Origin of the sequence: Mycobacterium malmoense (assembly GCF_019645855.1) — a bacterium.
GTDB classification, from domain to species: Bacteria; Actinomycetota; Actinomycetes; order Mycobacteriales; family Mycobacteriaceae; genus Mycobacterium; species Mycobacterium malmoense.
The window spans coordinates 1310303-1367973 of record NZ_CP080999.1; the positions used below are offsets into that span (position 1 = coordinate 1310303).

General features: G+C 65.2%; 50 protein-coding genes, 1 tRNA gene and 4 pseudogenes (2 of these 55 running past the window's edge). 24 read left to right on the plus strand and 31 right to left on the minus strand.

The window, feature by feature from the left end:
- Together K3U93_RS06195 and K3U93_RS06200 are read left to right on the plus strand one after the other, a co-directional pair.
- On the plus strand, window positions 1–279 hold the end of the coding sequence (locus K3U93_RS06195) for a YlbL family protein (protein ID WP_071512481.1). 744 nt of this gene lie to the left of the window's left edge; the window shows 279 of its 1023 coding nt (coding positions 745–1023); its start codon lies off the left edge, out of view; it ends in the stop codon at window positions 277–279.
- Window positions 280–424: 145 nt separating this feature from the next.
- A complete protein-coding gene (locus K3U93_RS06200) occupies window positions 425–3421 on the plus strand; it encodes a UPF0182 family protein (protein ID WP_071512482.1) in 2997 nt (998 codons plus the stop codon).
- Window positions 3422–3534: 113 nt separating this feature from the next.
- Here K3U93_RS06200 and K3U93_RS06205 read toward each other — a convergent pair.
- Window positions 3535–3685, minus strand: a pseudogene (locus K3U93_RS06205) (TIGR03617 family F420-dependent LLM class oxidoreductase); the annotation flags it as partial.
- Between the two features lie 198 nt (window positions 3686–3883).
- Between K3U93_RS06205 and K3U93_RS06210 the strand changes: the two are divergent.
- Window positions 3884–3960: transfer RNA gene (locus K3U93_RS06210), tRNA-Met, on the plus strand.
- A 215-nt stretch (window positions 3961–4175) separates the two neighbouring features.
- Here K3U93_RS06210 and K3U93_RS06215 read toward each other — a convergent pair.
- Window positions 4176–4415: pseudogene (locus K3U93_RS06215) on the minus strand (helix-turn-helix domain-containing protein); the annotation flags it as partial.
- Window positions 4412–4582 (minus strand): annotated as a pseudogene (locus tag K3U93_RS06220) (type II toxin-antitoxin system RelE/ParE family toxin); the annotation flags it as partial. The pseudogenes K3U93_RS06220 and K3U93_RS06215, both read right to left, overlap by 4 nt.
- Window positions 4583–4638: 56 nt before the next feature.
- Between K3U93_RS06220 and K3U93_RS06225 the strand changes: the two are divergent.
- Window positions 4639–4788 (plus strand): site-specific integrase, encoded by a 150-nt coding sequence (locus K3U93_RS06225; RefSeq protein ID WP_176219934.1) that lies wholly within the window; start codon window positions 4639–4641, stop codon window positions 4786–4788.
- Window positions 4789–5097: 309 nt separating this feature from the next.
- Here the strand turns inward: K3U93_RS06225 and K3U93_RS06230 are convergent, their stop codons facing one another.
- From K3U93_RS06230 to K3U93_RS06240, 3 genes are all read right to left on the minus strand, one after another.
- Window positions 5098–6117 carry a nucleotidyl transferase AbiEii/AbiGii toxin family protein gene (locus K3U93_RS06230; RefSeq protein WP_083010264.1) on the minus strand — a complete coding sequence of 340 codons (1020 nt, stop codon included), beginning with the start codon at window positions 6115–6117 and terminating at the stop codon, window positions 5098–5100.
- Complete coding sequence (locus tag K3U93_RS06235) at window positions 6114–6773, minus strand: DUF6088 family protein (RefSeq protein ID WP_071512486.1); 660 nt, start codon at window positions 6771–6773, stop codon at window positions 6114–6116. The genes K3U93_RS06230 and K3U93_RS06235 overlap by 4 nt, the downstream gene beginning before the upstream one ends.
- A gap of 175 nt (window positions 6774–6948) precedes the next feature.
- Window positions 6949–8061: a helix-turn-helix domain-containing protein gene (locus K3U93_RS06240; protein ID WP_220688592.1), complete on the minus strand. Its 1113-nt coding sequence runs from the start codon at window positions 8059–8061 to the stop codon at window positions 6949–6951.
- 250 nt (window positions 8062–8311) lie between these two features.
- On the opposite strand from K3U93_RS06240, the gene K3U93_RS06245 reads away from it, so the two are divergent.
- Complete coding sequence (locus K3U93_RS06245; RefSeq protein WP_071512488.1) at window positions 8312–8611, plus strand: hypothetical protein; 300 nt, start codon at window positions 8312–8314, stop codon at window positions 8609–8611.
- A gap of 10 nt (window positions 8612–8621) precedes the next feature.
- Window positions 8622–8984, plus strand: coding sequence for a hypothetical protein (locus K3U93_RS06250; RefSeq protein WP_071512489.1), 363 nt, complete (start codon window positions 8622–8624; stop codon window positions 8982–8984).
- 11 nt (window positions 8985–8995) lie between these two features.
- Here the strand turns inward: K3U93_RS06250 and K3U93_RS06255 are convergent, their stop codons facing one another.
- Window positions 8996–9904, minus strand: coding sequence for an IS110 family transposase (locus K3U93_RS06255; RefSeq protein ID WP_434084837.1), 909 nt, complete (start codon window positions 9902–9904; stop codon window positions 8996–8998).
- A gap of 314 nt (window positions 9905–10218) precedes the next feature.
- On the opposite strand from K3U93_RS06255, the gene K3U93_RS06260 reads away from it, so the two are divergent.
- Both K3U93_RS06260 and K3U93_RS06265 read left to right on the plus strand, forming a co-directional pair.
- Entirely contained in the window at window positions 10219–11952 is a 1734-nt protein-coding gene (locus tag K3U93_RS06260; RefSeq protein ID WP_071512491.1) for a ThiF family adenylyltransferase, read from the plus strand.
- Between the two features lie 61 nt (window positions 11953–12013).
- On the plus strand, window positions 12014–13111 hold the full coding sequence (locus K3U93_RS06265; RefSeq protein WP_139796881.1) for a hypothetical protein: 1098 nt from the start codon (window positions 12014–12016) through the stop codon (window positions 13109–13111).
- A gap of 124 nt (window positions 13112–13235) precedes the next feature.
- Here the strand turns inward: K3U93_RS06265 and K3U93_RS06270 are convergent, their stop codons facing one another.
- Window positions 13236–13790, minus strand: a complete 555-nt coding sequence (locus tag K3U93_RS06270; RefSeq protein WP_139796882.1) for a hypothetical protein — start codon at window positions 13788–13790, stop codon at window positions 13236–13238.
- Between the two features lie 209 nt (window positions 13791–13999).
- Between K3U93_RS06270 and K3U93_RS06275 the strand changes: the two genes are divergently transcribed.
- Window positions 14000–14521: a hypothetical protein gene (locus tag K3U93_RS06275; RefSeq protein WP_139796883.1), complete on the plus strand. Its 522-nt coding sequence runs from the start codon at window positions 14000–14002 to the stop codon at window positions 14519–14521.
- Window positions 14522–14665: 144 nt separating this feature from the next.
- Here the strand turns inward: K3U93_RS06275 and K3U93_RS25450 are convergent, their stop codons facing one another.
- Window positions 14666–14890, minus strand: a complete 225-nt coding sequence (locus tag K3U93_RS25450; RefSeq protein ID WP_176219935.1) for a helix-turn-helix domain-containing protein — start codon at window positions 14888–14890, stop codon at window positions 14666–14668.
- A gap of 536 nt (window positions 14891–15426) precedes the next feature.
- Between K3U93_RS25450 and K3U93_RS06285 the strand changes: the two genes are divergently transcribed.
- Window positions 15427–15879, plus strand: coding sequence for a Fic family protein (locus tag K3U93_RS06285; protein WP_230981592.1), 453 nt, complete (start codon window positions 15427–15429; stop codon window positions 15877–15879).
- A gap of 33 nt (window positions 15880–15912) precedes the next feature.
- Here K3U93_RS06285 and K3U93_RS24765 read toward each other — a convergent pair.
- From K3U93_RS24765 to K3U93_RS06315, 7 genes and pseudogenes are all read right to left on the minus strand, one after another.
- Window positions 15913–16050, minus strand: a pseudogene (locus tag K3U93_RS24765) (transcriptional regulator); the annotation flags it as partial.
- 143 nt (window positions 16051–16193) lie between these two features.
- Window positions 16194–17126, minus strand: coding sequence for a tyrosine-type recombinase/integrase (locus K3U93_RS06290; RefSeq protein WP_230981593.1), 933 nt, complete (start codon window positions 17124–17126; stop codon window positions 16194–16196).
- 31 nt (window positions 17127–17157) lie between these two features.
- Complete coding sequence (locus K3U93_RS24770; protein ID WP_230981594.1) at window positions 17158–17529, minus strand: Arm DNA-binding domain-containing protein; 372 nt, start codon at window positions 17527–17529, stop codon at window positions 17158–17160.
- On the minus strand, window positions 17526–17708 hold the full coding sequence (locus K3U93_RS06300) for a helix-turn-helix domain-containing protein (protein WP_230981595.1): 183 nt from the start codon (window positions 17706–17708) through the stop codon (window positions 17526–17528). Before K3U93_RS06300 ends, K3U93_RS24770 begins: the two co-directional genes overlap by 4 nt.
- A 235-nt stretch (window positions 17709–17943) precedes the next feature.
- Window positions 17944–18534 (minus strand): helix-turn-helix domain-containing protein, encoded by a 591-nt coding sequence (locus K3U93_RS06305; RefSeq protein WP_230981596.1) that lies wholly within the window; start codon window positions 18532–18534, stop codon window positions 17944–17946.
- A gap of 346 nt (window positions 18535–18880) precedes the next feature.
- Window positions 18881–19138, minus strand: coding sequence for a hypothetical protein (locus K3U93_RS06310; RefSeq protein ID WP_071512496.1), 258 nt, complete (start codon window positions 19136–19138; stop codon window positions 18881–18883).
- A gap of 932 nt (window positions 19139–20070) precedes the next feature.
- Window positions 20071–20250: an ATP-dependent acyl-CoA ligase gene (locus tag K3U93_RS06315; RefSeq protein ID WP_139796884.1), complete on the minus strand. Its 180-nt coding sequence runs from the start codon at window positions 20248–20250 to the stop codon at window positions 20071–20073.
- Between the two features lie 309 nt (window positions 20251–20559).
- On the opposite strand from K3U93_RS06315, the gene K3U93_RS06320 reads away from it, so the two are divergent.
- The 4 genes from K3U93_RS06320 to K3U93_RS25455 all read left to right on the plus strand — a co-directional run bounded on the left by K3U93_RS06320 (window position 20560) and on the right by K3U93_RS25455 (window position 24073).
- Entirely contained in the window at window positions 20560–20769 is a 210-nt protein-coding gene (locus K3U93_RS06320; RefSeq protein ID WP_071512499.1) for a hypothetical protein, read from the plus strand.
- Complete coding sequence (locus K3U93_RS06325) at window positions 20766–23207, plus strand: AAA family ATPase (protein WP_071512500.1); 2442 nt, start codon at window positions 20766–20768, stop codon at window positions 23205–23207. Before K3U93_RS06320 ends, K3U93_RS06325 begins: the two co-directional genes overlap by 4 nt.
- Before the next feature lie 79 nt (window positions 23208–23286).
- Entirely contained in the window at window positions 23287–23709 is a 423-nt protein-coding gene (locus K3U93_RS06330; protein ID WP_071512501.1) for a phosphatase domain-containing protein, read from the plus strand.
- Between the two features lie 196 nt (window positions 23710–23905).
- Window positions 23906–24073: a helicase associated domain-containing protein gene (locus tag K3U93_RS25455; RefSeq protein WP_139796886.1), complete on the plus strand. Its 168-nt coding sequence runs from the start codon at window positions 23906–23908 to the stop codon at window positions 24071–24073.
- A gap of 111 nt (window positions 24074–24184) precedes the next feature.
- On the opposite strand, the gene K3U93_RS06340 is transcribed toward K3U93_RS25455, so the two are convergent.
- On the minus strand, window positions 24185–25954 hold the full coding sequence (locus K3U93_RS06340) for a DUF4209 domain-containing protein (RefSeq protein ID WP_139796887.1): 1770 nt from the start codon (window positions 25952–25954) through the stop codon (window positions 24185–24187).
- A 563-nt stretch (window positions 25955–26517) separates the two neighbouring features.
- Window positions 26518–28842 (minus strand): DEAD/DEAH box helicase, encoded by a 2325-nt coding sequence (locus tag K3U93_RS06345; RefSeq protein ID WP_071512552.1) that lies wholly within the window; start codon window positions 28840–28842, stop codon window positions 26518–26520.
- A gap of 279 nt (window positions 28843–29121) precedes the next feature.
- On the opposite strand from K3U93_RS06345, the gene K3U93_RS06350 reads away from it, so the two are divergent.
- The gene (locus tag K3U93_RS06350) at window positions 29122–31569 is read left to right on the plus strand and encodes a plasma-membrane proton-efflux P-type ATPase (RefSeq protein WP_071512503.1); all 2448 of its coding nucleotides are present in this window, start codon (window positions 29122–29124) and stop codon (window positions 31567–31569) included.
- Between the two features lie 5 nt (window positions 31570–31574).
- On the opposite strand, the gene K3U93_RS06355 is transcribed toward K3U93_RS06350, so the two are convergent.
- Window positions 31575–33239 carry an HAD family hydrolase gene (locus K3U93_RS06355; protein ID WP_071512504.1) on the minus strand — a complete coding sequence of 555 codons (1665 nt, stop codon included), beginning with the start codon at window positions 33237–33239 and terminating at the stop codon, window positions 31575–31577.
- Between the two features lie 67 nt (window positions 33240–33306).
- On the minus strand, window positions 33307–33537 hold the full coding sequence (locus tag K3U93_RS06360; protein WP_071512505.1) for a hypothetical protein: 231 nt from the start codon (window positions 33535–33537) through the stop codon (window positions 33307–33309).
- A 442-nt stretch (window positions 33538–33979) separates the two neighbouring features.
- Between K3U93_RS06360 and K3U93_RS06365 the strand changes: the two genes are divergently transcribed.
- The 5 genes from K3U93_RS06365 to K3U93_RS06385 all read left to right on the plus strand — a co-directional run bounded on the left by K3U93_RS06365 (window position 33980) and on the right by K3U93_RS06385 (window position 42371).
- Window positions 33980–35650 (plus strand): NAD(P)-binding protein, encoded by a 1671-nt coding sequence (locus K3U93_RS06365; protein ID WP_217808416.1) that lies wholly within the window; start codon window positions 33980–33982, stop codon window positions 35648–35650.
- Entirely contained in the window at window positions 35647–39225 is a 3579-nt protein-coding gene (gene nifJ, locus K3U93_RS06370; RefSeq protein ID WP_071512507.1) for a pyruvate:ferredoxin (flavodoxin) oxidoreductase, read from the plus strand. Before K3U93_RS06365 ends, nifJ begins: the two co-directional genes overlap by 4 nt.
- Window positions 39225–40265 carry a dihydroorotate dehydrogenase-like protein gene (locus K3U93_RS06375; RefSeq protein WP_071512508.1) on the plus strand — a complete coding sequence of 347 codons (1041 nt, stop codon included), beginning with the start codon at window positions 39225–39227 and terminating at the stop codon, window positions 40263–40265. The genes nifJ and K3U93_RS06375 overlap by 1 nt, the downstream gene beginning before the upstream one ends.
- 201 nt (window positions 40266–40466) lie before the next feature.
- Window positions 40467–41480 (plus strand): type I glyceraldehyde-3-phosphate dehydrogenase, encoded by a 1014-nt coding sequence (gene gap, locus K3U93_RS06380; protein WP_071512509.1) that lies wholly within the window; start codon window positions 40467–40469, stop codon window positions 41478–41480.
- A gap of 12 nt (window positions 41481–41492) precedes the next feature.
- Window positions 41493–42371 carry a PPK2 family polyphosphate kinase gene (locus K3U93_RS06385; protein ID WP_071512510.1) on the plus strand — a complete coding sequence of 293 codons (879 nt, stop codon included), beginning with the start codon at window positions 41493–41495 and terminating at the stop codon, window positions 42369–42371.
- Window positions 42372–42448: 77 nt separating this feature from the next.
- On the opposite strand, the gene K3U93_RS06390 is transcribed toward K3U93_RS06385, so the two are convergent.
- From K3U93_RS06390 to K3U93_RS06440, 11 genes are all read right to left on the minus strand, one after another.
- Window positions 42449–42934 (minus strand): hydrogenase maturation protease, encoded by a 486-nt coding sequence (locus K3U93_RS06390; RefSeq protein ID WP_071512511.1) that lies wholly within the window; start codon window positions 42932–42934, stop codon window positions 42449–42451.
- Entirely contained in the window at window positions 42918–44384 is a 1467-nt protein-coding gene (locus tag K3U93_RS06395) for a Ni/Fe hydrogenase subunit alpha (RefSeq protein ID WP_071512512.1), read from the minus strand. Before K3U93_RS06395 ends, K3U93_RS06390 begins: the two co-directional genes overlap by 17 nt.
- Window positions 44385–44400: 16 nt before the next feature.
- Entirely contained in the window at window positions 44401–45030 is a 630-nt protein-coding gene (locus K3U93_RS06400) for an NADH-quinone oxidoreductase subunit B family protein (RefSeq protein ID WP_071512513.1), read from the minus strand.
- On the minus strand, window positions 45027–45740 hold the full coding sequence (locus tag K3U93_RS06405; RefSeq protein ID WP_071512514.1) for a 2Fe-2S iron-sulfur cluster-binding protein: 714 nt from the start codon (window positions 45738–45740) through the stop codon (window positions 45027–45029). Before K3U93_RS06405 ends, K3U93_RS06400 begins: the two co-directional genes overlap by 4 nt.
- A complete protein-coding gene (locus K3U93_RS06410; RefSeq protein WP_071512515.1) occupies window positions 45737–47521 on the minus strand; it encodes an NAD(P)H-dependent oxidoreductase subunit E in 1785 nt (594 codons plus the stop codon). The genes K3U93_RS06405 and K3U93_RS06410 overlap by 4 nt, the downstream gene beginning before the upstream one ends.
- 73 nt (window positions 47522–47594) lie before the next feature.
- Entirely contained in the window at window positions 47595–49031 is a 1437-nt protein-coding gene (locus K3U93_RS06415) for an NAD(P)(+) transhydrogenase (Re/Si-specific) subunit beta (protein ID WP_071512516.1), read from the minus strand.
- Complete coding sequence (locus tag K3U93_RS06420; protein WP_071512517.1) at window positions 49028–49372, minus strand: NAD(P) transhydrogenase subunit alpha part 2; 345 nt, start codon at window positions 49370–49372, stop codon at window positions 49028–49030. The genes K3U93_RS06415 and K3U93_RS06420 overlap by 4 nt, the downstream gene beginning before the upstream one ends.
- On the minus strand, window positions 49369–50583 hold the full coding sequence (locus K3U93_RS06425) for an NAD(P) transhydrogenase subunit alpha (protein ID WP_071512518.1): 1215 nt from the start codon (window positions 50581–50583) through the stop codon (window positions 49369–49371). The genes K3U93_RS06420 and K3U93_RS06425 overlap by 4 nt, the downstream gene beginning before the upstream one ends.
- Before the next feature lie 45 nt (window positions 50584–50628).
- Window positions 50629–51651, minus strand: a complete 1023-nt coding sequence (locus tag K3U93_RS06430) for a zinc-dependent alcohol dehydrogenase (protein WP_071512519.1) — start codon at window positions 51649–51651, stop codon at window positions 50629–50631.
- Window positions 51648–52028, minus strand: a complete 381-nt coding sequence (locus K3U93_RS06435; protein WP_071512553.1) for a DUF779 domain-containing protein — start codon at window positions 52026–52028, stop codon at window positions 51648–51650. The genes K3U93_RS06430 and K3U93_RS06435 overlap by 4 nt, the downstream gene beginning before the upstream one ends.
- 26 nt (window positions 52029–52054) lie before the next feature.
- On the minus strand, window positions 52055–53614 hold the full coding sequence (locus K3U93_RS06440; RefSeq protein ID WP_083010269.1) for an aldehyde dehydrogenase family protein: 1560 nt from the start codon (window positions 53612–53614) through the stop codon (window positions 52055–52057).
- A 245-nt stretch (window positions 53615–53859) separates the two neighbouring features.
- On the opposite strand from K3U93_RS06440, the gene K3U93_RS06445 reads away from it, so the two are divergent.
- From K3U93_RS06445 to K3U93_RS06460, 4 genes are all read left to right on the plus strand, one after another.
- A complete protein-coding gene (locus K3U93_RS06445; protein WP_071512521.1) occupies window positions 53860–54225 on the plus strand; it encodes a SpoIIAA family protein in 366 nt (121 codons plus the stop codon).
- 854 nt (window positions 54226–55079) lie between these two features.
- On the plus strand, window positions 55080–56258 hold the full coding sequence (locus K3U93_RS06450) for a cation:proton antiporter (protein ID WP_083010270.1): 1179 nt from the start codon (window positions 55080–55082) through the stop codon (window positions 56256–56258).
- Between the two features lie 153 nt (window positions 56259–56411).
- Window positions 56412–56687: a hypothetical protein gene (locus K3U93_RS06455; protein WP_083010271.1), complete on the plus strand. Its 276-nt coding sequence runs from the start codon at window positions 56412–56414 to the stop codon at window positions 56685–56687.
- A 141-nt stretch (window positions 56688–56828) separates the two neighbouring features.
- A protein-coding gene (locus K3U93_RS06460; protein ID WP_083010272.1) for an Acg family FMN-binding oxidoreductase crosses the window boundary here: on the plus strand, window positions 56829–57671 show its 5' portion. It continues 141 nt past the right edge of the window; 843 of the gene's 984 nt are visible here — the first part of the coding sequence; its start codon is at window positions 56829–56831; the stop codon falls past the right edge of the window.

A 57671-nucleotide genomic window follows, 5' to 3' on the forward strand; every position in this document is an offset into this window, starting at 1 on the left:
GACAAGCTCACCACCGGTGACTTGGCCGGGTCGAAGTTCATCGCGGGCACCGGCACCATCTCCGTCGACGGCAAGGTGGGCCAGATCGGCGGCATCACCCACAAGATGGTCGCCGCCCACGCGGCCGGTGCCACGGTCTTTCTGGTGCCCGCCAAGAACTGCTACGAGGCGGCCTCGGACAATCCGACCGGCTTGCGGTTGGTGAAGGTCGAGACCCTCAGCCAGACGGTGGACGCGCTGCACGCGATCACTTCGGGGGGTCAGGCGCCCAGTTGCTAGCCGGCACGTATCGCGGCGTGAGGTGCGTACAGTTGTGACCGTCCGGAAAAATCTGTGGCGACCAACGGCAGCCTGCCGGCAACCGGCCGGCAGAACGGCGTCCGGCGAAGCCGGCGCCAGCCAAATCGATCAGGGAGCGTAGCCAGTGGGGATGCGGCCCACCGCAAGGATGCCGAAGCTGACTCGGCGTAGCCGGATTCTGATCCTGATCGCACTGGGCGTGATCGTTTTGCTGCTCGCCGGTCCGCGACTGATCGACGCCTACGTCGACTGGCTGTGGTTCGGTGAGCTCGGCTACCGCTCGGTGTTCACCACCGTGCTGGTTACCCGCATCGTGGTCTTCCTGGTCGCCGGTCTGCTGGTCGGCGGCATCGTGTTCGCCGGCCTTGCGTTGGCCTACCGCACCCGCCCGGTATTCGTCCCGAGCAACAACAACGACCCGGTGGCGCGGTACCGCGCCGTCGTCGTTTCACGCCTGCGGCTGGTGGGCATTGGAATCCCGGCGGCGATCGGCTTGCTGGCCGGCGTCATCGCGCAGAGCTACTGGGTGCGGGTTCAGCTGTTTTTGCATGGTGGGGACTTCGGCGTCAAGGACCCTCAGTTCGGCAAGGACCTCGGCTTCTACGCGTTCGACCTACCGTTCTACCGGCTGCTGCTCAGCTACGTGTTCGTGGCGGTGTTCCTGGCCTTCGTGGCAAACCTGTTGGCGCACTACATCTTCGGCGGCATTCGGCTGTCCGGCCGCACCGGCGCGCTGAGCCGCTCGACGCGGATCCAGCTGGTCTCCCTGGTCGGCCTGCTGGTGCTGCTCAAGGCCGTTGCCTATTGGCTGGACCGCTACGAGCTGCTGTCGCACACCCGCGGCGGCAAGCCGTTCACCGGTGCCGGGTACACCGACATCAACGCCGTGCTGCCGGCGAAGCTGATCCTGATGGCGATCGCGCTGATCTGTGCCGCCGCGGTTTTCTCCGCGATCGCCCTGCGGGACTTGCGGATTCCGGCCATCGGCCTGGTCTTGTTGCTGCTGTCGTCGTTGATCGTGGGTGCCGGCTGGCCGTTGATCGTGGAGCAGATCAGCGTCAAACCCAATGCGGCGCAAAAGGAAAGCGAATACATCGGCCGCAGCATCACCGCGACACGGCAAGCGTATGGGCTGACGTCCGACGTGGTCACCTATCGCAATTACACCGGCGACGGCCAGGCCACGGCCCAGCAGGTCGCGGCCGACCGCGCGACCACCTCGAACATCCGGCTGCTCGACCCGACGATCGTCAGCCCGGCATTCACCCAGTTCCAGCAGGGCAAGAACTTCTACTATTTTCCCGACCAGCTCTCGATCGACCGCTACCTCGACCGCAACGCCGCGTTGCGCGACTACGTCGTCGCGGCCCGTGAGCTCAACCCCGACCGGCTGATCGACAACCAGCGTGACTGGATCAACCGGCACACCGTCTACACCCACGGCAACGGATTCATCGCATCGCCGGCCAACACGGTGCGTGGCATCGCCAACGATCCCAACCAAAACGGTGGCTACCCAGAGTTTTTGGTCAATGTCGTCGGCGCCAACGGCAGCGTGGTATCCGACGGACCGGCGCCGCTGGACCAGCCGCGCATCTACTACGGACCCGTCATCTCCAACACGTCCGCCGACTACGCGATCGTCGGACGCAACGGCGCCGACCGGGAATACGACTACGAGACCAGTGCCGAAACCAAGAACTACACCTACACCGGGCTCGGGGGAGTCCCGATCGGTAGCTGGATATCCCGCAGCGTGTTCGCCGCCAAGTTCGCTGAGCGAAACTTCTTGTTCTCCAATGTTATTGGTTCCAACAGCAAGATCTTGTTCAACCGCGATCCGGCGCGTCGGGTCGAGGCGGTGGCGCCGTGGCTGACCACCGACAGCGCCGTGTACCCGGCGATCGTCAACAAGCGACTGGTGTGGATCATCGACGGCTACACCACATTGGACAACTACCCGTACTCCGAGCTCACCTCGCTGGAATCGGCCACCGCCGACTCCAACGAGGTGGCGTTCAACAAGCTGGCCCCCGACAAGCAGGTCTCCTACATCCGCAATTCGGTGAAGGCCACGGTGGACGCCTACGACGGCACCGTCACGCTCTACCAGCAGGACGAGCAGGACCCGGTGCTCAAAGCCTGGATGCGGGTCTTCCCCGGCACGGTCAAGCCCAAGGGCGACATCACGCCCGAGCTCGCCGAACATCTGCGCTATCCCGAAGACCTGTTCAAGGTGCAGCGGATGCTGCTGGCCAAATACCACGTCAACGATCCCGTGACGTTCTTCTCCACCTCCGATTTCTGGGATGTGCCGCTGGATCCGAATCCCACGGCCAGCAGCTATCAGCCGCCCTATTACATCGTCGCGAAAAACATTGCGAAGAACGACAATTCGTCCTCGTACCAGCTGACGAGCGCGATGAACAGGTTCAAGCGTGACTATCTGGCCGCCTACATCAGCGCCAGCTCCGATCCGGCGACGTACGGCAAGATCACCGTGCTGACCATCCCGGGCCAGGTCAACGGTCCGAAGCTGGCCAACAACGCGATCACCACCGACCCGGCGGTGTCCCAGGACCTCGGTGTGATCGGTCGCGACAACCAAAACCGCATCCGGTGGGGCAACTTGCTCACCCTGCCGGTGGCCCAGGGTGGGCTGCTCTACGTCGAACCCGTCTATGCCTCCCCGGGCGCCAGCGACGCCGCCTCGTCGTACCCGCGGCTGATCCGGGTGGCGATGATGTACAACGACAAGATCGGCTACGGCCCCACGGTGGGCGACGCGCTCACCGGGTTGTTCGGTCCCGGCGCCGGTGCGGCCGCCACGGGGATAGAGCCCACCGAGGCCGGTGTACCCCCCAAGCGGCCCGCGAACCCACCGGCGCCCGCCGCGGCACCGGGATCGCCGGTGCCGGCCCCGGTGGCCCCACCGTCGGCCCTGCCGCCCGCTCCGGACGGGTCGGTCACGTTGTCCCCGGCCAAGGCCGCCGCCCTGCAGGAGATCCAGGCGGCGATCGGCGCGGCGAAAGATGCTCAAAAGAAAGGCGATTTCGCGGCCTACGGCGCGGCGCTGCAGCGCCTCGACGACGCAATCACCAAGTACAACAACGCCAAGTAGGTGGGGCGCTTTTTGCCGCGAGCGTGCGTGTTTGTACACCGACACGCCGTAATCGGTGGCATTCTGCGCACCCTCGCGGCGTGCTTACGCAGTCATCATGCGGCGGGCGACCTCGCGGCCTGCGAGGCGAAAGCGGTGTTGAGATACGCCGTGCGGCCGGTCTCGGGTGATCAGCAGACCGGAAAACCCCGCGGCCTGCGTTCGACGGGCCAGGTCACCGACCTTGTTGAGCGCTTGCGGGATCATCATCACGTCGACGTGCATGGCCGAACAGTATGCCGAAATCCGCGCGTCCACTTCGCCGGCGTCACGCCGGCCTGCTCGGGCGAGCGGACTACCGAGCGGATCAAGGCTTTCCGGTGTGCCCCGCCCCACTGAATGGGCTAGTCCTGGTGACAAAGAGCCTGGTCAGCGCGCGATTTGGCCGCCGAGACGCGCGTTCGGTAATCTGTCATTTACCAACGCGGGGTGGAGCAGCTCGGTAGCTCGCTGGGCTCATAACCCAGAGGTCGCAGGTTCGAATCCTGTCCCCGCTACCAGCGGAAATGGCCCCTCGGAGATCTCTCCGGGGGCCATTTTCATGCCTGCTGGGAACACTTTTGGGAACATTCGCAATGCTAAGTAATATTTTTGGACGGATTGGGAGCAGAACCGTCACCGCTTCACGTGCGGTCTCTACCGAAGAATGAGCTGAGCGCTACCACCGCTCGCGGAGAAGCTGTCCCCGTGGATGTCAATGGCCAGGGAACCCTGACGACTGCAGCGTCCCGAGTTCGGTATGCGAAAGGTCGCCACTTTCCAGCTTCGACACCCGCGCCTGAGACACTCCCATGAACGCGGCGACGTCAGGCTGCCGAGCGTGACCATGCGCCTTACGGATGTCAGTGAGTCCCTGTGCCTGGACGGCGTCGTGATTCTCGTTGCGCGCCGGGTCGAAGCGGCCCTGAGCCACGGCGTCGGCCCGGATCTCACTCCAGTTGCGTGCCATCGTCATTCACTCTCCGCCAGCCAGTCCTCGTATCGCCGGTCGGTGACCGGAATCTTCCTGTCATACCAAGCTTTCCAGCTCCCGGCCTTATCGCCGCCGAGCAGCAGGATCGCCTGTCGTTGCGGGTCGAAGATAATCAGAATCCGGATACTGGAGCCTGTGGGCCGCAATTCCGTCGTCATCACTCTCGCCGACGTCGAGACCAAACCCGCTTGAACTGTTGCTCACCTTGCGGAGGTCCAAGGTAGATCAGAAAGGCAGCGACCAGGTCGTCGGCATCGCCCACGGCACCTTTGCCGAGACCGACCCCTTCGCCGCGCTCGTCGCCTGGAGCACGGTGCGAGACAAGACACTCGGAGCCCTGTTCACCCGGATCTGAGCCAGTTCAGTCAGCCTCGTACCGTTGTCGGGTCACGTCGTGGCCCGGATGCTCCGTGCCCGAGCCGAAACCGCCGGCTTTGACGGCACCCGGATCATCGCCCAACTCGCTGCGCGCCGGACACGCACCACCGCTGCGCTGGCCGGGATACTGCTCGACCGCATCGCTGCCCGGGCCCGGCACAGGACCTCACCGTCATCGTCACCTGCTACATCCGACCGATGGAAGCGTTCGCGATGATGTTGAGCCAAGAACTCGGATCGTCAACCGGACTCGGGATGTGTCTCCGTATTCGAGAGCTGCTTACGCCTAGGTAGTGGTGACTGTGTTGATCGCATCCTGCAGAGCTCGCACCCGCTCGACCAGCTCGTCGAAGGGCAAGGGATCGTCGAGCATCTCCGCGTCGAGCATCTTCTGATAGTCGGCACGGAGGAGCGACAGTCCGGCTTCACCAGGCAACAGTTTGGCCTCACCGCTGAGGCAACGGTCATACTGGGTAGTGCTTGACCTGAAGAAGCGTTCCTTCACTCGCACGACATCCCGGAGGAGCTCGACATCGAGGAGCGCTGCGCGTCCGATCTCGTGCTCCGCGAGGACGGCGAGGTCGTGCCAGTGTCTTGAGGTGCGCTCTGCGTTCCTAAACTCGGGCCGGTTGCTCTCGGCATGCGCGAGGGTCACCTTCTCCCAGAAGGTGCGCATCGGTGAGAGAACCGAAACCTCGCAGACGGGGAATGCAAAGTTGCTGAACGTGGCGGCCATGTAGGGGACGACGGTATGGGTCTCATTCGGCTCGATCATGTTGCGTCCGCCGAACTCGATCTTGACGCTCTCGCGGTAGTACGGGTTCCGATCCTCCACGAGGTGTGGGTAATGGACGGTCAGCACCTCGCCGTCCTTCTCTGTTAGGAGCATGTCCTCGGATAGGCCCACCTCGGCCATGAGCCCGCGAAGGTGTGGAACCAGCACGTCGATTGAGCGTTCGCACATGAGTCTTCGGAGCGTCTCGTCGTCGTGGCCGCGTTGTTTGCCGCTCTTCGGCTCATACGGGTCCAGGCCGGGTGCTAGCCCGTTGTGGTCCATGGTCACATCGATGTCTTCGGAGAACCGCGAGATGGCGTTGAAGATCTTGGAGAGTGACGTGCCACCTTTGAACGCCATCGCTGGCATGCCAGGGCAGCGGAACAACGCGCCCAGGGTCCAGCAGACCCACACGTCCTTCTCCAAGACCGTGGCCGACCGGTTGAGCTCTTCGGAAGCGATCAAGTACGCATCACGCTGGTCCTGTGGCGGGAGAGTGAGAAAGGTTGGCAGCGCGGCCACTTCGCTCATGCGGTAAGAGCAGGCTGGGTGCCGGCGGCCTCGTACAGACCGTCGGAAAGCCAAGCAGGCATGGCCGTTGTAGCGGCGGCGGCCCGGAGGCGAGCGAACTCCTTCTCGCCCAGAGAACTTCGGACTTGGTCAATGATCTCCGGGGTGACTTCGTTCTTGCCCAGGTACAACAAGGCACTCAGCGCCTCGCCCGCCGGCGTGCCGGCCAACCCCATCTGACTCTGCGCCCTGTGAACCAAGGTCACATCACCGGTGCGGAGCTGGACGCGTCGGCTCCGACCAGAGGTTGTGTACACCTGCCGCATCGGCACCTGGGTGGTGAGACCGAACCGTCGTGCGGCCTCGGCGCCGTGAACATTCACCCGTGCGCCCGCGGTGCGGGCGATGGCGGCAACCACCTTCTCTGGCTCCACCGGGACGGTCCGCCCAAGCTTCTCGTTGACTAGCGGACGCGCGTAGAAGCCCCGCGCGACCCGCTCGATCTCGCCGCCGCGAGCCATGCGGGACAGAGCCTGGTCAACCGACGCGCGCGGTCCCTGGCTCAGTAACTCTCGTACGCTGAAGGGCTCGCCAGGCGACATGCGAGAGATATGGGTGCGCACACGCTCGGCGACGGTTGCTTCAGCCGCTTCACTTTGGTTTCGCACGTTACTCATGTCAGAAACTGTACCTCTACTTCTGACAAATGCAAGTTGTGTGCGTAAATCTAAAGCACAAGCAGCACTTGGCAGCCGCAGGCTCAAGAGCGCGAGTTCCAGCCTGGTAAGAGTTCCAGCCTGCTAAGGAGAGTGGTTGGGTCAAACGATTGCGCCTGCCGGCCCTCCGGCCGGGTCAGAGTTGGACGGAGGGCCTGGCGTCGGTCGATTCGGCGAAGAGCTGGGAGACCATTTCCTCGGGCCATCCGGTGGCTGCGCTCACGTCAGCCACAGTGAGGTCGGTGACCGACAACGCTGCACTGAGCAGTGCCGGCGCTTCGACTGCAGTGACGGTGCCCGGCTCGTTCTTGCGCCAGCCCCGGACGTTCATAGTCCGCACCGCTTGGACATAGGTCGTCTCAGACATGATGCCCAGGCTCTTGGATCGGTAGAGCAGTGCTGCCATCGACACGCCCCAGCGTTGTTTCAGCTGAAGGAGTCGCGGCCAGTCGACCTTAGATGGGAGCTCCTCGCGGATGCTCTCTGTCGGCATCAGGAATTCGGAGGCGAAGACGTCAGCCTGTCGTTCCAGGCTCTTTGACGCCAGCGCCTGACCAGGCTTGTGCATGACCATGTGACCAAGTTCGTGGCATGAGCTGAAGCGGTCGCGGTCGCGCTTGGCCTCTCGCTGCTGTTTAAGCACCAAGAACGTGCGGCGCTCCATCGGCACGCTGAACGCGGACACGTCTGCGGCGTCCATCGGGTAGCGAGCGCACACGATGCCTCGCTTCTCAAGGAGGCGAAGGACATCCTCGATCGGGCCTGCAGCGTGGGCTCCGAGTTCAGCTCGCACCCGTGCAGCGACCAAGGCGATGTCCTCGGGGCTCTCGGCATCATGACGCGGCACATCAAGCGTCGGCAGCTTCGCCTGCGTCTCCAAGAACGCCGTCACGTCGCGAAGCAGGTGCGCGACAGTGAGGACCTGCCGGCGTCGGGTTGCGGTTACCGAGCGCAGCGAACGGAAATGCCCGTAGCTGTCTACGAGCTCGTCGTCAGCCTGGTCGGCCACCGACAGCACCGTGCCGGTCGAGAAGAAGCTCGGTGAGAAGTTCAGCACGGAGGACAACCGCTCGATTGTCGCCGGGCTCGGTCTGTTCTGACCTAGTTCGAACTGCGAAAGCGCCGCGGCCGACATCTCGAGCCGTTTGCTCAAGTCGCTCTTGGTGTAGCCCCGCGCCTGCCTGGCCACCTGCAGCCGGTATGCGGAGAACAGCCGCGAAGCCTCGACCGCCTCGTCGGTCACGACCACGCTGGGCTCGTCAGGCACAACTCGCCTCACCTTCTTTGAATGCACACCTCGCCCAGGACGGCAAGGGAGTGGCGGACGGCTGAAAAAGAGTCTCCTGCTGGAACACGGCCCACTTTCCCACACGGGTGCGGCCCACCGGCGGATGCCGCACCGGACCACACTTGCGCAGATTTTTAAACCCTGACAAGATATTATTGCGTGTATCTAAAGTAGATCTGCGCCTAAGATTGTACAGAGCAAAGGAGATGTCATGAGTCTGACGCAAGACAACGAGATCGACAAGACCAAGGCCGGCAACAACGGGGCTAACCACCCCGGGAAGCCCGAGAAGAAGGTCACCGTCATCGTCGACGACGACCAGGTTCTGGCTCCGAAGGACACGACTCCGCGCGAGGTGCTGGTACTGGCCGGCCTGGACCCGACCCAGCGTCAGCTGGTGAAGGTCCAGGGCAAACACCAGACGCCGTACCCCGACCCCGATGTCGAGCTCAAGGTCCACGAGGGTGAGCAGTTCATCACTGTCTCGACCGGCGGCACGCCCGTCAGCTGAGGCGGATGTCATGGGACACGAGCAGCTCATCGCAGACCTTCGGGCAGCCGGGTGCGACCCGACCGTGATGAACGCCAACGGCGTGGAGTTCGTCGTCTTCGGGTACGTGGTCCCGGTCGGAGCCCACGCAGGTGAAGAGGTCCAGGTCGGCCTCCAGGCGCCAGACTGGCCGATCAACCCGCCCAGTGGCCCGCATATCACGCCGCGGATCCACCACCCAGGAGATAACGCCCACCACGCAAGCCCGCTCGGCGACAACTCCATCTACTGGTCGCGTCCGCACCCCCGGTGGGCGGAAGGCTCCAGGACGCTCGAGGAGTACCTCGCCCACCTGCGCGGACTCTTCGCACAGTTCGTGGATGCGGCCGCATGAGAAGCCCTATGTCAAGCCGCCTCGTTTTGGGTGAGGATTCGTTGGAGTGCGCGGTGTTTGTCGGGGGCGTAGGCGAGGTTGTCTTGCCAGCAGTGCCAGATGATGTGCAGCCAGGCGCGGGCGAGGATGCGTACGGCGTGGGGGTGGTCGTGCCCGCGGGTTCGGGCTCTGTCGTAGAGGTCGGCGGCCCAGGGGTTGACCAGGGTGATGTGGGCCTGGGTGCTGCCGTGGGAACCGGTTGCGCCGGGGGCAGCGTCAAGGATGCGGTGGTGCAGCACGGCGGGGTCGACCTTGCCGGAGTAGCCCTGCTTGGCGAGCCAGTCGCCGAGCCGTTTGGGGGTCAGCCAGTCGATCTTGTCCTGGGTGTCGAACCGGGTCAGGAACGCCAGGCTGATCGCGGAGTCGATGTCTTTGAACAATCCCACGGCGGCAGGCAGCACGTTGCGCAGGTGCGCGCGCAGCTGATTGGCAACGGCCACACGGTGATTGACCAAGTCCTTGCGGGCGCGGCAGGCGCGCCGCAGGGCGACGGTGGCGTCGGTGTCGGGGATCAGCGCCCGCAGCCGGGCGCGGTCGGTGCGCAAGGTGTCGGCGAGCACGAAGGCGTCGAACCGGTCGTCCTTGTTGCCGGCCGAGCCGTAGCGGCCGCGCAGGTTCTTGACCTGATTCGGCGAGATCACCACCACGGCCAGACCGGCGAGCAGCAGGGCGTCGACGACTGGCCCGTCGGGACGTTCGATGGCGACCTCACCCACTCCATGGCGGCGCAGGAAAGCGATGAGATCCCGCAGTCCGGGCGCGCTATGGGGCATCGTGACCCGGTCGAGTTCGCGGCCCCGGTCATCGACGACGCTGACCGCATGGTCGTCGCGGGCCCAGTCCAGACCGGCGGTCACACCGCCCGGCGGCTCCTGCGGCAGGGTGGTATCGGTCGGGGTATTGCTGGCTGACTTCACGTCAGCCTCCTCGCTGCTAGACCCAGTGGGGAGGCACCCATCTGTGGTGCCGCTGGTGCCGGGACGTGGTTGCCGGTCCGCTCACTGATCGGCGCTCGCAGCCAGACGCGGCGTTGGCGCTCAGCCCTATCGACGGTCGACACGCCCCGGGCAACCACCAGGGCCTGCAGATCTCATGCTGGACATCAACCGCGTCAAGCGAGCAGGGCAGTGACCTGGTGGCACCTCGGGTGCATCAACGCTTCATCCAGAAGCGATGACCTCAGGAAGGTAGTCCAGTGAGCACCGCGGCCACCATCACCGTCTCCTCCCTCCGAGCGCGGGCAGGGGAGGCGGTGCCCCGTCGTGGCCCGCATCCTGCATATCCGCTACGGCGGCTGCTCACCAGCGTGCGCAGGTTCTGGATCCGGATCCTCGGCGGGGGAGATGTTCAGGTCACCTCGTCCGAGGTGGCAGACGCCGGGATGTGCGCTGGCGCGGCGACGTTCAGCGTGGCGATGACCAGCGACAGCGATGACGCTCTCGCTGCGCATCTCCTACGCACGGATGGTCAGGAGGACCTGATCTTCGCGCTCTACCAGCCGTCAACCGGCATGACTCGCACGACCGCCATCCTGGTGGACCTCGTGTACCCGCAAGATGGGGAGCGGCACCTGCACGGCAACGCATCGTTCTTGGGGGACTACTTCCTACGCGCAGCCGGGCTGGCGGCTGAGCGTGATCTAGGGCTCGCGTTCCTCCACAGCCACCCCGGCTGCAAGGGATGGCAAGGGATGTCCCGAGATGACTACGCCGCCGAGTCCGGTCACGCCGGCGCGACCCAACTGATCACCGGTCTGCCCTTGGTCGGCCTCACCCTCGCCGGCCACGACCGCACCTACTCCGCTCGGCGCTGGTACCGCCCTTTCTCCGGATCCGAGCGTCCAGCAGCCGCTGCCCAGACGGCGTGGGTCGACGAGCAGGCGACCACGGTCAGAGTCGTCGGCGAGCAGATCAAGGCCAGCTACAACGACTCCCTCGTCCCGGTGCCGGCGCCGACCCGTCGCTCCCAGCGGACCGTCCAGTCGTGGGGCAAGCGCGCCCACGACGACCTCATCCGGCTGCGTATCGGTGTCATCGGAGGCGGCTCGGTCGCCCAGCTGGTCGCAGAGTCGCTGGTGCGTACCGGCTTCATCCACGTCGACATCTTCGACTTCGATCTCGTCGAGGAACACAACCTCGACCGCCTTCTGCACGCAACCGAGGCCGACATCGGCAAGTCCAAGGTCGGCGTGCTCGTCGACCTGCTCCGCACGCACACCGTCACCCCAGACGCCGTCGTACACGGCTTCGATGACTCCGTGATTGAGCAGCAAGGGTGGCTGCGCGCGCTCGATTGCGACGTCCTGTTCTCCTGCGTCGATCGCCCGTGGCCCCGGTTCGCACTGAACGTGGCCGCCTACGCCCACCTCATCCCGGTCGTCGACGGCGGGGTCGCCGTCGACGTACGAGCCGGCGACCAGGGCATGGCTACCGCGGCGGCGCCGTTCCGGCTGATCGGCGCCGAGTGGCGCGCCCACCTGGTAGGCCCGAACCGCGAGTGCATGGAGTGCCTGGGCCAGTACGATCCGGGCGAGGTCGGGATGGAGCGGGCTGGGTTGCTCGACGACCCGACCTACATCGCATCGCTGCCCGCCCACCACCACCTGCGCCGGGGTGAGAACGTCTTCGTCTTTTCGATGGCCTGCGCTGCCGCGGAGGTACTCGAGCTACTCCGCGCGGTCCTCGGGCCCTCGAAGATCCACGACGTCGGCGCAACGTTGACCCACTGGACAACGGCCACTACCGAGCGCGACGTCGACGGCTGCCGGGCCGGCTGCCCGTTCCCGACCCAGCTCCAAGGTCGCGGTGACGCCGCTGGCGTCGACGTCACCGGCCGGCATCGCGCGGCAGCAGCCGCTCGCGCCGCTGCCCGACCGATCGAGTCGATGGACGTATACGGCGCGTGCGACGGCAAGTCAAGCACCCACTAAATGACGGGCGCTCTAGGCGTGTCAAACGGTAGATGTAGGGGTCGACATGGATGATGGGATCATGAGCCAGGTATCGGTCGACGTACCCCCAGTAGGGTTCGTTGCGTCCGAGAAGAGCCTGTGCAACGAGCTCGAGGTCTCCGCGGAGCACTGCAACCGAACCGGGCAGACCCTTGTCGTCAGTGACGACCGGGCGCTGCCACTGGCCCTCGACCTGGTCCGCCGGATGCCGCGCCTGCGTGTCCGCGCGGACCCCGGCGCATGGCGGCACGGCGACGCGACCGCGGACAAACCCCTCGCAGACGTCGACAACCTTTTCGGGATCGCCGGATGGTGTGAGCAGTATTTCCCGGTCGGCGGACCCGTCGACGGTTACACCCCGTCGAAGTTCCTTCGCGCCTCCGACCGTCCGGCTCGGCAGGCGCTGCTGGAGCAAACTGCGGACCTGCCGCCGAACATCATCACACGGCTTGCGATCGAGGCCGCGGTGCTCGAGGCTGCCCGCCGTGACGACTTCCTCGACGACCTGTCGGCGCACCAGGGAAGGAAGTTCTCGTTCATCTTCGCCGACAAGAAGGATCCGATCGCGGAGTACCAGCGCATCGAAGGTCTGCGTCAGGTCCTGGGCGAGCATCCTGGCAGTGAGGTCGATCACGTCGACCCTCTCATGGCCGCCGACGCGCTCGCCAGCGGCGCGAGCTGGGCCGGGGTCGGGGCATCCAGCGCACGACGGATGCCCCGACGGCCCGGTGACAAAGGCGGCGGGCCGAACTCTGTGGGCTACCTGCCCGGCCTGTTCCTCGAGGAGCTCCTCGAGCTGCGCAGCCCGATGATTTACGCCGACTGGTACGCCAACTCGCGCTCCCCGCGCTGCGCAACCTGCGCCCGTCCGCTGGATGTCTTCGACACGACCTCCGCCGACAAGGCCGTGATCATTGGCCACAACCTTCACCAGACCACAGCGCACATCGCCAGCCTGGTTGCATATGCCCCCGAGGCGCGGGCGGCCTACCTGCGCGAAGTCCGGCTCGAGGCGCACGCCCGCCACATGCAACTCAACCCGCTGGGCGACATGGTCCTCAACCGTGGCCTGCACAAGTTCCTCGAGCTCGACGACCCCCAGATGCGGTCTATGAGCCGAGCCGGCGCCTGGAAGTAGGAGCCCGAGGCCGCCTTGTGCCTTGGTCGATGTCTACGCCTCCAAAGGTCGAAGACGGTCTTCCCAGCTTTCAGCTGAGTGTCATCCTGCTGGTCGGCCTGAGTGCTCGGCGCCGGTGGTCACCTCAGCAGCAATAGCAGCGTGCTGAAGCTCGGCCCAGCGTGTGGTCGTGCGAAAGCGTGCGTGCTTCTGTTGCAGCCTTGTAAGCGTTCTCGGCGAACCGCCAGCCGGCGGCTTTGAAGTACCTGGGGATAAATGGCTCGGGCGCGAGGAGCTCCTCGAAGCTGCCCGCCTCCCTCTCGACCCAGATGCCAACTCCAACGACCTGCGCCTCCAGAACGGCCGCAGCTCTCGGGGGAGATTTCAGTGCGACGATCCGTTGTGTGAACGCCGAGAACGCTGCGGCACGCAGCAGCGATGTGCGCCAACGCGTCCCGCGTACTACCGCGGCGACGACCGTCGTCGGAACCTGTAGTCGTCGGGTGACCGTGGTGTCGGTGAATTCGACACATCCGTGCGGCGCTGTCCTGAGCATCCGTACTTCATGCTCAGTCAGGTCCTCGACGTCGATTGGGCATCCCAGGGGCAGGCCCAAGAGCACGTCGAGCATCGCGAGCGAGGGGACCGACTCTAGGGATTCGTCTCCGCGCCGCTTGGCCTCATGGGTGTCGAGCGCCATCACCGCGTCGGCTCGCGTACCGGATGCTAGGGCTCCGCCAGGGACAAGATGCAGCCCGCCAACGCCCACATGCGTGGGTGTAACTGGGTCACGCCACCAGATCGGGTGGTCGGCAAGGGGAAGACCGGTCACATCACACATACTCACACATTTGCACAACTGTGCGATATTTCTTGGAACGTGTCGTGAAACTGTGCGAGCCTTGGTCGGTGAACGATCTGGTCCCAGACCGGCTCGACGAACTATTGACCCGCTCGGCGATGGCGAAGCAGTCCGGGGTCGCGTCGACAACGCTGGCGAACTGGGCCGCGCGCGAGCAAGCGCCGCTTGCGACAGTCCAGGCGCCCAGCGGTGATGCAATGTACACCTGGCGTCACCTCCTCGGATTCTGCAGGGCCAACCCGAAACTTCATGCCACCCGTCAGGTGCTCGAGCAGTACCGCGAGCGTTTCGCTACCGACCCTTTGAGTCATCCGCCTGAACAGTCCACAAGTATCGAGGCGGCTGCCGGGGCCGGGAGCCAGGTGGCCACTGTCGGTCCTTCTTCCGGCGATGGCGCGACACTACGCTCTGCGCTTCAAGACCTGAAGACCCAAGTCGATGAGCACTCGGCAGTGGTCGCCGCAGCGGTCAAGCTGGCCGATCATGCCGCAGGTGTCCAGCAGACCCTTGTCGCGAGCGTGGCGCTCCTCGAGGCCGCGGTCGCAGCGTTGCCTGGCAATGGCAGCTGACCGGAGGAACTGCCGATGGCCTCATCGTCGCCTTCAGGGAATGAGCTTTATTTGTGCCGGAGAGTCGTGGGTTACAACCCTTGGCTCTCCGGTACCACTCGCCCTTGCTTGATGGGAACGTCAGCAAGGGCGTTTTCATTTGGCTTAATACTTCCGTCCCTGCGGCCGCACCATCACCCCGGCAGCCTTCAGTATCTTCAGGACGGTCGTCCGACCGAGTGCGAACTCTTCAGCAACTTGCCGACTGGTCTGCCCTGACTCATAGGCCGTAACTACAACATCCCGCAGTTGGGCTGTGACCCGTCGGCGCCTTCGGGGTGGGGAAACGTATCGTGACGTCCCATTTGTCACAGAAACATCGTCTTGCACACTGGTCAACTTTATGTTCGGAATAAACTGACTCAGGGCTACCAGCGGAAATGGCCTTCAGGCAGCAGCCTGGCGGCCATTTTCATGCCCTCTGGGAACACTTTTGGGAACATTAGCGTCGGTGACGACTGCATCGCTGGATGGATTCTGTGTGCCCCTCCGGCGGTAGCATGGGCCTTTGAGATCGCCGGTAGGGAGGTGTTGGTTGTGCCGCGTCATTCTGTGACAAAGGCCGTCGTGAAGCAGATCGCGGTGCGATCCACCAAGGCCTCGGCGAAGCTCGAAGACCGCACGGTTCCGGCCGGCTATGTCCGGTCAGCTGCCGTAAAGCGATTTCTGGCTGAGCGACAGCCACGGCCCTGATATGTCCCTCACGCCGGGATACGGAGAAACTCCGCTTCCTGACGACGAGCTTGAGGTATTGCTGCCGCGCATTGCGGAGCTGTTTGGGAAACCCATCACCAAGGCTGCGGTGTATGACCTTGAGTAGGGCGTGCAGGAACAGGTCGCTGACGAGCTCCTGACCGCTGTGCTCGATGGCGCCCTCGGGTTGGACGAGCTACTCCAAGATCATTTTCTTCGCGACCTGCATGCTCGCCTCTACAGCCAGATATGGACCTGGGGGCGCGTGGCGACGTCGCGAGCTCAATATTGGGGTTGCGCCCGAGCAGGTCGCCGTCGATCTGCGCAACTCACTGGACACGATCCGCTACCGATGGCAGCACACGACGGACTGGACTTCCCGCGAACTCGGTATCGCTGTGCACGCCGAAACGGTGCGAATCCACCCGTTCACTGATGGGAATGGTCGCGTCACCCGTCTGCTTGCGGACCTCGTCTTTACCGCTGCTCAGGACTCAGACCAAGTCCTGCAGTACGACTGGAACGTCGACAAGAAGCGATACGTCGCGCTGCTACGGGAGTACGACGGACATCGTGACGTTCGTGAGCTCGCGGATTTCATCACTGTCCGGGCAATCGGTCCTTGAACACGCGCGACTGGCCGGCGCCCGCGTGTGCTACTTGCGGATCTCCGCGAGTCGGTAGGCGCGAGCGGCAGTGTGCATCCTCTGGCGCGCGGCCTCTGCACGCAGCGGATCGAGTCGACCCTGCGCAACGGCATCCGCCCGAACTTCACGCCAACTCCGAGCCACGGCCACTCACCTCCCTCGCCAGTTCGCGATCGTTTGCCAGGTTGCAGGGGACCGAAATACTCCGCGATAGAAGCCTTCCGGTGCCCGCGGAACCTCTGAATTCGCGGAGCCTCCGAATTGTAGTCAATGTCTCGCTCGCGGGCGGTGCGTCAGTCAAGACCGTTCTCATCGTCCGACCCCCACGCATCGCCGAGCAGAAATTCGGCGGCCTGCTCCGCTGCCTCCCGATCGTCGTTGCCCAGCACATGGGCGTACGTCTCCAAGAAGAACCCGACGTTGGCGTGGCCGATCCGCTCGCCGATCACCTTTGGGCTGATGCCGGCCCGCAGCGCGCCGGTGGCGTAGGAGTGGCGCAGATCGTGAAAGGTGATGCGCGACAGGCCCGCCGCGGCCGCCAGCCTGTCGAAGCGTTGGCGGATCGTGTCGGCGTGCGGCGGCCGGCCGTCCTGGTAGGTGAACAAATAGCCGCCCGGATGGTAGGCGTTGCCAAAGAATTCGCGTTCGCTGTCTTGGAGCTGGCGCCAACGGCGCAGCGCCGCCACGGTGGTGCGGTCGATGGAGATCGTCTGGTCAGCGTTGCGGGTTTTGCCGCCGGCCTTGTCCAGTGCTCGGCCGCCGACCACCATGCGATTGTCGTGCACGGTGATCATGCCAGCGTCCAGGTCGACGTCGGACCACTTCAAACCGCACACCTGGCCGCGCCGAATCCCGGTCGTGAGTTCCAACAGGAATAGCGCCGCGAACCGGTCTTCGCGGATCGACGCGAGGAATGTCCGAATTTCCTCCGGCTTCCACACCGTGCGGCGCGTTCGTGGCCGACGCGGCGGCCTGACATTGCTCGCGGGGTTGTCGGTGATGTACTTCCAGGCCACCGCGTCGACCAGTGCCCGGTGCAGGAAGGCGTGGACGTTGCGGACGGTCTTGGGTGCCAGGCCCGGCGGAATCGGTTTGGGCACAATGCCGACCCGATAGCGCCGCACAGGCGTGCGTGCCGCGTGGATCGTCGTGTTGCACGCCTCCGATAGCTGGCGTGGTGTGGGCGGGGCGCCAGCGGCGTTGCGCTCCGACCAGTGTGCGTACATCACAGAGTCGTTGTCGCGCTTGACGCGGCCCTCAGTGAGCAGCTTGGCGTAGAGCTTTAGTAGCTGGGGCCTCGTCGAGTCGTTGCAAGCGCTCGGCACCGATGTGGGGGATGACGTATGTGCGGGCGTAGTCGCTCCAACTCCGCCACGTCGTGGCGTCGAGCGCCGGTTCGACCGCGGCGAGCCACTCGGTGAGGAACTGTGCCATCGTGCGGGTGGACGGCTTGACGATGCGACCGCGGTCGGCGTCGCGCATGGCATCTCGGCAGGCTTTCCATGCCTCGCGCTCAGTGTCGAAGCCGCCCTTGCTGATCCAGGGATACCGGCCGGTAGACGGGTCGCGCTCGGGCAGGCGGAATTTGTAGTACCAGGACGAACCGCGCTGGTGCACCGTGCCTTTCACGATGCCACCAGTTCGCGCAGTCCTGCGGTCACGACGTAAATGCGGCCGCCGAGCCGACGAACGGGTAGTTCGTCGGAGGCTACCAACCGATAAGCGGCGGTCCGACTGATTCCCAGCAGCTGCGCGGCGTGGGGCACGGCCAGCAGTAGGGGAAGGTCATTGAACACGTTGCTCTCCAAGGTAATTCAACACCTTTCCATATGTTGGACGGGTATTTCTTCGGAGGGGCATGCCCTGTGGACTTGCGGGCTGCATTGTGGACAAAAGCGCGCGGCTTCGGTTCCGTCGGGCTCAGTGACCGTGATTGTGCGAGAATGCGCGTCCTCGCATTCACCACACCAAGGCACTGCTGTCATGGGCGGGTCTGGCACCGGCCAGGCATTGTTGAGTCGCTGGGCCAGCACTCGAACCGGATCACGCGCCCCATTCGGGTTTCGGATCAGATGGTCCGTGAGGTCTGAGGCAAGCCAACCGCGCGCCAGTGCGGACTTGATGGCCGGGAAGAGACTGTTCGCGTTGCGGGTCCCCAGCTTCCATGAATCGATCACTGTCCCCAGGATCAGTGTCGCGGCGTCGTCCGGATCGGATGGTGATTCGGTTGATGGATTCAAGGGTCCCGATCTGGGACCCCCGTGGGGTGTCGATTTGACACCGCCCCCGTCTGGCTGTGGGACGGCCCCTGTCCTGTATTGGGACTGGGGGTCCCGGATCGGGACCGGGTGGAAGATGTTGTGTTCGAGGGTGATTCAGGTAATAGCGGGTTGAACGGCGAGCCCCGGAGTCGTGGAATTGCGGACGCCGGGTCATGAAGGCCTGCGTTTCTAGATAGCTCAGCGCGCGCAAGACGGTGCTTCTGCCGGCGCCGGATTCAGCCATTAGAGTGCGGATTGAGGGATAGCAGGAGAAGTCTTCATCCGCCTTATTTGCCAGTAGGACGAGGATGAACTTGGCGACCGGGTTGCTGATGTCCAAGTCCTTCGCCCACGCGAGTGCTTCCCAGCTCATTCCGACGCTCCGACAAAAGACGGCTTACCGACGCCCGTTTCAGCGCGCTGCGCGCTACGGCGATCCGTCTCGCGTCGTTCCATAGGTAAACGGTAACCACGGCTAACGGCGCTGCGCGACGGTCACGCGAATTTCGTTTGATCGAATCTAACTGCAGCGCATGTGATTACCGATGATTCGCGGAGCGAAGTGAAACATCGCGAAACACCCTGCATCGCAACGGCATTACCTTGTTGCGATGCGTACGTCGATGGATGGCGGCGGATCGGTGCTCCGACTGTGCTGGGCGCAGGCAATTGGGTCCTGGGCGCTACATTGACGCAGATCGCGTCAACGGGCCGCGGTTTTAGCCATCAATGAGTCGTGCGCGTCTAAGTGACGCCAGCAAACGCTGAGCCGCCCGAAGCGTTGGCGCGTGCGCGGCGGTATTGAGCCGCCCCAAGTTCGCTTCGGCGGCCAGGGACTCCAACACGGTGCGGCACGCGCGGGGCGATTTCAGCACGATCTGCGCGGCCTCGGCCGGGCTGGATTGAACCTGTTTTGTCTCGATCCGGACGCGTTCCACGATTCGGTCGATGGGCTTCTCGACGACCTCGACCCGCACCGCTACGGCGCCGTTCCTCGCTGCGCGGCGCTCTTCATAAGCGGCTCGCCAGCATTGCTGTGAGCACCACATCGACGGGCGTCCGGGCTTCGGCGGCCAAGCGCTACTTGGTATCTCTGCGCCGCACCGAGGACACCGTTTAGCTGGCATGAGAACGACTATAAGGGAGGCCTCCTTAATTAAATACGGACGAAATTGCGCTGACGTTACGTGACCTGAGTGCAAGAGGTCTGATGTTCGGTGATGCAGTGAAGTTAGCGCATGTAAGGACCATGCGGCTCGCCATCGCTGGCTATGCGTGCGCGGCGGGCCGAAACTACGTCATCCGGGTACCTCGGGGACGGCGTCGCGGGTCGGCCAACGGGTGCCCGATCATCGGTGAGGCGGCCCGCAGCTTGACGATGCCGTTGGCGGGCTCGAAACGAACCAGAGAGGCGCGGCCGCACCGCACTCACCCGCCAGTCGGTGGAGTCATTGATCTCGCTCGATGGCCCTGTCGAGTCTTCGGCGGTCAAGCGGACCGGACAGCCTCGACGTTAGGGGAGGCGCAGCACCCGGACTGGCAGGCCGGGAGCGTTGGCTAATCGGCCATCGTCAGAAAGCAGGTCGGCACCAATGTGCTTGGCGAGCGCCACGTACACCGCGTCACCGAATGTGACGTTTGCCCGTAACCGCCACGCGTCGGCGAACAACCCGCGTACCTCGGTGACGCGCAAGGGCCAGCCCGTCAGCGCGTCGATGGCATGATTTGATCTGCGCGGGTGTCAGGATTCGGTTCAAGTCCAATCTTCGCAGCACCGCTCCACACTCCACGAAGAACAGTTCCGGCACCCATGGCACCGCGTCGGCCGGGAACAGCGCTCGCAGAGCTCGCCCGCGAAGCGTATCGGCGGCCAGCTCGACGCCAGCGGAGGCATCGATGACGACCGGGTTCACACCTCGCCAGCGGTGCGCGTGTCGGGGAGGGTGTCAGCTGCCCGCACCCCTGGATCAATCGGTTCCCCGGCTTGACGACGATCAAGCCATGCGACGAAAGACTCCGGCGTGATCTCCTCATGGGGGTCGAGGACGACCACGGCGGGGTCGGATGGGACATCGGGGAAGCTAGCCACGGACTCCAGTCTATCGACCTGCACGAACCTGCACGAATGTCGCGACAGTCTGTAGGCGAATATTTGGGCACTCTCGGAACAGGATGCGTCGGGCGCGCTTGATTGATAATCCCGGTTATCCATGAAGCTTGTCAGACCCTCCCGCCGTCGCATTTCCACCGTCACGGTGACGCATTAGCTGCACTTGTCACGGTTTACCATCACTAACGCTCATCGTCCGTGAGGTCACGCAGACGCCAAAACCTAGTGATGGGCGTTGGGCCGGCTGCGGAGTTGCAATTCGATTGTGGAGGTCCGCCCGCCCCTGTCATGATGACCGCTGAACACGGAAAGGACTTGGATTCAGTGACGCCACTCGAAGCGAAGATATTCGAGGATTTCAAGAACGTCTTGGTGCAGGAAGCCGTCAGTGAGGTGATAGTCGAGGCTCTCGCCGCAGCGTTCGACGCGGAAAAGCTTCCTTCCGCCGAGGCTCTTGCCGTATTGATCAAAGAGCGAAGCGGCGGCCCGTCGGCGTGATCAAGGTCCTCGACATCCACATCGAAGAATTTCGCGGTATCAGATCGATCGATCTTCCTTTCGACGGAAAGTCTTTCGTCATTCACGGGCCGAACGGGTCGGGTAAGAGTGGGGTTGTCGACGCGATCGACTTCGCACTCACTGGCAATATCGCCCGTCTGTCGGGTGAGGGAACCAAGGGCGTAACCGTCGCCAAGCACGGGCCGCACGTGCATCGGCGTGATGACCCGGGAGCCGCCAAGGTCACGTTGGCGTTCGAGGATTTGAAGTCCGGCCAGCGAGGCTCGATAACCCGGTCGGTTTCCAAAGCGGATCAGATCGTTCTAGAGCCGGACACGGAAGAATTACGCGCTTCCATCCAACAGGCTGGCCTGCACCCCGAACTCACGCTGTCGCGACGAGAAATCATCAAGTACATCGTCGCGAAACCAGCCGAGCGAGCTCAACAGGTTCAGTTGCTCTTGAAGCTGGACCGGCTCGGTGAGTTCAGGAAACTTCTGAAGACCACGCTGGGCAAGCTGTCGACTGAATACAAGAGTGCGAGCGACGAACGACGAACCGCCGAGAACTCGTTCACGGGACACCTGGACATCGCCAGCCTTCTGGTCGCGGAGATCGCGCTCAAGATCAATGAGCAACGGCGGATCCTGGCCCTCAGCGATCTGACCGACATCACCATCGAGTCCGACTTTCTCGAAGGCCTTGGGGCCGACCAGACTGCACGCCCGTACGATCTGAAGACGGCACAGCGGGAAAGCGGCCAACTCAGTGTGCGACTCGATTCGTTCGACGATCTCGACAAGGGGCAGGCAGCCCTTCGCGTCGCGCTGCGCGAGCTCGACGAGGATCCGACGCTGCTCGACACGCTGCGCCACCGGGATTTGGTGGAGCAGGGCCTCGCAAACCTTCGAACGAACGATTGCCCCCTGTGCGACCTGGCGTGGGACAGCTTGGACGATCTTCGAAGGCACCTAGAAGCCAAACTGGAACGTTCGGCTGCCGCGCAGGAACTCAAGACCCGCATCACGCAAACCGCTGAATCGTACCGAGGTCTCGTCATCGACTTGGCGGATCTTGTGCAGCGGTTGGTTCCCGTCGCGCAGGCCGAGGGCGGCGATGAGTTGCACCACCTGATGACAAGTTGGGTCCAGATTCTGCGCGAGCACGGACGGCGGCTCCGTCGGTTCGACGACATCGTCACGCTTACTGATGTGTTGGAGACTCGGCCCTGTAAGCCTCCGGAGGGTCTTCCCGAGAAGTACGCGGAATTCGACGCGATACTGGGCGACAAGGCCGACTCGTCTGCTACGGATGCCGCGCGGTCATTCCTCACAATCGCGAAGGATCGTTGGGGGCGGGTGCGGCTAGCACGCGCCGGCGAAGGCAAGGCCGATGCAGCGCACACCACTGCGAAGCTCACCTACGACAGCTACTGCCAGATCAGCGATGCCGCGTTGACCGCGTTATACGACGCGGTCGAAACCGACTTCAGCGCCTACTATCGGAAGATCAATGCCGATGACGAGTCGGGTTTCAAGGCGGCGCTGATTCCACAGACCGCGAGTTTGGACTTGTCGGTCGACTTCTACGGCCTCGGCATGTTTCCTCCCACCGCCTATCACAGCGAGGGCCATCAAGACGGGATGGGGGTCTGCCTCTACCTTGCATTGGTCAAGCGTCTGCTCGGCGACGAGTTCAGTTTCGCGGTGCTTGATGATGTCGTTATGTCTGTCGACGTCAACCATCGGCGTCAGTTCTGCACACTTCTAAAAGAAGAATTCCCGCTCGTTCAGTTCATCATCACAACGCATGACGAGGTATGGGCTAGGCAGATGCAGTCGGCTGGCCTAGTCACCACAAGGGGCCATGCTCGATTTCACGGATGGACGGTCGACGGGGGTCCAATCTATGAACAGGGTGACGTCTGGGAGAGGATCGAGTCTGACCTCGCTCGCGGAGACGTACCCGGCGCGGCGCACAAATTGCGGCGGCGACTGGAGGCGGCATGCGCTGACATCGCTCACTCCATCAGGGGGCAGGTTACGTACAAGGGCGACAACGGATACGACCTTTCTGAGCTGATGGATTCGGTGAAGTCCCGTCACGCGCGCCTGTTGAAGAAGGCAGCAGAGGCAGCTCAGTCATGGGGTGATCAGACCGCGTCCGCAAAGGCAGCCTCTCTGAAGGAGAGACGCGCCGAGGTGGTGCCTGAGCAGGCGGCCGAGAGCTGGGTGATTAATCCGGTGGTCCACAACAACGATTGGGCCAACGTCTCCGTCGCCGACTTCCGGCCGGTGGTAGACAGCGCACGAGCATTCCTCGACCTGTTCACTTGTGATAACCCGACATGCGGCAGTTGGGTCTACGTCTTGGGATACCCTGACGAGGAACTGAGGTGCAGCTGCGGCAACTACAGTTTGAATCTGAAGAAGAAGTGAAAATAGCCACCAATGTCTTGATCTGTTGGCGCGCAGCGTACTTCGAGCCACGCATTGCGGGCGGGGAGACAGGGCGCCGATGACGCTTCCCACGGCCTGGATCGTCGACGTTGACGGCACCCTAGCGCTTCACGCGCATCGCAACCCCTACAATTGGAAGGACGCTGCCGCGGACCAACCGAACGAGCCGGTAGTAACGGCAGTTCAAGCATTGGCGGCACATCCCAATGTCGATGCCATAATTGCCATTTCGGGCCGACCGGAACAGGCGCGCCCTCTCACGGAGAAATGGCTGGACGCTCACAACATACCGTTCGACGCTTTACTGTTGCGCGCCGATGGTGACAACAGAGCCGATGCCGTGGTGAAGGAGGACGCATTCCGAGCCCTCGTGGCGCCGCGCTATTCCGTCTTGGGCGTCGTCGACGATCGGACCAAAGTCGTGCGCATGTGGCGCCGGTTGGGGTTGATCTGTCTCCAGGTGGCCGAGGGCGACTTCTAGCGTCTGACGCCTATTGGCCCGGTGAGCCCAGGCGTTCCAACGAGATCGCCAGCGGTCTGCTTTTTTCGCAGGCATGTAGGAGTACGCCGACGAAGTCGTTGCCCTATGCGCCAAGTCGGTTGGGATCGCTAGCAGTGTGTCCTGGCGATGATTCGCCGCCGCCACCGTGGGGTGGCGCTAGGCACGAGCGAAGCATGTGGAAGACGGTTACAAGCTTGGACAGTGGGTGGGCGTGCAGCGCACAACACACGGAAACGGCACGCTGGAGTCCGACCGGATTCGTCGACTTGGGGAGTTACCCGGCTGGTTGTGGGACGTCGGTTTTTTGGCGGCAGCACGCCGTTCGACCTCCCGACTACTCTAGCTGGGCGCGCGTCGTGGGGCGTGTCGCCGCCGGCGGCCCAGGTTACTCCGACCAATGGCGTGATCCGCAGTCGCCGTCGTTCTCCGAACCATTGCCATTAGGAGGCGGTCTTCATGGGTGCGGCGCCGTTTCATCCTCGGCGGCCGCCAGCTCAGCTGGGCTCAATGTCCCGACGAACAGGGCAGTGTGGATGACAAGCGCCGCGGTGCCGACATCCCCGTATTCAACGATGCCGTGTGCGAACTGGTTACGAATGTTAAGCCCGGCAGGCTCATTCAGCACCACTTTCAGGAATCGCACGCCCGACTCCGAAATGTTGAAACGCCCAATGAGGGCGTCGATCAAGAAGCCCAGTGCGGGATACTGCCCCGGGCGGTGGGACTGCTCCAGGGCGTACATGCCGTAGTCGATGCGCAGCAGCAATTCGCGGATGAGCGTTTCGATCTTCGGAACCAATGTATGTATGGCACCAGGGGTATCGCCTACCCAAAATCGCTGCAGTGCCAGAACGATACTGGGCAAGGCGGATCGGTGGATGCCTGGCCATGTGTTTAGAAACTCAGCCAGTTGCTGGGTTGTTGGTAGCCCGAACCTTCTCGGTATCTCGTGCAACGCTGCAATGAGCGGCCCCAATATGCCGCCGATGATCTGTGCCTCGAGCTTCGTTAGGTCATATTCGAACTTCTCATCTGGGGTCGTCGCACGAAAGTAGGGCAGATTGCCTGGGCCGAATACCGTCGCAGGAAACAGTGCAGTCAGAGGTGCTAAGTTATGGTGTTCGCGAACCATCGATCTATTACGTGCCGTATCGCCGTTAAGTGGCCCGCATGTCGCGAAGGACATCAGCGCTCGGTGCCAGGTGTTGCCCGCGATGAAACGATCGCGCATTTCTTCGAATAGCTCGTCGTAGTGTTCTGAGCTTGACTCCACCCGAATCAGTTGCAGATCCTGGTCACGCGCAGTTTGGAGCACGGCCGCGGCGCGCTCGCGCAATTCTTGTGAGCCGGATCGGTCGGCTATTTGAACTGCCTTCTCACGTAGAAGAATTCGGATGATCTCCGATTCCGCGTCATCGGAGCTTATGATGTATGAATCCACGCGTCGGCGCCAAAGTTGTTGCCTGCACTCGTCGTCGACGCAACGTGAAAGAATTAGTTGCAGGATTTCGTCGCGGTCGTCTGGGAAGGTTAGGACTTCTGTGGCCCGCGCAAGGACTGCGTCGAGACGCGCGCTGGGCCCCGGCTCGGCGACAGCGTGTTGGAGCGCGCGGATCACCACCCCGCCGGTGAGATTCGGGTCGTCGGCCTCGAGAAGCTTTTCAATGTGGTTCAGGAGTAGCTCGACCGAGGCGGCAGCTCGCCCGTCATCGTTGATCGCTCGGGCGATCCGACTGGCTACTTTCAGGTCTTCGATCGCGTCCGATTGGCGTTGCCATATTGCTGCGGACTGCATGTATGCGTCAATAGCAACCGCTGCCATCTTTCTGCCACCAGAGCCGCCAAGTTGGAACAACAGGTGCGCTAGCCGGGAACGTGCTGCTGGCGCTTTTGCCAACGCGAACAATTCACGCCAGGCCCCTTTGATGGAGTCGTCGACGTCCCTCACATGCGGAGGTTCGGTCCGATCTCCGAATAGGTGTCGTGGGACGAGCTTCGCGTTCCGGTCGCTGATTTCCGTGGCGTAGTCGACGACCCAACAGACGGCAGCCATCAGCCTCGGCGCGTCATCGGGCACCTCCTGATACACGTGGTATCCAAACCGTTCGCGCAGCAATGTTGACATCGCATACCGGCTATCTGTACCGGCCGCGTCATCTAGCGCATTGGCGTACCAGACAGTGTCTTTTGCGTCTCCAACTGGCGGCGTCGTCGAGTCGACCATGGCGCGCAATTCTTCCAGAGGACGCCCGCTGGTTCTGGGTGTCGCCTCAGCGTGGTGGTAGTTGATCGAGGATTGTCGGACGCAACTTCCGATAGGCACGCGTGCTGATGCCAGTCGTGCACGTTCGCTGCGTCCGCCCGCTCCTGGCTGTTGGAGCTCTACAGGCGGCCTTGAGTTCCAAGATCACCTGGCTAGTCGGCCCGCCGACTGCCAGATTTGGGAACAAATTTGGAAACCAAACTCCGCGAAACCACCCCAAACCAGCCCAACACGGTCGCAACCACCCGGACACCCGAACCCGGCTGACCTGCACAAACGAGACAAGAAGAACGCCCGAAAACCCCTGGCCGCTAGCTCATAACCCAGAGGTCGCAGGTTCGAATCCTGTCCCCGCTACTAAAGAAAGCGGTCCTGACCAGGCGAAAAAGGCCGCCAGCATCAGCTGGCGGCCTTTTTGGCCTGGTGAACGAGCGACGGCGGTATCGCCGCGTGGGAGTCCAACGACGCTCCACGAAGCCGTTATCGGTCGGGTCGTTGGCCCGGCCGTCGTCGCAAAGTGGCGTTTATCGGACCAGCGTTCTGGGGTCGGGGAAGCCCATTTTGGTGTAGCTGGGCGCGCGCTTTCGTAGCGAAGAGGCAAGCACCGGAGTGAGTTCGTCGTAGTAGTCGTGGACGGTCGCGGCGCGCTTGGCGGGGTGAGGGCGGGTGATGCGGCCGAAGGTGATCGGGGCGGCGAGGAACAGTGTGTCCAAGGCCGGGCAGTCGAATCCTTCGCCGATGAATGAGCCGGTGCCGACGATCAGCAAGGGTTCGGCGTCAGCGGTGTGGTTGGCGAGTTGTTCGGAGATCTCCCGGCGTTGCCGCGCCTTCATCTGGCCGCTCAGGACGACGACGTGCTTACCGGCGGCGCCGAGGCCCTCGACGATTGCGTTGAGGTGGTCAATCCAGGTGGTGAGGACCAGGATGTTGGCGCCGTCGGCGTGAGCGGCGAGGATGTCGGCGATGATCTGCTCAAGTCGGGCTTGATTGGCGATCAGCGCTCGATAGATCTCGGCCATTCCGCCTGGCGCCCTGGGGTCGGCCTCCCCGGCGTAGCGGAACTTGGTGGGGTGCACGCGGAGGACGGGATGGGGTGCGACCAGATCGGTATCCGCTGAGGGGAGTTGGCCCGCCGCGGGGCCCTCGAGGGTCACGTGATGCGATCCGAGTTGATGGTAGATGAGATCTTCAAGCCCGTCGCGGCGCTCGGGCGTGGCGGTGAGCCCAAGCCAGTACTTTGCAGGTATTCGATTGATGACGTGGAAGAATGCGCTTGCGGCGATGTGATGGCATTCATCGGCGACCACGAAACCGTAGTTCGCCGTGAGGTTTTCGATGGTGTCGCGACGGGCGAGGGTGGGTAGCAGAGCGACGTCGATGATGCCGGTGGTTTTGGATCGCCCGCCGCCGATCTGGCCGCACTTGAATCCGAGGTGCTTCTGCAACCGGTCACGCCATTGGTCCGCCAGCGCTTTGCGATCGACCAGGATGAGGGTCGAGGTGGCGCGTGAGGCGATTGCGGCGCAAGCAATTACCGTTTTGCCCGAGCCGGGGGGCGCGATGAGCACACTCGTGTCTTCTTCAACCAGCCGTCGTGCGACGGCGGCCTGTTCGGCCCTGAGCGGGGTTGAGCAGCTGAATGCGTGACTATCGCCGGCAGCGCGCTTGTCGTCGATCCGCAACGTACTCCCGGCTGAGTCGACCAGTTCTGCCAGAAGCGTGTATAGGCCGCGCGGCAGGACGAGATCGCCCTCGGCCGTCTCGTCGTAGCTGTAGAGAAAGCGCGGAGTGTCCCAAGTGCTGCGTCGAGCGCGCTGGCGAGCATCGAACTCGGGATTGCGGATTGAGGCTGCGTGTTTGACGGCCGCGATCATGGCCGGGCCAAGGTCACTGGAGGTCAGGGTTAGCCGGGATGCGAAGGTTGCCCGGATGATCGCCGCCGGCCTTGGCACGATTTTCGACGACGTGGGTAGCTGCAGGCTGCGTACGCGATGGCCGAATTGCGGATCAGGCAGCACACGAGCAAGCGTGGACACGTCCTTAAGTGACAGCCGCGCGATGCTGGACAGGTAGGCCCACTGGTCGTCGAAGGGTTCCAGTGTGGCGGGGTCGAGGAAGAGCGTCGTGCCGTGCTGGCGGCGTTTGCCATTCAGCGGTGCGGCGATGAGATTTCCCATGCCCCGGCCGCTGTGGATGTCTTGGGCGGGAAACAGCCGGTCATAGCTGCTCAGGTGCATACTGCCGCGGAGTTGAAAAGCCTCGCCGAGCAGGCTAGTGGCAACTGTTGCCGCCGACGTGGCCTGCGCGAAGAAGATCCACACGTGCGCCCCGCGCCCGGACTGCGACACCTCCAACGCCGCCGGAACCTTATGGGCCCGTGCGGCTTTCATATAGGCCAGCGCATCGAGTAGCGCGGCCTCTTTGTCGAAGTCGGCCGCTACCCACCAACAGGTGTCGTCGTCGTCGAGCGGATAAAGACCGATATGTATCTCGCCGCGCAAGTGCCGTCCGATGACATCGGGAGTCAACGGAAGATACGACGCGTCAGCGCGGCTCATGCCTTTGCGCCAGTAGCCGCGGATGGCCGGCATCCAACCGGAGCGGCCGTCGCGGCTGTTCTCCCACCGCAGCGCGTAAACATCGGAGCGACAACGGAAAAGGTCGAGAAAGAAGCGGACCTTGGCTTCGGGCGCCGACCTCATATCGACCGGCGACGCCGGCGCTCCGGCCAGGGCAGCCTGATCCGGATCCGCCGCCCGGGCCTGCTCTTCGCTCAGCTTCAGCAGGTGACGCAAGCGCGCATTGTCGGCACGCAACGTCTTCAACTCGCCCGGGAACCGCTCCACCACAACCACAGTCTGCCGGTCGTCCGGTATCGCCGAACCAGCCGGCTCAAGATCTCCCCGGTCCGCCCACTTCGCCGAAAGTCGCGTTAGCCGTCCGCCCGCTTGGGCTAATCGACTGCAGCGTGGGCTATGGAAACGCGGGCCGGAGAAGGCCAGAGAATTGGAGGCGTTTGGCCCTACCCGGTGTCCGGCGATGATGGAAGTGTGAATCGAAACGCGATACCGCCGAGCGTTCAGCGTCGCCGCTTGGCGGCATCGTCATATCCGAGGGAGGAGGCTGAGGTGACGGAAGCCACCGATCAGCTGACCGAGTTGCCGCTGCCACAGCTGTTAAACGAATTGGAAAGCTCCGCAGCGGGTTTAACGGCAGCCGAGGCGCTACAACGACTGCAGCATTACGGTCCCAACGAGATCGCCGAGCGCCATCGCAATCCGGTGTTGGTGTTTTTGGGGTATTTCTGGGCGCCGATCCCGTGGATGATCGAAGTGGCGCTGGCGTTGTCGGTGGCCGCCCGGCATTGGACCGACGCGGTGATCATCGGGGTGCTGTTGGCGATGAACGGGCTGGTGGCCTTTTTCGAGGAGCATCAGGCCGCAAACGCGATCGGCGCGCTCAAACAACGCCTGGCGTCGGCGGCGCGAGTGTTGCGCGACGGCGCATGGGTGACGGTGGCGGTGCGCGAGTTGGTGCCCGGCGACGTGGTGCGGGTGCGGCTCGGGGATGTGGTGCCCGCCGATCTGCGGGTGCTCGACGACGTCACGCTCGAGGTCGATCAGTCGGCGATGACCGGTGAATCGCTGGCCGTGAGCCGCGGCCAGGGCGAGAGCTTGTTTTCCGGGTCGGTGCTCGTCCGGGGTGAAGCCGACGCGCTGGTGTGTGCCACCGGGGTGTCGTCGTATATGGGGAAGACCACCGCGCTGGTGGAAAGCGCGGGCACGGTAAGCCACTTCCAGCGCGCGGTGCTGCGCATCGCCAATTACCTGATCGTGATCGCGGTCGCGTTGGTGACGTTGACGGTCGTGGTCTCGCTGGTCCGGGGAAATCCGGTGCTGGAGACCCTCGAGTTTGCGCTGGTGGTCACGATCGCGTCGATCCCGGTGGCGCTGCCGGCGGTGCTGTCGGTGACCATGGCCGTGGGGGCGCGCCAGCTGGCGCATCAAGAGGCCGTGGTCAGCCACTTGCCCGCGGTCGAGGAGCTCGGCGGCATCGACCTGTTGTGCTCGGACAAGACCGGAACCCTGACCCAGAACCGTCTCGCGGTGGCCGCCCGCTGGACCACCCCCGCCATGTCCGACGACGAGCTGCTCGTGATTGCCGCGTTGGCCTCGCGCGCCGAAGACAACGACGTCATCGATCTGGCGGTGCTGGCCGCCGCGGGTCAACGACCGGCGGCGCGGGTGGAGCAGTTCGTTCCGTTTGACCCGGTCAGCAAACGCACCGAAGCGCTGGTGCGCGACGCTGACGGTCAGACGTTTCGGGTCAGCAAGGGAGCGCCCCAGGTGATCGCCGCCCTATGCGACGGCGACGGCGCCACCACCCAGGTCGACGACGTGGTCGAACGGTTTGCCACCCACGGGTACCGATCCCTCGGCGTGGCCAGGACGGACGGCGACGGCTCGTGGCGGCTGATCGGTGTGCTGGGGCTGGCCGACCCGCCCCGGGACGACTCCGCGGCCACCATCACCGCCGCAAAGGAACTCGGCATCGACGTCAAAATGGTCACCGGTGATCAGGTGGCCATCGGTCGCGAGATCGCCCGCCAGGTCGGCCTGGGCGAGCAGATCCTCGACGCGGCCATCCTCAACACCGCCGACGACGGCGACCTAGCCGCCCGAGTGGAAGCCACCGACGGGTTCGCGCAGGTGTTTCCCGAACACAAGTACCGCATCGTGCAGCTGCTGCAGGCCCGCGGGCACATCGTCGGGATGACCGGCGATGGCGTCAACGATGCCCCCGCGCTCAAGCAGGCCGACGCCGGCATCGCGGTGGACGGCGCCACGGACGCGGCCCGCGCGGCCGCCGACGTGGTCCTGCTGGCGCCGGGGTTGTCGGTGATCGTGGCCGCGATCGCGCAGGCCCGCGAAATCTTTGCCCGGCTGACCAGTTACGCCACTTACCGCATCGCCGAAACCATCCGGGTGCTGCTGCTGATCACCCTGGCGGTCGTGTTCATGAATTTCTTCCCGGTCACCGCCGCAATGATCGTGTTCCTGGCGCTGCTCAACGACGGCGCGATCCTGTCCATCGCCTACGATCACGTGCGCGGCTCATCAAAGCCGGTCAAGTGGGACATGCGCAGTGTGCTGACCATCGCCACCGTGCTGGGCATCATCGGGGTAGTGGCGACCTTCACGCTTTTCTTCCTCGCCGACAGGGTCTTTCACCTCAGTCATGACCTCATCCGCACCATGATCTACCTGAAATTGTCGGCAGCCGGCCAGCTGACCATCTTCCTCACCCGCGCCCGGGGTCCGTTCTGGTCCCGGCCCGCACCCGCACCGCTACTGCTGGGCGCGGTCGTCGCAGCGCAAACCGTTGCCACCCTGATCTCCGTCTACGGGATGGCGATGACCCCGCTCGGGTGGCGCTGGGCCGGTCTCGTGTGGGCCTACGCGGTGGCGTGGTTCCTGATCAACGACCGGGTCAAGCTCGCCACCTACTACTGGCTCGACCGCCACCCCCGCCGCGAAAATCCAAACCGCTGGCGCGCCAAGCTCCACACGGCCTGACTGGATCAGCTGCGTTCGGCCGCGTTGAGGTACCGCTCTTCGATGGCATGGATCAGCTGGCGTCGTATTCGTTGCAGGTCGGCGGCGCGGCGGGCCGCCAGCTCGTCTTCCCATGCGGCTACTTGCGCGGCGAGTTCCGTGTCGGCGATGGTGTCGCCGAACCAGCGCGAAAAATCGCCGCGTTCGAGGTGATATTGGAGCGCTTGCGGGTCGAGATGGCCTAGCGCGGTGCGGAATTCGTACATCGTGCCCGCCGGGGGGATGGTGTGGCCAGCGGTTGGCCGGAAGTAGAACCGCCGCTCTTTGGGCAGGCGAACGTCGGCATATTTATGGCAGTGCCGCACGTGGCCGGTGCGGCGCGCCGCGATGGTGAAGGCACGCGGCGCCGCCGTGCCGAACTGCACGGTTGCCCGCCGCGCGGGTTGTGGCATAACGTCACCCGCCTCGTCGGCCCCCTCGAGGGTAAGCACGATGTCGGTGTCGTCGACCTCACCGGCGGGCAGCGACGCGGGCACGAACGAGGACAGCAGGTATCCGCCGCGCCGCGTCCAATGTGGCTGCTGGTCGGCGCCGAGCAGCTGGGCCTCGTCATAGACCACCCAGTGGGGAAAACCGCGTGCTTCGCGGTAGGCCTCGGCCGCGGGCCGGAGCCGGCGCAGATAATCGACCTTGTCGGCGGTGGGCAGCGCCGACAGGTCCACCACCAGGCCGGTGTGCGGCTGCAGCAAGCCGACCAGCTCGACCGGTTCGGGAAGGCGATGTTGGGCATCGATGAGCTGTACCCGGTTGAGCTGCCGCAGTTGTCGATGATCGCCTTCGGGATCGACGAGCAACACACAGTAGCCGGCGTTGATCCATTCCTCGGCCAGCAACCCGACCAGGTAGCTCTTGCCCGATCCGGCCGGCCCGGTCACCACCATGCGTGCCTGGCTGCCGGGCATTTTCGCCGGGGTCCCATCGTCGAAGGTCCCGATCCGCACCCACCGGCGCGGCGGGCACCAGCGCCGCGTCCCATTGAGATACGGGCCGGTCAGAAACTCGGCAACACCGGCTCCGTCCGGTTGCTCGAGCACCAGATCGGCATGGTCGCGCACCGACGACACCGCATTAGCCACCGCGACGCCGATTTCGGCCGAGCCGAACAGCGACAGGTCATTTTCGGCGTCCCCGATGGCGATCGTGTTATGCGGTGAGAGGTTCATCTGCGTCAGCATGGCCGCGAGCCCGGTGCCCTTGGTGACCCCGGCCGGCAGAACCATCAGCGCTTCCCGGTTTCGCACGATCTGACAGTCCAGCCCCAACACGCCAATCACTTCGAGAACGGTTGCGGCGTGCTGGCCGTCGACGGCCAAGATCACCTTGCCGCGCCGATACGGCACCCCCCGCTGCTCCAGCGCTGCCTCGAGCGCGCGGTCCACCGGCGCCGATAGCGGGTTGGTCCTGCCGGCGGTCACGGATACGGCCCCGTTTTCCAGGACCAGCGCATCAACATGATCGGTAATCTTGGGGAAGTCCGACGCCAACTCGGCTCCGATTCGCCCGGTGACCAGAACGACTTGGAGACCGTCGCGCCGAATTCGATCGATGGCCCCCAATGCCTGCGCCGAAAGCTGACCCGCCGAGGTGAGAGTGCCGTCCAAATCGACGGCCACCACACGGAAGAACCCCACAACCCACCCCTTCCTTGGGCACGAAGCTAGCCGCCTCTACGGCAAGGAATTGGTGATGGACTCGTCCTCAGGTTGGCCGACGGGCGATAGCGACATAGATCAATATGCGATTGATCAAAATGTTGCAAAGATCGCCATCGTTGGCAACTGCGGCAAGGTCACGGTGCCGCAGGAAGGCCTCGACACGTCGGTCGATGGTCCAACCCGGATAGGCGTGCGCGGGATCGTCGGAGTTGACGAACTCCCGTGCAAGGGCATCGATATCGCGATCAGTCACCATTAAAACACCGGCCATCATCGGCTCCTATACCGGCAGCACGCTCCACATGTGGGACATAAACCTAGGCAATTGTTTCCAATCTGTCCTCAGTGCTCGTAGGGCCATTGGTCCCTACGGCCGGGGTCCGGAAGTCATCAGTGCCTGTAACGCCGACAGCCCGTCCACCGCACAGCACGGCGGCGCTTCCCCGTTATAGCGCAAGCCGAAAAGCGTTGCTGAACACGGTTCATCGCGCTCACGTTAGCCGCGACGGCCAGAAACGAAATCGGCCGTCACGGAATCGGTTGCGTGACGGACCGCCACCAGGATGGGACTTCGGCCCCTACCGGCCGACCCCCACACCGTCGAAAGATCGAAAGGATGGCGACTCAGATCGCAGATCCCGGCAGGGTCGCAACGCAGTCCGTGGGTGCCGGGTTTGAAGGTTTGAAGGGACGCCATGTCGTTGAACTTGCCTGATATGACGCAGGTCCTGCAGGAGACGACGCGCAAGGGTGTGGGCGCCCGGCGGTGGCAGCGGCCGCTGTTCGTCGATCTTCTTCCGCCGTGCAACCACGCCTGCCCGGCCGGAGAAAACATCCAGTCCTGGCTGGCCCATGCTCAGGACGGGGAATACGAAAAGGCCTGGCGGGTGCTGGTCGAGGACAATCCGCTTCCCTCGACGCACGGCCGAGCCTGCTATCACCCTTGCGAGACCGGCTGCAATCGCGCGTCGCTGGACACACCGATCGCCATCCACGCGGTCGAGCGTTTCCTGGGTGATCTCGCGGCCGACGAGGGCTGGCGCGTGCCGGTCGCAGCGCCCAGCGGCAAAAAGGTTCTCGTCGTGGGCGCCGGCCCTGGCGGACTGGCGTGCGCCTATCACCTGGCGCGCATGGGCCATCAGGTCGAAATCCGCGATGGCGCCGAGGAACCCGGCGGAATGATGACCTTCGGCATTCCCGCCTACCGGCTGCCGCGCGCCCCCCTGCGCCGAGAGATCTCCCACATCACCGCGATGGCGGGCATCACCCTCCGGTGCGGCCATCGCGTCGACGATGTGATCGGCCAGATGCGCACCGGCGGGTTCGACGCCGTCTTCGTGGCCGTCGGCGCGCAAGAAGCCGACCACCTGGACATTCCGGCCATGGACGGCAAGAAGCTCATCGATGCGATCACCCTGCTGGGCGACGTGAGACAGGGGAGGCGCCCCCAGCTTGGCCGTACGGTGGCAGTCATTGGCGGCGGCGACGTCGCGGTGGACGCCGCGCGCACCGCCCGGCGCCTCGGGGCAACGGACGCGTTGCTGGTGTATCGCCGCGACAAGCCCCACATGAAGGCGGCGCCCAGCGAGGCCAGCGAGGCATTCGCCGAAGGCGTGAAGGTCAAATGGCTAAGCACCGTCGAGCGGTTCGGCGCGGCGGGGATCGTGATCGAAAAGGTTCAGATGAACCCCGACGGCGGCCTGACCCCGACCGGCGAGACCGAGCGGCTTGCCGCGGACTCGGTCGTGCTGGCCGTCGGCCAACACAGCGACCTGTCGCCGTTGCGCGGCGCGGACGGGGTCAGGATCACCACCGATGACGTCGTGGCGGTCGACGAGGTGTTGATGACCGGCCATCCTGGGATCTTCGCCGGCGGGGACTGCATCGGCGGCGCCCGCACGATGACCGCGGCCGTCGGGCACGGCAAGCTGGCGGCGCGCGCCATCGACGCCTGGATGCGACGCGAAACCTACCACCATCCGCCGTCGCACCCGTTGGTCACCTTCGACATGCTGCACCTGCTCGATTATCTGGACGCGCCGCGCAGCCACCAGCCCGAAGTTCCGCCGATGCAGCGCAGCGGATTCGGCGAAATCGTGGCGGGCCTCGACGAAGCCCAGGCGCGCTACGAGGCGCAGCGTTGCCTGTCGTGCGGCAACTGCTTCGAATGCGACAACTGCTATGCGGCCTGCCCGGAACAGGCGATCACCCGCCTGGGCCCTGGGCGCGGCTACAGCGTCGACATGAACCTTTGCACCGGCTGCGCAACATGTTTCGAACAGTGCCCCTGCCACGCCATCGACATGGTTCCCGAGCCGGGCGGATCCGCCCCTGCGGGCAGCCTCGGCGAAGCCCTGGCGCCAAGCGGTTTCGAGGTGCGGAGATGACCGGGCACGCCGCCACCGTCGACGGCAACACCGCCGTGGCCCATATCGCCTACCGGGTCAACGAGGTCTGCGCCATCTACCCGATCACCCCCTCCTCGCCGATGGCCGAACTGGCCGATGCGTGGTCGGATCGGGGCATCCGCAACATCTGGGGCAGCGTTCCGGTGGTGCAGGAAATGCAGGCGGAGGGCGGCGCCGCGGGCTGCGTGCATGGTTCGCTGCAAAGCGGCGCGCTCACGACGACCTTCACCGCCTCCCAGGGCCTGATGCTGATGCTGCCCAACATGTACAAGATCGCCGGCGAGCTGACCTCGACGGTGTTTCATGTGGCCGCACGGGCATTGGCCGCCGGGGCCTCCTCGATCTTCGGCGACCATCAAGACGTCATGGCCGCACGCATCACCGGCTTCGGGATTCTCGGCGCAAGCTCGGTGCAGGAAGCCCACGACCTTGCGCTGGTCGCGCAGGCCGCCACGCTGGCCGCGCGTGTTCCGCTGATTCATTTCACCGATGGCTTTCGCACCTCGCACGAGTACAACAAGATTTCGTTGATCCCCGACGCTGATATAGCAGCGATGATCGACGACGATGCGGTGCGCGCCCACCGCGAGCGTGGCCTCAGCCCCGAGCGCCCGGTCACCAGGGGGACCTGGCAGAACCCGGACACCTATTTCCAGACGCGCGAAGCGGTGAACCCGTTCTATGCGAGGGTGCCCGCGATGGTGCAGTCGAGCATGGATCGGCTCGCCGCCCTGTGCGGCCGGCGCTACTCGCTGTTCCGTTACGACGGCCCCCGCGACGCCGAGCGCGTGGTCATCAGCATGGGCTCGGCCGCCGAAGTGGTGCGCGAGACGGCGCGATGGCTGGGCGACCGCGGCGAAAAGGTCGGCGCCCTACAGGTTTTGCTCTATCGACCGTTCTCCGCCGAACACTTCCTGGACGCGCTGCCGCGAACCGTGCGTTCGATCGCGGTGCTCGACCGGACGAAAGAGCCCGGCGCGCCAATGGAACCGCTTCATGCCGATGTGGTGGGCGTGCTGAGCGAGGCCGTGGCGGCCGGGCGGCTCACGCGGATGCCGCGGGTGATCGGCGGCCGTTATGGACTGTCCTCCAAGGATTTCCACCCCGGGATGGCCAAGGCGGTGTTCGATGAGTTGAACAAGCCCGACCCGCACAACCACTTCACCGTCGGGATCATCGACGATGTCAGCCACACCAGCCTCGACTACGACAGGACGCTGGACATCGAGCCCGGCGACACCGTGCGCTGCCTGTTCTTCGGACTTGGCGCCGACGGGACCGTCGGCGCCAACAAGAACAGCGTCAAGATCCTCAGCGAGGCGCCGGATCGCCACGCGCAGGCCTACTTCGAGTACGATTCGCACAAGTCGGGAGCCGAGACCGCGTCGCATCTTCGCTTCGGCGCCAGCCCCATCACGGCGCCCTACCTGATCCGCCACGCCGACTTCGTCGCCTGCCACAAATTCAGCTTCCTGACCAAGCGCGACGTGCTTGGCCCCGCGATCCGCGGCGCGACGTTTCTGCTGAACAGCCCGTACGGACCGGACGACGTCTGGGACCGGCTCCCGCGCCAGATCCAACAGCAGATCATTGACAAGGACTTGCGGTTCTATGTCATCGACGCCTCGGCCGTGGCGCTACGGATCGGGCTGGGGCCACGGGTGAATACCATCTTGCAGACCTGCTTTTTCCATTTGGCCCAGGTCCTGCCGCCCGCGCGGGCCATCGCCGAAATCAAACGCTTCATCGAAAGCACCTATGCCGGCCAGGGCGAGGCGGTGGTGAAATTGAACTTCGCGGCCGTCGACGCCGCGCTCGCTGCCCTGCACGAGGTGCATGTTCCCGAAAAGGCTACCGGCACAAGCGATATCCCACCCATCGTCGCGCCCAGCGCTCCGGAATTCGTCCGCCAGGTCACCGCGGAGATCATGGCCGGTCGCGGCGATGACATCCCCGTCAGCCGCATACCCGAGGACGGCACCTTTCCCGCGGGCACCACGCAATACGAAAAGCGCGACATCGCCGTGCAGGTGCCGATCTGGGATCCGGCGTTGTGCATCCAGTGTGGCCAGTGCAGCATCGTCTGCCCACACAGCGTCATTCGCGCCAAGACATATGACGCGAAAAGCCTCGACGGCGCGCCCAGCGGCTTCCCGTCCGCGCCCGTCAACGCCCGCGGTTATCCCGACGCGCGCTTCACCCTGCAGCTCTATGTCGAGGACTGCACCGGTTGCGGTGTATGCGTTGAGAACTGCCCCGCCTACAGCCAAACCGGTGACGACCGGCGCGCCATCAACATGGGTGACAAGCTGCCGATCCTGCAGCGGGAGCGCGAGAACATCGCGTTCTTCGAGACGCTGCCCACCCCGAGCCGCCAGCAGGTGAACTTCGCCAATGTGCGCGGGGTACAGCTCCTAGAGCCGCTATTCGAGTTCAGCGGCGCCTGCGCCGGCTGCGGCGAAACCCCGTATCTGAAGCTGATTTCGCAGCTTTTCGGCGACCGGCTGCAGATCGCCAACGCGACGGGCTGTTCGTCGATCTACGCCGGTAACACCCCGGCCCATGCCTGGAAGGCCGACGCCGACGGGCGCGGGGTGGCATGGTCGAACTCGCTGTTTGAGGACAACGCCGAATTCGGCCTGGGCTACCGGCTGGCGATCGACACGCAGGCCAGCCTGGCCCACGATCTGCTGGGCCGGCTTGCCCCACAGGTCGGAGAGGACCTGGCCACTGCGCTGCTGGGCGCGGTACAGCACAGCGAATCCGAATACGCCGCACAGCGCGCCCGCGTGGCAACCCTCAAGGACAAGCTCGCCACGATCGGATCGCGCGATGCGCGGATGCTGTTGACCCTCGCCGACTTTCTGGTGCGTCGCAGCGTGTGGATCGTCGGTGGCGATGGCTGGGCCTACGACATCGGTTATGGCGGCCTCGACCACGTGCTGGCCCAGGGGCGCGATGTCAACGTGCTCGTCCTGGACACCGAGGTCTACTCGAACACCGGGGGCCAGGCATCGAAGGCGACCCCGCTGGGCGCCTCGGCAAAATTCGCGGCGGCGGGAAAGCGCGTGCCGCGCAAGGATCTTGCCCTTCAGGCGATCTCCTATGGCGATGTCTATGTGGCTCAGATAGCGCTGGGCGCCAATTCCGAACAGGCGCTCATCGCGCTGCGCGAGGCGGAGGCGTTCGAGGGCACGTCCCTCGTTTTGGCCTACTCGCAGTGCATCGCCCACGGCATCGACATGCGCATCGGCATGAAGCAGCAGGCCCGCGCGGTGGCCAGCGGCTACTGGCCGCTGTTCCGGTTCGATCCCACCATGCGCAAACGGGGCCTCAACCCATTCCGGCTGGACTCCCCGCGCCCGCGAATTACGTTGCAGGAGTATGCCTATCGCGAGCTACGCTACAAGACACTGACCAGGACCCATCCCGACGCCGCCGCCGAAATGTTGCGCCAGGCCCAGGCGGCCGCCGACGAGCGATATCGGGTCTATGAAGACCTGGCGGCGCGCGACGGCAGCCGCTTCCTGCCGCACTGGCAGGACGTCACCTAATGACCCGGCCACGGCCAGATAGCGCCGCCGAGCCGGACCTGCGCACCCGGTATCTGGGGCTTGACCTCGAACATCCGATCGTTGCGTCGGCGTCGCCGCTGACCGCCGATTTGGACGGCATCCTGCGACTTGCCGACGCCGGGGTCGCGGCGATCGTGATGGCCTCGATCTACGAGGAGCAGGTCGTCGCCGAGGAACTGGCGCAGGCCGCGCTGCTCGAGCAGGGCAGCGACACCCAACCGGAGGCCACCGGATACTTCCCACAGGTCCCCGCGGACCGGGGCGTGCTGGAGGGCCGGCTGCAGACGCTGCGGCTCGCATCGCAGCGCGCGGGCGTGCCGATCATCGCCAGCCTGAACGCGAAATCCAATACCGGCTGGGTCGATGTCGCGCGTCGGTTGGAAGAGGCCGGCGCCAGCGCCATCGAGCTCAACATCTACCGCGTACCCGCCGACCCGGCCGAAACCGGTGCGGCGGTAGAAGATAGCTATGCCGAAATCCTGCGGGTGGTCAAAGACGCGGTCAACGTGCCGGTCGCGGTCAAGCTCGTCCCGTTCTTCAGTTCGCCGGCGAATATGGCGACCAAACTGGTGCAGGCCGGCGCCGACGGGCTCGTGCTGTTCAACCGGTTCTACGAGCCCGATATCGACCTCGATTCGCTGAAACCGCGGACCGACTTTCAACTCAGCACGCCCTACGACATCCGGCTGCCTTTGATGTGGATCGGGCTGCTCTCGCGACACGTCAACGCCTCGTTTGCGGCCAGCACCGGCGTGTGGAGCGGCGACGAAGTCGTCAAATACCTGTTGGCGGGCGCCGACGTGACGATGACGACCTCGGCCCTACTCCAGCACGGCCCGCAGCACGTGACCACGCTGCTGGACGGTCTGCGTGACTGGATGCACAGCCGCGGATTCGAATCGGTGGCCGCCCTCAAGGGCCGGCTCGCGGCCGACCAACATCCCGCCGCCGCGGCGCAGTTCCTGCGCGCCCAGTATCACGAAATCCTGACCACCGGTTATCTGGGCATCGGATGCTGACGACGGCATCTGCAGAGGCAAAAGCGCTGCGGCTCAACGCTTCTGGTCACCTTCCGGTTCTGTCGGTACTGCACAGTCAGGGCCCGCACGCTCACCGGTACTAAGGCCGAAGGACCCTAGGGTGTCGCGCCCCGGGTGCGTGATCATGGCAGTTGGCGGACGGTACGTGGCGACACGAGGCTATTGATAAGGAGGCGGGCCATGGTTGCGCGGGTGGCCATCAACGGCCTGGGCCGAATCGGCCGGGCCACACTCAAATCGGTGCTCGGGGAGCGGGGGCTGGAGCTGGCGGCGGTCAATGACGTGGCGCCGATCGACAACTTGGCCTACCTGCTGCGTTACGACACCGTCTACGGACGTGCTGATAGCACTGTCAGCGTTGCGGACTCGATGATCTCGGTGGCGGGCCAGCGGATAAAGGTGCTCAATGAAGCCGATCCCACCAAGCTGCCCTGGCGAGATCTCAAGGTGGATCTGGTTTTTGAATGCACCGGCGCGTTCCGCAGGTCCGCCGATCTGCGGGCACACCTTGATGCCGGAGCGCGGCGGGTGATCCTCTCGGCACCGGCAAAGGACGAGTTGGCCACGATCGTCTACGGCGTCAACGAACACGACGCCGCCGGGCAGGAAATGATGTCCAACGCCAGCTGCACCACCAACTGCATCGCCCCCGTGATGGAGATTCTGCACCGCGGCATCGGTGTCCAAAAAGCGACGATGACTACCGTGCACGCCTACACGTCCAGCCAGAAACTGGTGGATGGCCCCGCGCGCAAGTGGCGGCGGGGGCGTGCCGCGGGCGCCAACATCATTCCGACCTCGACCGGCGCGGCCGAGGCGACGGGTCGAGTCGTTCCCGCGGTGGCCGGCCGCTTCGACGGGATCGCTTTGCGGGTGCCCGTGCCGGTCGGTTCGATCGCCGACATCGTGGCGCTGGTCAGCAGGGAAACCTCCGTCGAGGAGGTCAACGATCTGTTCCGCACGGAAGCCTCCAGCGAACGTTATCGCGGTGTGTTAGGCGTTTCCGAGGAGCCCATCGTGTCGGCCGACGTCATCGCCGACCCGCGCGCGTCGGTGGTGGACGCCACGCTGACCACGGTCACCGGCGGCGATCTGGTGAAGGTGATGGCGTGGTACGACAACGAATGGGGTTACGCTCAGCAGATGATCCGCCAGGCCCTGCTGCTAGTGGGCGAGTCGGCCACGACTCGTTGAGAGGTGAGCCACATGGCCCGGTGGAGAGGGCTGGCGCAGGCCACGCTGGTCAAGCCGGGCTCGCAGGTCGACCTCGCCCGAGACTTCGACCCCGGCCTTCGCGACGAACGGCTCGGGAAGGCCGCTGGTCTCGAGGCCCTGGCCGAGGCCACCGCCACGCTGGTGGCATTGCAGGACCGCTTCTTCGCCCAAGCCGACCGGGCGTTGTTGATCATTCTCCAGGCGATTGACGCCGCGGGTAAGGACGGCACCATCAAGCACGTCATGAGCGGGCTGAACCCCGAGGGCGTCGACGTGTACAGCTTCAAAGCGCCCTCAGCGATAGAGCAGGCGCATGACTATCTGTGGCGCCACCACAGAGTGCTGCCGCAGCTGGGCCGCATCGCGGTGTTCAACCGGTCGCATTACGAGAACGTGTTGGTCACCCGTGTGCACCCGGAGACGCTGTGGCCACCCGCGGCGATTAATTCAAAAGGCCTCTGGCGGAGGCGCTTTCGCGACATCAATAATTGGGAGCGTTACCTCACCGATAACGGGACGGTCATCGTCAAACTGTTTCTCAACGTTTCCAGAGGAGAACAGCGGCGACGGTTCCTCGAGCGCATCGAGGAACCCGAGAAGAACTGGAAGTTCTCCGTCGCCGATCTGCGCGAACGCGAGTTCTGGGATGACTACCAGCGGGCCATCTCGGAGATGCTCAGCCACACCAGCACCGAATGGGCGCCCTGGCATGTGATTCCCGCGGACCACAAATGGTTCAGCCATCTGTCGACCTCCGCGGTCCTGGTGCGGGCACTGGAAGATCTCGACCCCCACTATCCGCGGATCGCCAGCGCGGACAAGGCCGCATTCGAGCAGGCAAAACGGAAATTACTGGGCGAGCACGGATGACGCGGCCGGGTGGGGCATCCCACACGCCCGTTGCCGAGGACATCATTGTCCGACGCTCGCTGGCCGAACGGTCGGTGCTAGCTCGGTGTCGGCGACACGAACTCCAGTGAGTGGCAAAGGTTGTGTCGTGCGGGGCCGGTCAGTCCCTGCCGGAGTTCCCATGCATAGCCGCGGATGGCCAGCACGTAGGCGTCCGGGACGTGGTCGAAGCACTGCCGGCTGGCCGCCAGGATGGACGGCACCGAGATCGCGTGCGACGTGAAGCTGAAGTCCAGCCTCGGCTCCGGACGGCTCACGGTAAAGGATTCGACCGCGGGGTCTTTCGTGGCGTCCACGAACAACACTCGCGTGTACCGGCTGATCAGGTCGGCGTCTTCGAGGCTCAGCTGATAGGTGCGGCGCAGGTGCGCGCGCGGCCGGGGACGGCGTTGCTCGAGCCGGTCGATGAAGGCCCAGCCCAATCCGTCGTCCTGACGCCCGTCGTTGCCGATGCCGTAGATCAGCGAGGCGGGGTCGTCAAAGAACCCGCGCGACACGCGGATTGGGTCAGCGTCGGCGTTCATCGACCACCCGTCCTTGTGCGTCGACGACGGTGACGGTCAACGGCATCTGCCCCAGCGCGTGGGTCGCGCAGCTCAGGCAGGGATCGTAGGCGCGGATGCCCACCTCGATGGCATTCATCATGGGTTCGGTGATTTCGGTTCGGCCCCGCAGATAGTTCTCGGCGACACTGCGCACCGTCCAGTTGAGCACCTGGTTGTTCTGGGTGGTGGCCACGATCAGGTTGGCGAAGGTGATGTTGCCCTCGCGATCGGCGCGGTAGTGGTGCAGCAGGCTGCCCCGGGGGGCCTCCACCACGCCGACGCCCTCCCCGATCCAGGCGTCGGCACCAGGGGAGACCACCAGGTCGTCCTTTTGCACGTCGGGGTCGTTCAGCAGGTCCCGGACGACCTCGGCGGCGTGGATGATTTCGATCGTGCGCGCCCAATTGGTGTGCAACGTCATGTTGTTGGCGCGTCCGCCGGTATACGCGTGGAACCTCTCCAGCGCCTCGGCGGCGATCGGGGTGGACAGCGTCTTCGTGACGTTGAGCCGGGCCAGCGGGCCCACCCGCACCGAGCCCGCCTCGCGGCCCAGGTCGGTCAGATAGGGAAACTTCATATAGCTCCACTTCTCCACCCCCTCGGAGAAGTGGTCGAGATAGTCGCGGTAGTCGAATTCGCGTACCAGCTTCTTGTGTTCGTCGACGACCCGCAGCCGGCCGTCGTAGTAGTCGACGTTGCCGTCGTGGTCCACCAGACACATGTTGAGCGCCGGCACCGTGGCGAACCGGTCGACCTGGTCGCGGTGCGCCTCGTGGAAGTCGTAGAACATCTGCAGACCCAGCGCGGCGTCCTCGATGACCTCGTCGACGCAAGCCAACCCGTCGCCGCCGCGCAGGAATCGGTCCACGTCGGCGGCCGTCAGGCTCTTGTTCACCCCGCCGGGCACCGACGAGATGCCGTGCATGCGTTTCCCGAAGACGGCCTCGATGACTTCCTGGCCCCACTTGCGCAGCCGGACAACGCGTTTGACCAGATCGGGGTTGGCCTCGATCAGCCCGATGAAGTTGCGCTGCTCGGGTGCGGCGTCGATACCGAACAGCATTTCGGGCACCACCAGGTAGAAGTAGGCGGTGACGTGCGATTGCAGCATCTGCGCGTAGTGACCCAGCCGGCGCATCTTGACGGCGGTCGGGGTGAGAGCGGTGCCGGACGCCGGCCCGATCCCGATCATGTCGTCGAGGGCCTTGGCGCCGCCGAGGTGGTGACTGACGAAACAGATCCCGCAGATCCGCTGCATGAGAACCGGCGCTTCCCAGTAGGGGTGGCCTTGAATGAACCTCTCGTAGCCGCGGAACTCCACCACGTGCAGCTTGGCGTCGGTGACGTTGTGGTCGTCGTCGAGTTCGATGACCACCCTGCCGTGTCCCTCGATGCGGGTGAGCGGATCGATGACGAGCGTTGTTGCCATGGCGGCCGTTCCCCGATCAGTCGAAATGGTTGAGAGACTTGGGCAACTTCACGGGGCGCCCGTTGACCAGGTCCTCGAGCACGTCGAGGATCGCGTTCGCGCTCGGCGGGCAGCCCGGGATGAAGTAGTCCATGTGCACGACCTCGTGGCACGGGTACACGTCGTTGGTCAGGATGGGGATGCGCTTGTCGTAGGGCACCACCGGGCCGGAGCCGGGCGGCGCCGTGGGGGACCGCGTGTAGGCCTCCGCGAGACAGTCCTTGAGCCCCACCATGTTTCGCAGCGACGGTACGCCGCCCCAGATGGCGCAGGCGCCGACCGAGATCAGGACGTCGCAGTTGTCCCGGAAGTGCCGCAGCGTTTCGATGTTGTCCTCGTTGGCGACCCCGCCCTCGATGAATCCGATGTGGCACCGCTGCGGTATGCGCTTGATGTCGGTGAACGACGATCGCAGGATGGTGATCTTGTCCAACAGGGCGATCATTCGCTCGTCGATGTCGAGCAACGACAGGGTGCATCCCCAGCAGCCGCACAGGCTGATCATGGAGACCTTGATCTTCCCCGCGCGCTTGGCGGCCAGCTCGGGGTCGAGCGGGGTGGCCGGAAGTTCGTGGGACGCAATCTCATTCGTGCCCGAAGTGGTCACTTGGCATGCCTCCGTGACGGTTCCAGCGCCCGGTCCTTCACCGATTCGACGTCGTAGCGCCGCTCGCCGATGGGCTCGTCGTAGCCCACCCCTTTTTCCAGGATCGTGCCGACGGGACAGATGTCGACGGCCTCGCGGACCTGTTCGGGGGGCATCTTGTTGGCCAGTTCGACGTCGACCTCGATGCGGGCATGCGTTCCGCGCCCGCTGATGGTGAAGATCTTCTTGCCGGTCTCGCGGTCCCGGATGAACTCCACGCAACGCTGGCAGAAGATGCAGCGGTCGCGCTCGAGCCAGATGGTGTCGCACGCGTGGTCGGCAACCCGCTGGGGAAATTGGTAGGGGAACCGGGAGACCACCATGTCCACCTCGTAGCCGACGGCCTGCAGCGTGCACCGGCCGGCCTTCTCGCAGCTGGGGCAGTTGTGGTTGCCCTCGGCAAACAGCATTTCCACCAACGCTTTTCGCGCCTCGCTGATCCGCGGTTCATCGACCTGCACCCGCATCCCGTCGCTGACCTTGACCGTGCAAGCCGCGGCGGTCCTGCCGTTGACCGTGACCGAACACACCCGGCAGGTTCCCAGGGCCGGGTGTTCGGGCAGGTAACACAGGGTCGGGATGTACACGCCCGCCTCGGCGGCGACGTCGACGAGCGTGCGGCCCGCCTCGGTGGTGACGGCGGTGCCGTCGATCTCGATCCGGATGCTCACGGCACCTCCTGCGGTGCGAGTTCGGCAACGGCTTGGGCATAACCGGTCAGCTCGGCGCGAGCGTCGAAGGACGCCAGCAGGTCGCCATTACGCTCACGAAGCCGGGCCGAATAGATCTCCGGGAACTTCTTCAGCGTGGTCAGGATCGGATTGGGCGAGGTGGCACCCAGCCCGCATCGGCTGGTGTGCGCGACGATCTCACTCCAGGTAACCAGGTCGTCGAGATCCGACCGGGCCGCCCGCCCCGCGGCCACCAGGCCGACCTTTTGTCGCAGCAGCACGTTGCCCGCCCGGCACGGCACACAGATGCCGCAGGACTCGTCGACGAAGAACTGCATGAAGTCCGCGACGATGTCGATCAGGTCACGCTCGTGGTTGAACACCATGAAGGATCCGTTGCAGGACAGGTCGTCGTAGGCGAGCTTGCGGTCGGCGTCGGCGGCCACCGAGAGCATCTCCCCGGAGGGGCCGCTGATCTGGACGGCTCGAGGATCGTCCGCGCCGACCATGCCGAGCACGTCACCCAACGTGACTCCCCACGCCACCTCGTAGATCCCGGGGGCGGCGCAGTCGCCGGCGACGCTGAGCAGCCGGGTGCCGGTCGACCCCGGTACCCCGATGGTCGCGAACCACTCGGCGCCCTCGTTCATGATTCGGCTTGCCGTGGCGAATGTTTCGACGTTGTCGACCACCGTCGGCCTGCCCAGGAAGCCGTGCTCGACGGGGAAGGGCGGCTTGAGCCGCGGGGTGCCCCGCTTGCCCTCGCAGGACTCGATGAGCGCCGATTCGTCGCCGCAGATGTAGGCCCCCGCGCCCAACTGGATGCGGATGTCGAACCCGGCGCCGAGCACTCTCTCCTCGCGTAGCTCGCGCAGCCGCCGCGCCAGGTAGTCCTGCAGGTACACGTATTCCGCGCGCAGGTAGACGATTCCCTGTCGGGCGCCGACGGCGTGGGCCGCGATCGCCATGCCGGCGAACACCTCCTTGGGCGAGTAGGTCAGCAATGCCCGGTCCTTGAAGGTGCCCGGTTCGCCCTCGTCGGCGTTGCAGATGATGTACTTCTCGTCGCCGCCGGCCGCGCGGGCCGACTTCCACTTGGTGGCGGTGGGGAAACCCGCGCCGCCCCGCCCCCGCAGCCTGGCCTGCGCGAGGGTGGCGATCACGTCCTCGGGCGGCATCGCCGTGCAGCGGTGCAGCAACGCCGCGTAATCGGTGTCGCCGCAAAAGAACACCGGGCCCGAGGTACGCACGGCGGTCCGGGTGAGCGCATCGACGTACGCCAGCTCGTCCGGCGGCAGACCGGCCGGGTTGGCGATCGCCGCGGGCGACTCGCCGCGTTTCAAACCCGCAACGATCTCGGTGACCGACGCCGGGGTGAGGTCGGTGAACACGACGTCGTCGACGAGCATCGCGGGCTCGTGGTCGCTCATGCCGATGCACGCGGTCTCGAACAACCCGAAGTCGGCCCAGCCCCGAGCGCCGAATCGGGTTCCGGTCGCCCGTTCCAGGGCCTCGTACACCTGGTTGTAGCCGTGCATCTTCGCGATCACGGTGTTGCTCAGGTAAATCCTGATGCGGCCCGCCGGGGTGGTGTGGAAAAAGTGGTAGAAGGTCGCCGTCTCCAACACGTCCTCGGCGGACATCCCGAGCCAGTCGGCGATTCCGGCGGCGGCCTCACCGGAGATGTAGCCGGCGTCGCGCTGCACACTCCACAAGATGTCGAGGAGCTCGGTGCGTTCTCGACCATGGCCGGACAGGATCGTCGCGATATCGGAAGTCATCGCTCCCACACCACCCACCCAAAATATCGAGCTTGCCTTCCGGAGAACAGGGGGTTGACCTGCCGGGCCGCCATCAGCTGCCCACCAGCGCTTTGATCGCGGCGATGATCTCGGCGAGGCCGGCCTTCGCGTCGCAAAACAGCATGCCGGTCTTGGGGTTGGTGAACAGCTCGTTGTCGATACCGGCGTAGCCGGGCCGCATGGACCGCTTGATCACGATGATGCTCTTGGCCGCATCGACGTTGAGGATCGGCATTCCGGACACGGGGTTGCCGGGGCGGCGGGCGGCGGGGTTGGTGACGTCGTTGGCGCCGACGACGAGCGCCACATCCGCGGTCGGGAATTCCTGGTTGGCCGCGTCCATCTCCTCCAGGTCGGTGTAGGGGACGTTGGCTTCGGCCAGCAGGACGTTCATGTGGCCGGGCATCCGGCCGGCGACGGGGTGGATGGCAAAGACGACGCGGATGCCCCGCGACTGCAACAGCGCGGCCAGTTCGGCCGCTTCGTGCGCGGCTTGCGCGGCGGCCAGCCCGTAGCCGGGCACGATGATGACCTTGGTGGCGTACGCCATCTGGATGGCGGCGTCGTCGGCCGACACCTGTCGAACGTTGGCGGCGCTCCCGGCCATGGCGGCGGCGGTGCCGACGGCGCCGGTCGTGTCGCCGGTGCCGAAGCCACCGACCATGATGCTGAGGATGGAGCGGTTCATGGCCTGGGCCATCAGCACGGTCAGGATGCCACCGGAGGCACCCACGAGCGCGCCGCCGATGATCAGCCCGCCGTTGTCGATGACGAACCCGGCGAAGGCGACGGCGATGCCGGTGCAGGCGTTGAGCAAAGCGACGACGACGGGCATGTCGGCCCCGCCGATGGGTATCACCATGGTGATCCCGAACCCCAGCGCGGCGCAGACGACCACCGCGAGCACCACGATGGAGTCGTTGCCGGCCAGCAGGTAGCCGCTGCCGGCGACCGCGGTGATTGTCAGCGCGATAGTGAGCAGGCGGGCGCCGGGGAAGACCAGCGGCCGGCTGCTGATCCAGCCTTGCAGTTTGCCGGCCGCGATCAGCGATCCCGAGAAGGTGATCGGGCCGACGATGACGTCGAGGATGGTGGCGATCATGGTTTGGGTCGCGATGTGCGAACTCGACGCGCCCACGAGGCGGACGAACTCGGCGCTGGCGACCAGGGCGGCGGCGCCCCCGCCGACGGCGTTGAAGATGCTCACGACTTGGGGGACCGCGGTCATCTTCACCCGGCGGGCCATGCGCAGGCCGGTTGCGGCGCCGGCGAGCGCGCCGACGGCCAAAACGACCCAGCCGGTCGCGGTGGTGGTGCCGGCTTCAATGATGGCCGCCAGCGCGGCGCCGACCGCGACGATCATGCTCATCCAGGACAGCCGGCTGCCGCGTCGGGCCGTGGCCGGGGAGTTCATCAGGTGCAGGGCGACGACGAAACCCACCGCGGCCAGCAGGTAGAGGAGGTCGACGACCGTGGTGACGGCGCTCATCGCGGCGGGCTCCCGTCGGCGGCCGCGTCAGTGCCCTCGCGGGCGGGCGGGACCGGTCGTTTGCGGAACATCTGCAGCATCCGGTCGGTGAGGCTGTAGCCCCCGACGACGTTCATGGCGGCGAAGAACGCGGCCAGGAAAGCCAGGACGTAGCCGACGGTCGTATGCGCCTGCGCGGCGGTGATCATCGCCCCGATGATGACGATGCCGTGGATCGCGTTGGAGGCCGACATCAGCGGGGTGTGCAGCGTGGACGGCACTTTCGTGATGACCTCGTAGCCGACCAGGATGGTCAACACGAAGATGTAGACGTCGAACATGAGTCCGGCGGCGGTGCTCATGCGTGCGCTCCCTCGCTGGTCGTGTTGAGGAGGGCCGCCACTGCCGGGTGGATCACCCTGCCTTGATAGGAGACGACCACGCCGGCGTGGATCTCGTTGGTGGGGTCGATGGCGAGGGCGCCGTCGTGGACCAGCTCGGCGAGCAGGGCGGTGACGTTGTGCGAGTAGGCCATCGAGGCCGCGGTGGGAACCCGGGAGGGCAGGTCGCCCGCGCCGATGATCCGCACGCCGTTGTCGGTCAGGATCGTGTGCTCCGGTGTCGAGCCTTCGACGTTTCCTCCCAGGGCGCTGGCGGCCAAGTCGACGATGACCGAACCGGCTCGCATGCGGTTGACCGCCTCGACGGTGACGAGGACCGGCGGGCGCCGACCCGGCACCTGCGCGGTGGTGATGACGACGTCGAAGCCGCTAATGTGGTCGTCGAGCTGCTGTTGTTGGGCCGCTTGCTCGTCGGGGGTAAGGGCGCGGGCGTAGCCGCCTTCGCCCGCGGCCGAGACCGCCGACTCAAGTTCTAGGAACTTGGCCCCGACGGAGATGACCTGGTCGCGGGTCTCGGGTCGCACGTCGTATCCGGTCACCACGGCCCCGAGCCGGTGGGCGGTTCCCATGGCCTGCAAGCCGGCGACGCCGGCACCAAGGATGAGGACCTCGGCGGGTTTGGCGGTTCCCGCTGCGGTGATCAACAGCGGGAAGAACCTCCCGAACGTGTCGGCGGCGACCAGCACCGCCTTGTAGCCGGCCACGTTGGCCTGGGAGGTGAGCGCGTCCATCGATTGGGCTCGGCTCACGGTGCGCGGCAGGCCGTCGAGGCTGATGGCGGTGATCCCTCGGTCGGCGAGTTGCTGCGCCAGCGCCGGCTCGACCAGCGGGCGCAGCATGCCGATGACCGTTTGTCCCTCCCGCAGCGAGCCGATCACCTCGGGCGCGGGTGCCCCGATGCTGACGAGGGCGTCCGCGTGGGCGATGACGTCGTCGGCGGTGGTGACCGTGGCGCCGGCCCGGGTGTAGGCGCCGTCGGGGAACCAGGCGCCCGAGCCGGCGCCCGACGCCACCAGGACCCGAATGTGGGACTTGGCCAGGGCGGCCAGCGATTCGGGCACGACGGCGACGCGGTGCTCACCGGGCGTGGACTCCGCGAGGACCCCAACGGTGAAGAGCCTGGGCGGGCTGGCCTCGGCCGCGGTGGCGGTCGAGGGTGCAGCGGTCGCCATGTGGGGTGCGGTCTGGCTCATGGCGGTGTGACGGCCCAGGCCAGACTAGGCGGCAGGACGGAAGTCAAACACCAGCCGGGCGTCGACCTGCCCGGCCTCGACCGCGGCGATGGATTCGTTGACCTGCTCGAGTTTTCGGGGTTCGCGCACGATGTGGGTGCGGCCCTCGGCGTGCAGCTGGAAGGTCTCGGCCAGGTCGACCCGGGTGCCCACGATGGACCCGACGATGCGGATGCCTCCCATGACGGTTTGGAAGATCGGCAGCCGCATGGTGTTGTCCGCCGGCAGGGCGACGAAAACCAGGGTGCCACCGGGTTTGAGGCTGCGGTAGGCCTGTTCGAACGCGGCGGGGGAGACCGCCACCGCGATGGCGACGTCCGCGCCGCCGAGCGCCTGGATGCCTTCGACCGGGTCCTCGCCGTGCGAGTTGAAGGTGTGCTCGGCGCCCAGCTTGCGGGCCATGTCCAGCTTGCTATCGATGACGTCCACCGCGGCCACCGACGCGCCCTGGATCCTGGCGTACTGCAGGCACAGATGGCCCAGCCCGCCGATGCCGTAGACGGCCACCAGGTCCGAGGAGCGGGCCCCGGAGACCTTGACCGCCTTATAGGTGGTCACCCCGGCGCAGGTGAGCGGGGCGGCGTCCAGCAGATCGATGCCCTCGGGGACGTGCCCGACGAAGGCGGCGTTGGCCTTGACGTATTCGGCCCAACCGCCATCGACGGTGTAGCCGGTCATCTGCTGGTTGGGGCACAGGGTCTCGCGCCCGGAGGCGCAGTATTCGCAAGCCCCGCACGCGTATCCCAGCCAGGGCACGGCCACCCGATCGCCCTCGCGCACGCCCTTCACCTCGGGGCCGACCCGCTCGACGATGCCGATCGACTCGTGGCCGGGGATGAACGGCGGTGCGGGCTTGACCGGCCAGTCGCCGTGGGAGGCGTGGATGTCGGTGTGGCACAGGCCGCTGGTCTCGACCTTGACGACGACCTCCCCGAAACTCGGCTCCGGGATGGGAATCTCGTCGATCGTCAGGGGCCGCTTGAACTCGTGCACGACCGCAGCCTTCATGGGATACCTCCTTGTTCGAGAGCAACGCGCTCTTGTGCTGAGAACACTCGTGATCGGGTGACGAAGTGCCAACCGTCGGCCGCCGCCAGGGAGAACCCTTCGGGTTCACCCTCGGCCACGTCGACGATCAGCTGGGTGTGCTTCCACCTCTCGTACTGGCGCGCATCGATGTAGAACGGGCAGCCGGCGATATGCCCGAGCAAGACGTCGTTGTCGCCGATGCGCAGTTCCCCTTGCGGGAAACACATCGGGAGGCTGCCGCCGCAACAGCCTCCGGACTGGTAGAAGACCAGCGGGCCGCGGCGCTGCCGGAGCTTGGTGACGGCCTCGACGGCGCTCGGCGTCGCGGTAACCGGGGTGACGGTCTGCTGATCCATGACGGCCTCGCTCCGCATCGCCCCGGTTAGAACAATCCCTGCGCCGCGTTGCTGTAGCTGACGAGCAGGTTCTTGGTTTGGGTGTAGTGCTCGGTGAGCGTCTCCTTGTACAGCTCACGCCCCACGCCCGACATCTTGTAGCCGCCGAAGGCCGCGCCCGCGGGGTACATGTGGTAGCAGTTCGTCCACACCCGCCCGGCCTGGATGGCCCGGCCCATCTTGTAGGCCAGGGTGCCGTTGCGCGTCCACACCCCGGCGCCCAGGCCGTAGAGGGTGTCGTTGGCGATCTCGATGGCCTCCGCCTCGTCCTTGAAGGTGGTGACGGCGAGCACCGGGCCGAAGATCTCCTCCTGGAAGACCCGCATCTTGTTATGGCCCTTGAGGACTGTCGGCTCGAAGAAGTAACCGTTGGCCAGTTCCCCGTCCAGCTGGGGCTGCTTGCCTCCGATGAGGCACTCGGCGCCCTCGCCGAGACCGATGTCGACGTAGGAAGCGATCTTGTCCAGCTGCTGCTTGGAGTTCTGCGGGCCGACCTGGGTGGAGATGTCCAGCGGATTGCCCTGCCGAATCGCGGCGATGCGCGCCAGGCAGCGCTCCATGAACCGGTCGTAGATCGACTCCTGGATCAGGGCCCGGGAGGGGCAGGTGCACACCTCGCCCTTGTTGAACGCGTAGAGCACCAGGCCTTCGACCGCCTTGTCGAGGAATTCGTCGTCGGCGTCCATGACGTCGGCGAAAAAGATGTTGGGGGACTTGCCGCCCAACTCGGTGGTGGACGGGATGATGTTCTCCGCCGCGTACTGCATGATGAGCCGGCCGGTGACGGTCTCGCCCGTGAAGGCGATCTTGGAGATCCGCGGGTTGGCGGCCAGCGCCTTGCCGATCTCGCCGCCGGGCCCGGTGACGATGTTGAGCACGCCGGGAGGAACGATGTCACCGATGACCTCGGCCAGCTTGAGGATCGACCACGGCGTCGACGACGCCGGTTTGATCACCGTGCAGTTCCCGCCGGCCAGCGCGGGCGCGATCTTCCACGCCGCCATCAGCAGCGGGAAGTTGAACGGGATGATCTGTCCCACCACGCCCAAGGGCTCGTGGAAGTGGTAGGCCACGGTGTCCTTGTCGATCTCCGTACTCGAGCCCTGCAGCGCCCGGGTCTCACCGGCGAAGTAGCGGAAATGATCGGCCGACAGCGGGATGTCAGCGCCCAGCGTCTCGCGGACCGGCTTGCCGTTGTCCCACGTCTCCGCTACCGCCAGCATCTCGAGGTTGTCCTCGATGGCGTCGGCGATCCGGTTGAGGACCTTGGCGCGTTCGGTCAACGACGTCTCGCCCCACGCCTGCTTCGCGGCGTGTGCGGCGTCGAGGGCCACCTCGATGTCTTCCGCGGTGGAGCGCGGCACCTCGGTGAACTGCGCGGCGTTCGTCGGCGAAAGGTCTTTCATGTATTGCGCTTTGACCGGCGCGACCCACCGGCCGCCGATAAAGTTCTCGTAGCGGGGCTTGACCTCCACCAGGCTGTCGGGTTCGCCCGGCGCCTTGTAGACCTTCGATGCGGTCGGGCGGGTCTGGGTGGTTGCGGTCATGCCACTCTCCAATCCTCGGCACGGTGTGGCAGCGTTCGTCCTACCCAGACAAGATGCTGCTCGGCGGGTGCGGCCGAATAGCGCCGAAAGTCCCAACTTCTCGGGCGCACGCAGTGACCTTCGGCCCCTATCGCGGCCCCGCCAACCGGCGGACAATCCAAACACTGTTCCCTAATGCAACTATTGCCTAGTGCTATGGCAGTAGCCGCGGCCAAGCGGGTCGCCGACCGAGCAAGGAGCTTGTCATGATCGAGCCGATCGCAGGATTTCCGGATAACGTCGCCGCTTTTGCATGCCATGGACATGTCACGAAGGCCGATTATGAATCGGTACTGATACCGGACGTCGAGAAAAGGCTGTCGCGCCACGACAAGGTGCGGATCTACTACGAAACCGCCCCGGATTTCGTCGGCATCGATCCCGGAGCCGTTTGGGAAGACACGAAGGTCGGGTTCGCGCATTTCCTTCGCTGGGAGCGGTTTGCGGCCGTCACCGATGTCGAATGGATCAAGCAGATGACCAAATTCGTTGGTTTCCTGATGCCGGGTGAGGTGCGCGCTTTCCCGACCATCGAAGCCGACACGGCGCGGGACTGGATCACACACCAATAGAGCTGAACCGGACAAGGCTCGTTACGGCGATCCCGTCGGTTCGCGGCGGCGCACTTCGGGAGCGGCCCGCGCGGGGCGACCGGGTCAAGCGAAGCGATTCAGGCCGACCGGGCGGGGGGACCTTGGCGGGAAAACCCTGTTCGTAACCAGGGCGGTTCGCTGGCAAAGCCGCGCCCGGGACCATGGAATGCGCGGGCCGGGGGGGCATTGAATCGGCGGCCCGGCCGCCCCAATGAAGTTCTCGGTTGGCATTTTGCAATCGGCGAGGAGCCGGGTGGGCTATCCTTTGTGATGCATCGCCGACGTGCGGCGACGCGACAAAACTCGATTGATTGGCTCGCGACCGGAACCCCGGGTAGGCTCGGCGAGCTCGCACCCTCTAATAAAGGGGCCGAGCCTACCCGGGGTTTCGGCCCCAGTCTGTTTGCCAGCCCCACGTGGATGCGTTACGTCGCGAACCGAATACCGCAAAATTTAGTGACCGTTCCCGCTGCATCCGGGTTGCATCCGGGCACGAAGTGACAAATGGCGACGAAACATATCCGACGTTGGGAACCGGCCCAATTTAGCCGGCATCCGATTCGGCTCCGTGAGTGACACCGGGTGATACCGGGTGACAATTAGCGACATCGCCTCGCATCGGCGACGGCTCGGATGGTGCGTGGCGCAACCATCCGGACGGGCACCGAACCGCGGCCATGGCCGGCGCACCGCGAGCTCGGCACGGGGCCATTTTCATGTCGTTGGGGAGCGGACCGCGAACCACACTGCAAAATGACATCGTGCTGACCGGGATATTCGCCTCCAAGCGGCTGGCAGCGTAGTGGGCTCGCCGCCGCCAAAGGACCGCTGACGTGCAGGGATTCGGCTTCCACACCCTGGCGCTGCTGACCGCGGTGGGTATCGCCGGTCCGCTGCTGGCCGCACTGCCGCGCCTGCGGATACCCGTGGTCGTCGGCGAGCTGATCGCGGGACTCGTCATCGGCAAGACCGGGCTCGGGGTCGTCGACGTCGCCAACCCGACATTCCAGTTGTTGGCGAACATCGGCTTCGCGCTGGTCATGTTCGTCGTGGGCAGCCACGTCCCGGTCCACGGCAGCCAGCTGCGCTCGGCCGTGCCACTGGCGCTGGCGCGGGTGGCTCTGGGCGGCGTCGTCGCGGTGGCCCTCGGCATCGGACTGGCGGCGGAGTTCGGCACCGGCCACGCGGCGCTGTACGCGGTCCTGATGGCCTCGTCGTCGGCGGCACTGGCATTGCCGGTGATCGACTCGCTGCGGCTGCACGGACCGCACGTGCTGTCCGTGACCGCGCAGATCGCCATTGCCGACGCCGCATGTATCGTCTTGCTGCCGTTGGTGATTGACGTCCAGCGGGCGCCGACGGCGGCGGTGGGTGCGCTGGCGGTCGCGGCCTGCGCCGGGGTGCTATTTGTGCTCTTGCGCGCGGTCGACGGCAGGGGCTGGCGACGGCGTGTGCACGTCTATTCCGAGAAACGCCGGTTCGCGCTCGAATTGCGAACCAACCTGATCGTGCTGTTCGCGCTGGCGGCGCTGGCCGTCAGCACCCACGTGTCGATCATGCTGGCGGGCTTCGCATTGGGGTTGGTGATCGCCGTGGTCGGCGAGCCGCGACGGCTGGCGCGCCAGCTATTCGGCATCACCGAGGGATTCTTCAGCCCGCTGTTCTTCGTCTGGCTGGGCGCCTCGCTGCAGGTGCGCGAGCTGGGTTCGCACCCGAAATTCATTCTCCTGGGCGCCGGCCTGGGACTGGGCGCCGTGCTCGCCCACGGCGCCGGCAAGCTGCTCGGCCAGCCGCTGACGTTTGCGGCGCTCTCGGCCGCGCAGCTCGGCGTCCCGGTGGCCGCGGCCACCATCGGCACCGAGGAACACCTTCTCGCCGCGGGCGAATCGGCGGCGTTGATGTTCGGAGCCTTGTTGACGATCGCCGCCGCGTCGATCGCGGGCGCGGTGGCGGCGCGCGGCCAGGCGGCCGCGGAAGCGGATCGGCCGGCCGCGGCCAACAAGTCCGCGTAACGCGGGGCCTATGTGACGAAGGGCCCCCCGCGCCGGGACCTCTAGACGTTACGAAGTGCGACCGAAGCACTGCCGCTCCGGTTCCGTTCGGCCCTACGGTCCGCACCGGCGACGTGGTCGGATGAATCCTCGAGGCCGATCGAGGAGGCTGTGATGAGGTTGGCAGCGTATGTGACGCGGCTTGGCCACGACGGCGCGCCGGTCGGCGGGCCCCTGTACCGCGTCACCGATCGCCTGCACGACGGGCGCACCGTTCAGGTGCCCGGTCACGAGATCGCGGCCATAGTGTCGGCCTGGCTGGCCGAACTGGGTGTCCACAGCCCGCTCGCCGAAGACCTGGCGCGCGCGGCGTGCGTCGGTGACTGGGCGGCGGCTTATGCCGTCGGTGACCAGTTGTCCGTTGACGTGACCGTTGCGGCCGCGGCCTAGCGAATGCCGCGAATTTAGCGGGTGCGGCTCACGCCGGAATTGGCCCAAAGTCCTTTGGGCTAGTGCCGTCGTGCCCTCGTAGGGCCCCTGCGATTGCGCGATCGTGGATGCGATGACGCTTTACCGAAGGGGACAAGGCCCATGAACGCGCGCTTCCCGGATGCCGGCACCGTCCGGACGGTCCTGACCCTGGCGTCCCGGGCGCCTTCGGTGCACAACACGCAACCCTGGAAGTGGCGGGTGGATGCGGCGAGCCTGCATCTCTACGCGGACGCGAGCCGGCAACTGCCCAACACCGACCCGGACGGCCGAGACTTGATCTTGAGTTGCGGTGCGGCGCTGCACCACTGTGTCGTCGCCTTGGCGGCCGTCGGGTGGCGATCCAAAGTGACCCGGCTGCCGAATCCGGCCGACGCCAGTCACCTTGCCGCGATCGAATTGTCTCCTTACCCCGCCGATTCCGTCGATATAGCGCTCGCCGCGGCGATACCACGGCGTCGCACCGATCGGCGCACCTACAGCTCCTGGCCGGTCCCGGTGGGCGACATCGCACTGATGGCCGCGCGGGCGGCCCGAAATGGCGTGACACTGTGCCAGGTCGAAGACATCGACAAGCTGCATAAGATTGTCGCCCAATCCGTTTGGGAGCACTTGAACCGCGATTACCTCGCGGAGCTCACGGCATGGAGCGGGCGCTACGCATCGGTGGCGGGCGTTCCGGCCCGCAGCACGCCGGTATCGGACCCGAACGCAAAGGTACCGGGCCGGTTTTTTGCCGGTCCGGCGCTGCCCATGCCACCGGAGTCGTCGTCCGCCGACGACAATGCCGTCGTGCTCGCGCTGGGAACCCGGACCGACGACCGGCTGGCGCGGCTACGCGCCGGCGAGGCCACCAGCGTCGTGCTGCTCACCGCGACCTCGATGGGATTGGCCAGCTGCCCGGTCACCGAACCACTGGAGATCGCCGAAACGCGCGAGTCGGTC

Coding starts and splice junctions, on each gene's coding strand:
- K3U93_RS06265 (WP_139796881.1), top strand. CDS start 12,014: ATGAGCCAGGTATCGGTCGACGTACCCCCAGTAGGGTTCGTTGCGTCC.
- K3U93_RS06445 (WP_071512521.1), top strand. CDS start 53,860: ATGATCGAGCCGATCGCAGGATTTCCGGATAACGTCGCCGCTTTTGCA.
- K3U93_RS06330 (WP_071512501.1), top strand. CDS start 23,287: ATGACGCTTCCCACGGCCTGGATCGTCGACGTTGACGGCACCCTAGCG.
- K3U93_RS06410 (WP_071512515.1), bottom strand. CDS start 47,521: ATGACTTCCGATATCGCGACGATCCTGTCCGGCCATGGTCGAGAACGC.
- K3U93_RS06270 (WP_139796882.1), bottom strand. CDS start 13,790: ATGGCGCTCGACACCCATGAGGCCAAGCGGCGCGGAGACGAATCCCTA.
- K3U93_RS06415 (WP_071512516.1), bottom strand. CDS start 49,031: ATGAGCGCCGTCACCACGGTCGTCGACCTCCTCTACCTGCTGGCCGCG.
- K3U93_RS06365 (WP_217808416.1), top strand. CDS start 33,980: ATGACGCAGGTCCTGCAGGAGACGACGCGCAAGGGTGTGGGCGCCCGG.
- K3U93_RS06235 (WP_071512486.1), bottom strand. CDS start 6,773: ATGAGTAACGTGCGAAACCAAAGTGAAGCGGCTGAAGCAACCGTCGCC.
- K3U93_RS06435 (WP_071512553.1), bottom strand. CDS start 52,028: ATGGATCAGCAGACCGTCACCCCGGTTACCGCGACGCCGAGCGCCGTC.
- K3U93_RS06340 (WP_139796887.1), bottom strand. CDS start 25,954: ATGGTCGACTCGACGACGCCGCCAGTTGGAGACGCAAAAGACACTGTC.
- nifJ (WP_071512507.1), top strand. CDS start 35,647: ATGACCGGGCACGCCGCCACCGTCGACGGCAACACCGCCGTGGCCCAT.
- K3U93_RS06250 (WP_071512489.1), top strand. CDS start 8,622: ATGGGACACGAGCAGCTCATCGCAGACCTTCGGGCAGCCGGGTGCGAC.
- K3U93_RS06385 (WP_071512510.1), top strand. CDS start 41,493: ATGGCCCGGTGGAGAGGGCTGGCGCAGGCCACGCTGGTCAAGCCGGGC.
- K3U93_RS06390 (WP_071512511.1), bottom strand. CDS start 42,934: ATGAACGCCGACGCTGACCCAATCCGCGTGTCGCGCGGGTTCTTTGAC.
- K3U93_RS06290 (WP_230981593.1), bottom strand. CDS start 17,126: ATGTACGCACACTGGTCGGAGCGCAACGCCGCTGGCGCCCCGCCCACA.
- K3U93_RS06360 (WP_071512505.1), bottom strand. CDS start 33,537: ATGATGGCCGGTGTTTTAATGGTGACTGATCGCGATATCGATGCCCTT.
- K3U93_RS06285 (WP_230981592.1), top strand. CDS start 15,427: ATGGCGCCCTCGGGTTGGACGAGCTACTCCAAGATCATTTTCTTCGCG.
- K3U93_RS06430 (WP_071512519.1), bottom strand. CDS start 51,651: ATGAAGGCTGCGGTCGTGCACGAGTTCAAGCGGCCCCTGACGATCGAC.
- K3U93_RS06245 (WP_071512488.1), top strand. CDS start 8,312: ATGAGTCTGACGCAAGACAACGAGATCGACAAGACCAAGGCCGGCAAC.
- K3U93_RS06440 (WP_083010269.1), bottom strand. CDS start 53,614: ATGACCGCAACCACCCAGACCCGCCCGACCGCATCGAAGGTCTACAAG.
- K3U93_RS06420 (WP_071512517.1), bottom strand. CDS start 49,372: ATGAGCACCGCCGCCGGACTCATGTTCGACGTCTACATCTTCGTGTTG.
- K3U93_RS06305 (WP_230981596.1), bottom strand. CDS start 18,534: ATGAGCTGGGAAGCACTCGCGTGGGCGAAGGACTTGGACATCAGCAAC.
- K3U93_RS06320 (WP_071512499.1), top strand. CDS start 20,560: ATGATGACCGCTGAACACGGAAAGGACTTGGATTCAGTGACGCCACTC.
- K3U93_RS06395 (WP_071512512.1), bottom strand. CDS start 44,384: ATGGCAACAACGCTCGTCATCGATCCGCTCACCCGCATCGAGGGACAC.
- K3U93_RS06425 (WP_071512518.1), bottom strand. CDS start 50,583: ATGGCGACCGCTGCACCCTCGACCGCCACCGCGGCCGAGGCCAGCCCG.
- K3U93_RS06375 (WP_071512508.1), top strand. CDS start 39,225: ATGACCCGGCCACGGCCAGATAGCGCCGCCGAGCCGGACCTGCGCACC.
- gap (WP_071512509.1), top strand. CDS start 40,467: ATGGTTGCGCGGGTGGCCATCAACGGCCTGGGCCGAATCGGCCGGGCC.
- K3U93_RS06455 (WP_083010271.1), top strand. CDS start 56,412: ATGAGGTTGGCAGCGTATGTGACGCGGCTTGGCCACGACGGCGCGCCG.
- K3U93_RS06230 (WP_083010264.1), bottom strand. CDS start 6,117: ATGAGCGAAGTGGCCGCGCTGCCAACCTTTCTCACTCTCCCGCCACAG.